This is a genomic window from Ktedonobacterales bacterium (genome assembly GCA_036557285.1).
Classification (GTDB): domain Bacteria; phylum Chloroflexota; class Ktedonobacteria; order Ktedonobacterales; family DATBGS01; genus DATBHW01.
In genome coordinates, this window is record DATBHW010000046.1 from 57672 (window position 1) to 99910 (window position 42239).

43 protein-coding genes (1 of these 43 only partly in view) are annotated in these 42239 nt (G+C 60.9%); 16 read left to right on the top strand and 27 right to left on the bottom strand.

What is annotated here, in order from left to right; all coding sequences use genetic code 11:
* Positions 1–410, top strand: partial view of a sialidase family protein gene (locus VH599_13840; GenBank protein ID HEY7349391.1) — the final stretch only. The gene continues 1276 nt to the left of window position 1, outside the view; only the last 410 of its 1686 coding nucleotides appear in the window; its start codon lies beyond the left edge, outside the window; it ends in the stop codon at positions 408–410.
* 234 nt (positions 411–644) lie between these two features.
* Positions 645–992 carry a helix-turn-helix transcriptional regulator gene (locus tag VH599_13845; protein HEY7349392.1) on the top strand — a complete coding sequence of 116 codons (348 nt, stop codon included), beginning with the start codon at positions 645–647 and terminating at the stop codon, positions 990–992.
* Positions 993–1111: 119 nt separating this feature from the next.
* Here VH599_13845 and VH599_13850 read toward each other — a convergent pair whose 3' ends face one another.
* From VH599_13850 to VH599_13875, 6 genes are all read right to left on the bottom strand, one after another.
* The gene (locus VH599_13850) at positions 1112–1321 is read right to left on the bottom strand and encodes a heavy-metal-associated domain-containing protein (GenBank protein HEY7349393.1); all 210 of its coding nucleotides are present in this window, start codon (positions 1319–1321) and stop codon (positions 1112–1114) included.
* 85 nt (positions 1322–1406) lie between these two features.
* On the bottom strand, positions 1407–3734 hold the full coding sequence (locus VH599_13855) for a heavy metal translocating P-type ATPase (GenBank protein HEY7349394.1): 2328 nt from the start codon (positions 3732–3734) through the stop codon (positions 1407–1409).
* 25 nt (positions 3735–3759) lie between these two features.
* Entirely contained in the window at positions 3760–4029 is a 270-nt protein-coding gene (locus VH599_13860) for a metal-sensitive transcriptional regulator (protein ID HEY7349395.1), read from the bottom strand.
* 123 nt (positions 4030–4152) lie between these two features.
* Positions 4153–4911: an SDR family oxidoreductase gene (locus tag VH599_13865; protein HEY7349396.1), complete on the bottom strand. Its 759-nt coding sequence runs from the start codon at positions 4909–4911 to the stop codon at positions 4153–4155.
* A gap of 20 nt (positions 4912–4931) precedes the next feature.
* Positions 4932–6545, bottom strand: coding sequence for a gamma-glutamyltransferase (gene ggt, locus VH599_13870; protein ID HEY7349397.1), 1614 nt, complete (start codon positions 6543–6545; stop codon positions 4932–4934).
* A 15-nt stretch (positions 6546–6560) separates the two neighbouring features.
* Positions 6561–6782 carry a hypothetical protein gene (locus VH599_13875; protein HEY7349398.1) on the bottom strand — a complete coding sequence of 74 codons (222 nt, stop codon included), beginning with the start codon at positions 6780–6782 and terminating at the stop codon, positions 6561–6563.
* A gap of 227 nt (positions 6783–7009) precedes the next feature.
* On the opposite strand from VH599_13875, the gene VH599_13880 reads away from it, so the two are divergent.
* Positions 7010–7867, top strand: coding sequence for a class I SAM-dependent methyltransferase (locus VH599_13880; protein ID HEY7349399.1), 858 nt, complete (start codon positions 7010–7012; stop codon positions 7865–7867).
* A gap of 23 nt (positions 7868–7890) precedes the next feature.
* Positions 7891–8328: a hypothetical protein gene (locus VH599_13885; GenBank protein ID HEY7349400.1), complete on the top strand. Its 438-nt coding sequence runs from the start codon at positions 7891–7893 to the stop codon at positions 8326–8328.
* Positions 8329–8360: 32 nt separating this feature from the next.
* On the opposite strand, the gene VH599_13890 is transcribed toward VH599_13885, so the two are convergent.
* From VH599_13890 to VH599_13935, 10 genes are all read right to left on the bottom strand, one after another.
* Positions 8361–10535, bottom strand: coding sequence for a (Fe-S)-binding protein (locus tag VH599_13890; protein ID HEY7349401.1), 2175 nt, complete (start codon positions 10533–10535; stop codon positions 8361–8363).
* Positions 10536–10764: 229 nt separating this feature from the next.
* A complete protein-coding gene (locus VH599_13895; GenBank protein ID HEY7349402.1) occupies positions 10765–12360 on the bottom strand; it encodes an MFS transporter in 1596 nt (531 codons plus the stop codon).
* Positions 12361–12446: 86 nt separating this feature from the next.
* A complete protein-coding gene (locus VH599_13900; protein ID HEY7349403.1) occupies positions 12447–13424 on the bottom strand; it encodes a threonine/serine dehydratase in 978 nt (325 codons plus the stop codon).
* A gap of 25 nt (positions 13425–13449) precedes the next feature.
* On the bottom strand, positions 13450–15084 hold the full coding sequence (locus VH599_13905) for a bifunctional phosphoribosylaminoimidazolecarboxamide formyltransferase/inosine monophosphate cyclohydrolase (GenBank protein ID HEY7349404.1): 1635 nt from the start codon (positions 15082–15084) through the stop codon (positions 13450–13452).
* A 138-nt stretch (positions 15085–15222) separates the two neighbouring features.
* Positions 15223–16050: a DUF4388 domain-containing protein gene (locus tag VH599_13910; GenBank protein ID HEY7349405.1), complete on the bottom strand. Its 828-nt coding sequence runs from the start codon at positions 16048–16050 to the stop codon at positions 15223–15225.
* Between the two features lie 176 nt (positions 16051–16226).
* Complete coding sequence (locus VH599_13915; protein HEY7349406.1) at positions 16227–16802, bottom strand: ADP-ribosylation factor-like protein; 576 nt, start codon at positions 16800–16802, stop codon at positions 16227–16229.
* A gap of 175 nt (positions 16803–16977) precedes the next feature.
* Positions 16978–17475 (bottom strand): roadblock/LC7 domain-containing protein, encoded by a 498-nt coding sequence (locus VH599_13920; protein ID HEY7349407.1) that lies wholly within the window; start codon positions 17473–17475, stop codon positions 16978–16980.
* 357 nt (positions 17476–17832) lie between these two features.
* Positions 17833–18288: a hypothetical protein gene (locus VH599_13925; protein ID HEY7349408.1), complete on the bottom strand. Its 456-nt coding sequence runs from the start codon at positions 18286–18288 to the stop codon at positions 17833–17835.
* A 5-nt stretch (positions 18289–18293) separates the two neighbouring features.
* Positions 18294–18569: a hypothetical protein gene (locus tag VH599_13930; GenBank protein HEY7349409.1), complete on the bottom strand. Its 276-nt coding sequence runs from the start codon at positions 18567–18569 to the stop codon at positions 18294–18296.
* A gap of 535 nt (positions 18570–19104) precedes the next feature.
* Positions 19105–21324 carry an ATP-binding protein gene (locus tag VH599_13935; protein HEY7349410.1) on the bottom strand — a complete coding sequence of 740 codons (2220 nt, stop codon included), beginning with the start codon at positions 21322–21324 and terminating at the stop codon, positions 19105–19107.
* A gap of 542 nt (positions 21325–21866) precedes the next feature.
* On the opposite strand from VH599_13935, the gene rpmI reads away from it, so the two are divergent.
* Genes rpmI through VH599_13950 form a run of 3 tightly spaced genes read left to right on the top strand, consistent with a single transcriptional unit; the run spans position 21867 to position 23344 of the window.
* Complete coding sequence (gene rpmI, locus VH599_13940) at positions 21867–22070, top strand: 50S ribosomal protein L35 (GenBank protein HEY7349411.1); 204 nt, start codon at positions 21867–21869, stop codon at positions 22068–22070.
* A 45-nt stretch (positions 22071–22115) separates the two neighbouring features.
* Positions 22116–22481, top strand: a complete 366-nt coding sequence (rplT, locus tag VH599_13945; protein ID HEY7349412.1) for a 50S ribosomal protein L20 — start codon at positions 22116–22118, stop codon at positions 22479–22481.
* A gap of 32 nt (positions 22482–22513) precedes the next feature.
* A complete protein-coding gene (locus VH599_13950) occupies positions 22514–23344 on the top strand; it encodes an RNA methyltransferase (protein HEY7349413.1) in 831 nt (276 codons plus the stop codon).
* A 51-nt stretch (positions 23345–23395) separates the two neighbouring features.
* Here the strand turns inward: VH599_13950 and VH599_13955 are convergent, their stop codons facing one another.
* Positions 23396–23866: a hypothetical protein gene (locus VH599_13955; protein HEY7349414.1), complete on the bottom strand. Its 471-nt coding sequence runs from the start codon at positions 23864–23866 to the stop codon at positions 23396–23398.
* 136 nt (positions 23867–24002) lie between these two features.
* Between VH599_13955 and VH599_13960 the strand changes: the two genes are divergently transcribed.
* The 7 genes from VH599_13960 (at position 24003) to VH599_13990 (ending at position 30979) form a co-directional block, all read left to right on the top strand.
* Positions 24003–25037: a hypothetical protein gene (locus VH599_13960; protein ID HEY7349415.1), complete on the top strand. Its 1035-nt coding sequence runs from the start codon at positions 24003–24005 to the stop codon at positions 25035–25037.
* A gap of 41 nt (positions 25038–25078) precedes the next feature.
* Positions 25079–25363 carry a hypothetical protein gene (locus VH599_13965; GenBank protein ID HEY7349416.1) on the top strand — a complete coding sequence of 95 codons (285 nt, stop codon included), beginning with the start codon at positions 25079–25081 and terminating at the stop codon, positions 25361–25363.
* 87 nt (positions 25364–25450) lie between these two features.
* Positions 25451–26011 (top strand): CvpA family protein, encoded by a 561-nt coding sequence (locus VH599_13970; protein HEY7349417.1) that lies wholly within the window; start codon positions 25451–25453, stop codon positions 26009–26011.
* Between the two features lie 235 nt (positions 26012–26246).
* Positions 26247–26918, top strand: a complete 672-nt coding sequence (gene clpP / locus VH599_13975) for an ATP-dependent Clp endopeptidase proteolytic subunit ClpP (protein ID HEY7349418.1) — start codon at positions 26247–26249, stop codon at positions 26916–26918.
* A 355-nt stretch (positions 26919–27273) separates the two neighbouring features.
* Entirely contained in the window at positions 27274–28017 is a 744-nt protein-coding gene (locus tag VH599_13980) for a class I SAM-dependent methyltransferase (GenBank protein ID HEY7349419.1), read from the top strand.
* The gene (locus VH599_13985; GenBank protein HEY7349420.1) at positions 28014–28529 is read left to right on the top strand and encodes a hypothetical protein; all 516 of its coding nucleotides are present in this window, start codon (positions 28014–28016) and stop codon (positions 28527–28529) included. The genes VH599_13980 and VH599_13985 overlap by 4 nt, the downstream gene beginning before the upstream one ends.
* A 47-nt stretch (positions 28530–28576) precedes the next feature.
* On the top strand, positions 28577–30979 hold the full coding sequence (locus tag VH599_13990; GenBank protein ID HEY7349421.1) for an endonuclease MutS2: 2403 nt from the start codon (positions 28577–28579) through the stop codon (positions 30977–30979).
* Positions 30980–30981: 2 nt separating this feature from the next.
* On the opposite strand, the gene VH599_13995 is transcribed toward VH599_13990, so the two are convergent.
* The 5 genes from VH599_13995 to VH599_14015 form a co-directional block, all read right to left on the bottom strand.
* Positions 30982–31263, bottom strand: a complete 282-nt coding sequence (locus tag VH599_13995) for a hypothetical protein (protein HEY7349422.1) — start codon at positions 31261–31263, stop codon at positions 30982–30984.
* Positions 31260–31832 (bottom strand): hypothetical protein, encoded by a 573-nt coding sequence (locus VH599_14000; GenBank protein HEY7349423.1) that lies wholly within the window; start codon positions 31830–31832, stop codon positions 31260–31262. Before VH599_14000 ends, VH599_13995 begins: the two co-directional genes overlap by 4 nt.
* A gap of 21 nt (positions 31833–31853) precedes the next feature.
* Positions 31854–33641 (bottom strand): serine/threonine-protein kinase, encoded by a 1788-nt coding sequence (locus tag VH599_14005; GenBank protein HEY7349424.1) that lies wholly within the window; start codon positions 33639–33641, stop codon positions 31854–31856.
* A 108-nt stretch (positions 33642–33749) separates the two neighbouring features.
* Positions 33750–34943: a zinc ribbon domain-containing protein gene (locus tag VH599_14010; protein HEY7349425.1), complete on the bottom strand. Its 1194-nt coding sequence runs from the start codon at positions 34941–34943 to the stop codon at positions 33750–33752.
* Entirely contained in the window at positions 34930–35190 is a 261-nt protein-coding gene (locus tag VH599_14015) for a hypothetical protein (protein ID HEY7349426.1), read from the bottom strand. The genes VH599_14010 and VH599_14015 overlap by 14 nt, the downstream gene beginning before the upstream one ends.
* Positions 35191–35390: 200 nt before the next feature.
* Between VH599_14015 and VH599_14020 the strand changes: the two genes are divergently transcribed.
* Complete coding sequence (locus VH599_14020) at positions 35391–36605, top strand: hypothetical protein (protein HEY7349427.1); 1215 nt, start codon at positions 35391–35393, stop codon at positions 36603–36605.
* A 248-nt stretch (positions 36606–36853) separates the two neighbouring features.
* Here VH599_14020 and VH599_14025 read toward each other — a convergent pair whose 3' ends face one another.
* The 5 genes from VH599_14025 to VH599_14045 form a co-directional block, all read right to left on the bottom strand.
* Entirely contained in the window at positions 36854–37585 is a 732-nt protein-coding gene (locus VH599_14025) for an ABC transporter permease (protein HEY7349428.1), read from the bottom strand.
* 118 nt (positions 37586–37703) lie between these two features.
* Positions 37704–38702, bottom strand: coding sequence for an ABC transporter ATP-binding protein (locus tag VH599_14030; GenBank protein ID HEY7349429.1), 999 nt, complete (start codon positions 38700–38702; stop codon positions 37704–37706).
* The gene (locus VH599_14035) at positions 38702–39577 is read right to left on the bottom strand and encodes an ABC transporter permease subunit (GenBank protein HEY7349430.1); all 876 of its coding nucleotides are present in this window, start codon (positions 39575–39577) and stop codon (positions 38702–38704) included. The genes VH599_14030 and VH599_14035 overlap by 1 nt, the downstream gene beginning before the upstream one ends.
* Positions 39577–40587, bottom strand: a complete 1011-nt coding sequence (locus tag VH599_14040; GenBank protein HEY7349431.1) for an ABC transporter ATP-binding protein — start codon at positions 40585–40587, stop codon at positions 39577–39579. Before VH599_14040 ends, VH599_14035 begins: the two co-directional genes overlap by 1 nt.
* 372 nt (positions 40588–40959) lie before the next feature.
* Positions 40960–41691 carry a DUF4386 domain-containing protein gene (locus VH599_14045; protein HEY7349432.1) on the bottom strand — a complete coding sequence of 244 codons (732 nt, stop codon included), beginning with the start codon at positions 41689–41691 and terminating at the stop codon, positions 40960–40962.
* A gap of 410 nt (positions 41692–42101) precedes the next feature.
* Here VH599_14045 and VH599_14050 point away from each other — a divergent pair.
* On the top strand, positions 42102–42239 hold a 138-nt coding region (locus VH599_14050; GenBank protein HEY7349433.1), incomplete at its 3' end, for an IS607 family transposase.

Genomic DNA, 42239 nt, shown 5'->3' on the forward strand with positions numbered 1-42239 from the left:
TGCGCTCAACCGACGGCGGCCAGACGTGGGGCGCGCCGGTGCGCGTGAATGACGATCCGGTTGGCGACGGCAAAGATCAATTCCAGCCACAGCTAGCGGTTGCGCCCAACGGCGTGGTGAGCGTGATGTTTTTTGACCGCCGCGACGACCCCAACAATGTGCTGATCAATGTTTATCTGGCGCAATCCACCGACAACGGCCAGACGTTCGGTCCTAATGCGCGTGTGACCGACGCCTCCTCGGACCCTTCCCTTGATGCCCCGGTTCCCGACGACGGCTCGCATGTCACCTTCTTTGGCGATTATCAGGGGCTGGCCGTTGATAATCACTTTGCCCACGTCTTCTGGAATGACACGCGCACCGGCAGCCAGGAAATCTTCACGGCAGCGATGCCCTCAGTGCAGCCATAGGAAGAGGAGAATAGCGAACAAGCGGAGCTACAGCTCGCCTTGACAAGACCTGGCTGATATACGAAAATACGTATTATGAGGGAAGATGAGTGGACTGTAGAATATTATGTTGAAGCGGATTGTCCTCTTGCATGGATTTACCAAGAAGGCAGAAAAACTGCCGCGCCGCGAGTTGGAAATTGCCCAGCAGCGTTTGAAGCACTTTATAGAACGTGAAGGGGGTGAAAAGAATCGATGACCCAGAACTATACACAGGCAGATGGCCGAAGGCTGTATGAAGAGGATAGGGCGCAGATAATGGCTGATCCAGAGCGCCGGGCGATCTATGAGCAAGAGGCAGCCAGGAAAGAACTCTGGTTGCAGCTTGTAGAAGCGCGTCAAGCATCGGGATTGACGCAGGCAGAGGTTGCGCGGCGGTTGGGTGTTTCCCAGGCCCAGGTCGCTCGCATTGAGAAGCAAGGCTACGACGCCTATACGCTGACCACGCTTCGACGCTATGTGGAGGCGTTGGGTGAGGGGTTCTCGCTGGAGGTGGCAATCCACTACCCTCCCTTGGAGGAGGGAGTCCCCGCATCCAGATAGCGATGGGATCAGAAAGGGCATTCAGCCTGGGCGCAAGATGCAACCAGGCTTGGGAATAAAACACGAAAGGCAAAGAATGTCGGTTCTCACGACACCCTTTGCCTTTCACTTTGTTCTCTCTACTGCGCGACGGGATAGCCGATCTCGTCCATCTCGGTCACAATCTGGTCACGGGTAATGGCCTGTGGGTCGTAATGGATCAGTACCGCCTGCTGAGGAATGTCCACCCTGACCAGACTTACGCCTGGAAGTTTGCCGATGTCGCCCTCGATGGCGCGCTGGCAATGTTCGCAGGAAATATCGAGGGCTTTCAGATGAAGCTCTGCCATCGTTTTGCTCCTTATGTTATTGTACCTGATGCTATTGTGCCTGATGATAATCGGACGCGGCTCGCCCGGCGCCATCAGGCAGCATCTATCTGCTAAAGCGCCGCAGCCGCAGCGCGTTCAAGACAACGGTTATAGAACTGAACGCCATCGCCCCTGCCGCCAGGACGGGCGCATAGATCGTCAGAATTGCCAGCAGAGGCGAAAGGATCGCCAGCGGTATCAACACGATGTTGTAACCAAACGCCCAGGCGAGATTCTGCTTGATGATGCGCATCATTCGCTTGCTGAGCAAGATAGCGGTTGCCACCTGTTCCAGGTTGCCTTTGACCAGCGCGATGTCGGCGGCTTCGATAGCGATGTCGGTCCCCGTGCCCAGGGCGATACCCGCGTCGGCCTGGGTCAGCGCCGGGGCGTCGTTGATGCCGTCGCCAACCATCGCTACCACCCTGCCGCTCTTTTGCAGCATCTCCACCTGCCGCGCCTTGTCGGCGGGCAGTACCTGCGCCAGCACCCGCTCTGGCTCGATACCCACCTGGCGCGCCATCGCTTCGGCGGTGCGGCGGTTATCGCCTGTAAGCATCCAGACTTCCAGCCCCAGGCGCTTCAACTGCTCAATGGCTCGCGCCGAGGTCGGCTTGATCGTATCGGCAACGGCGATAGCGCCGATGGCTGCGCCTTCGCATGCCACCAGCATTACCGTCTTGCCCTGCGCCTCCAGTTCGGCGATTTGCGCCTCCAGGGCATTGATAGCAATTCCCTGCTCGCGCAGCAGCGCCGCCGTCCCAATCAAGACACGTTCTCCCGCGACGGTGGCCTGCAAGCCCTTGCCTGGGATGGCCCGCGTATCCGTGACGGGCGCGCTCATGTCCAGGTTGCGCTCGCGGGCCGCCTGGACGATGGCCTGGCCCAGCGGATGCTCGGAACCCTGCTCGGCCAGCGCGGCCAGGCGCAGGATAGCCTGCTCTTTAACCGCCACGATGTCGGTCACTTCGGGCCTGCCTCTGGTGATCGTGCCGGTCTTGTCCAGCAGGATCGTATTGATCTGGCTGACCCGTTGCAGGCTTTCGCCATTTTTGATGAGAATGCCCAGTTCCGCGCCGCGCCCGGAGCCGACCATCAGGGCCACCGGCGTTGCCAGCCCCATAGCGCAAGGACAGGCCACGACCAGCACAGCGACGCCAACGATCAAGGCGATGGTCAGCGCGTTGGCGGGCGTACCCCACCAGAGCGTTGCCAGATACCAGCCGATGAAGCTGAGCGCGGCGATCACCAGGACCGCCGGAACAAAGATGCTGGAAACCTGATCGGCCAGGCGCTGAATCGGGGCTTTGCTGCCCTGGGCCTGCTCCACCAACCGGACAATCTGAGCCAGCATGGTATCGCCGCCGATCTTCTCGACGCGCATGCGCAGCAAGCCGGTGGTATTCACCGTCGCGCCCATCAGCGCGTCGCCAGCCTGCTTATCAACCGGCAGGCTTTCTCCTGTCAGCAGCGACTCATCAATCGCTGACACGCCTTCCAGGACGCGCCCATCCAACGGCACGCGCTCGCCGGGGCGTACCTCCAACGTATCTCCGACAGCCACGCGCTCGATGGGCAGATCAATGATCTGGCCGCCGCGCAGCGCGTGGGCCGTATGCGGCTGAAGCCCCAGCAGCTTCTTGATCGCTTCGCTGGCGCGGCCTTTGGCGCGCGTTTCCAAATACTTGCCAAGAAAGATCAGCGTGACGATCATGGCTGGTATGTCATAGTACATATTGCCTTGCAGCGAGGGTACAAAGGTCGCGGCAGTGCTGGCGGCGATGGCGACGGTTGAACCCATCGAGACCAGCACATCCATGTTCACTGCGCCATGCCGCAGGGCGTTGATGGCGCTGCGGTGGAAGGTCCAGCCGACCACGCTCCAGACCACCAGCGACACGAGCAGCAGCACATAGGGTTCCCAGGCATACAGCGGCATCAGCGTGGTCAGGCCGCCCATAGTGACAGGCTGCATGAAAAAGATCATCATGACCATCAAGGGCAGCGTCAGCGCGACGCCCAGGATCAAGATGCTCCGCTTGTGGCGCAGGTCTTGGCGACGCTGGAGCGTATCGGCATCGCTCTCCCTGTTCTCTCCGGGTACTGACTCCGGCGGCAATTCGCGCGCGCCATAGCCCGCTCTCTCCACCGCGCCGATCAGCCCGGCAACATCCACCTGCTGCGGGTGATAGGTGACGACGCCGCGTTCGGTTGCCAGATTGACGGCTGCCATCTCGACCCCTGGCGCTTTTTTCAGATTGCGCTCGATGCGCGCCGCGCAGGAGGCGCAGGTCATGCCCTCCAGCAGCAGCGTGACCTCTGCCGTCTGAGCATCTTGCTCGCCTGCTTGTCTGTAGCCAGGCGCGGCTTTGTCAGTGTTCGTTTGTGTCATATGCTGGGTACTGCTCATAGCTGCTTTACCGATTTCCTGCCAGGTTATAGAGCTGCACCAGTTCCTCAATAACCTGTTCTTCGCGGTCGCCCTTGATGCCATCTGGCACACAGGTATGCAGGTGGCCCTCCAGAATCAACGCCTCCAGCTTTTCAATCGCTTTGCGTACCGCATACGTCTGGCGCAAAATATCAACGCAATACTTGTCGTCTTCAATCATCTTGCGAATGCCGCCTAGATGCCCCTCAATATAAGAGAGGCGTTTCAGCGCATCCGCGCGCCGCTCATCCATCATAACTCTGCTCCCTCCCTGCCCTGGCTGCTCTTGTAAACCTGTAAACCCATACCCCCCCGGTGAGGGTATCTGTAGAAGAGTATAGCACCCCCCTATGGGGGGTGTCAAGAGCGAGGCGGCTTTTCAGTCAGGAGTGGATTCGAGCGTTCCTCCCACGATAACGGTATGGCCGCTGGGCAACGTGGGGTCGGTTGCAGCAGCGGCAATCGCTTCGCCCATGTCGCTTGCAGTGGGGAGCGCGCCGATCTGCCCGCGTCGCTGGTCGGCAAGCCCTGGCGCTTTGCGCTCCAGCAGTTTAGGGGTGATCGTGCCTTCGATCAGATCGCCAGTGACGACGATCAGGCGGATGCCGCGCTGTGCGAGCCGTTCCTGCTGCGCGCGCAGCGCCTGCTCGCCCGCATATTTCGTTTCAGCGATAGGGGCGTAGTTGGGGAGTTGCTCTATCTGACCGTAGCGGTGCGCCCAGTGGCTGGTCACAAAAACGACGACGCTGGATCGAGGCATCAGCGGCAGCGCGCCCTCTAAAAGCGCCAGTTGCGCGTCGCGGTTGATGCGCATAGGGTAGTTCGGGTCGGCGGCCAGCAGATCGCGCTCCAGCCCGCCCGAAGCGTTGAGGACCAGCAGGTCCAGGCGGCCACGCCACGCTTGTATTGCGGCAAAAAGCTGGTCTATGTCCTGCTGTTGGGTGATGTCGCCGCGCACCGCGATGGCCTGTGTGCCGCGCTGGATGATCTCAGCCGCCACTTTGCTGGCGCGCGCCGCTTTGTTGCGATACGTGATAACGACATCATACCCGCGCGCGGCCAGCGCAGCGGCGGTAGCTGCGCCAATGCCGCGCGAGCCGCCGGTGACAAGCGCCACCAGACGCTCTGTTGGTTGCATAGTGCTGCTTCCTCGTTCTACTACCAGCCGAGAGCCAGGCCATCGGCGCGTGGGTCGGCTCCGCCCGCCAGCGTGCCATGCTCCCGATCAATGACAATGGCCTGTGCGTGGCCCATTGACGAGGACCAGCTTTCTTCTACCGCGATGCGATGGCCTTTGGCCGCCAGCGCGGCCAGCGTCTCCGGCGCGACGCGATCTTCAACAGCCATCGTTTCAGCGCCGCCGCCTTCTTCGCCGGTATAGAAGCCGCTGCGCCAGCGCGGCGCGCTGATGGCCGCCTGCGGGTTCATGCCGAAATCGAGCATGTTGGAAAGCATCTGTACGTGAATCTGCGGCTGCGCGTCGCCGCCCATCGTGCCAAAGACGATGACCGGCTGATCGTTCTTGAAGGCCATCGCGGGCGTCAGCGTGTGCATGGTGCGTTTGCCTGGCTGGAGATAATTGGCGTGCGTGGGATCGAGCGAGAAATAGGAGCCACGATTCTGCAAAAGAATGCCGGTGTCGCCCGCGACCACGCCGGAGCCGAAGCCAAAGAAGAGGCTCTGGATGAGCGAGACGGCATTGCCCTCGCCATCAACGGCGCATAGATAAATCGTGTCGCCCTCTAGCCCGGCCCCTGGCTGCGCCTGAATTGCTGCCTGTGCTGTGTTAATGCGCGCTCGCTGGCGCGCCGCGTAGTCCTGAGAAAGCAGGCGGTCCAGCGGAATATCCACAAAGTCGGGATCGCTGATGTAGCGGTCACGGTCGGCAAAGGCGAGCTTTTTGGCTTCGACCAGCAGGTGCAGATATTCCGGCGTCTGGTGTCCCAGCGCGGCCAGGTCGAAGCCATCCAGAATGTTAAGCATCTCCAGCGCGGCAAGCCCCTGGCTGTTCGGCGGAAACTCATAAATACGGTAGCCGCGATAGTCGGCGCTGATCGGCGCGACCCAGTTGGAGCGATGCGCGGCCAGGTCTGTCTCAGCCAGGAAACCATCGTTGCTCTGGCAGAAAGCGGCGATGGCCCGGCCTACCTCGCCGGTATAGAAGACATCGCGCCCGCCCTCAGCAATGCCCCGCAGCGAGCGCGCCAGATTGAGCTGGCGAAAGCGTTCGCCCGCCTGGGGGATGCCCCCGCCGGGCCTGAAGATAGCGTCCGTTGTCGGGAATTGATCGAGCAGGGCGTGGTTTGATTCGATGGCTTGCGTAAATTTGGCGCTGATCGGAAAGCCCTCTTCGGCGTATTCGATGGCGGGCTGGAAAACTTCGGACCAGTCCAGTTTGCCGTGACGGGAGATCAGTTCGTGCCAGCCATCAACCGCGCCTGGCACAGTGACGGATCGCAGCCCGTAGCGCGGCACAGCGTTCAGGCCGCGCGCGGCAAAGGCAGCAGGCGTCATGGCCTGGGGGGCGCGCCCGCTGGCGTTGAGCGCCCGCAGTTCCTGGGCGTGAGCGTCCCAATAGAGCGCAAAGAGGTCGCCACCCACCGAACACCAGCGGTGATAGACGACAGCCAGAGCCAGATTAGCGGCGACAGCGGCATCAACGGCGTTGCCGCCTTTCAGCAGCATGCGCACGCCCGCCTGTGTGGCGAGATAGTGTGGGGTAGCGACCATGCCATGCGTGGCGTAGGTGGGAACGATGGGATATGCGCTCATTTTTTACTCCATGATTCAGATGTGTTGGTGTCCGTTGTGATGGTCAGGTTCTGACTCGTGACGCGGCAGGGGCAATGCTTGCAGCGTCAGCCCTCGGCTGGCTGCACGCGCCCAGCGCCAGAGCCGTTCGCGTTCGCGCCAGCGGCCCAGGAACCAGACGCCCGCGCCAATACCCGCGCCGATCAGGGCCAGCGCCAGGTAGCGTTCTTCGGTTCGTTTGCGACGTGGTGAAGACATAGGCGTCCCCTCTTTCGTGTAGCCATCATGCCCAGGAGAACACAAGCCGTTGGCGCTTCTCGCAAGCAGAGTATAGCATACCAGACGCTGTGGCTGGCGTCGGCGCTGGCCTCCGGCGTGCTATACTCACAGCAGAAGCAATGTGCTCTCCAGGGTCTTTGTCTCGCGCGCTCAGCTCTGCGCTCTTCGTCCTTACCTGGAGGAATAATCGCTCAGGAGTCACATCAATGGCATCGTCTAATTCTTCACCCGCGCCTTCGCCTGAAAACCAATCGCTGGCCTTTGACCGCGCCGCGCCGCTGTATGACGCCACGCGCGGCTATCCGCCTGATGTAGAAGAGCAGATCGGCGCGGCGATCATCAAGGCGGCCAACGCCCAGCCAGAAACACGCTTTCTGGAGGTGGGTGTCGGCACCGGGCGCATCGCCCTGCCCATCGCGCGCCAGGGCTATGACTATACCGGCGTTGATATTTCGGAGCCGATGCTTGATCGGCTGCGCGCCAAGGTAGCGGAACTTCAGCAGGCAGCCGCTAGCTCGGCAGTGGCGCCTATTCAGCTTCAGCTTGCTGTGGCCGATATGACCGCGCTGCCGTTTCCCGCTGGCTCGTTTGATGTGGTGGTTGCGGTGCATGTCTTCCATCTGGTCAGCGCCTGGCGACAGGCGGTTGAGGAGGCGCTGCGCGTTTTGCGCCCTGGTGGTGTGTTTCTGCATTGCTGGGATGAACGGCTCGCGCCTGGAGGGGAAGAACTGCAAGAGCACTGGGTCGAGATCGTGCGTGAACTGGGCAGCGAAGTTGGCATTCTTGGCGCTGAGCGTCGCGTGCTGGTCACTGATTATCTGCGCGAGCGTGGCCTCTCCGTTGAGGTCTTGCGCACCGTGATCTGGGAAACGCGGGAAAGCCCACGCGATACGTTTGGGTATATCGCGCAGCGTATCTGGTCGCGGACCTGGCTCGTGCCTGATGAGGTCTTTGCTGCCTCGATTGAGCGTCTGGAAAGCTGGGCCACCAATCGCTACGGCGCCAGGTACACGACGCCGCGCCCCATGAGCCATCAGTTCATCATCAGCCGCGCGCGGCGATAAATGGCCCTGGAGAAGCAACGAACATGGGAAAGCGCAGCAGCTTTGCGAATACATGGGTGAATCAGACTAACCTGGGCAAACACTTTGGTATGAGCGCCATTGCGATTGGCAAGAAGCTGGCAGAATTGGGCCTGAAGGGGCCGGATAAGCAGCCGACAGAGCGGGCGCTCTCTGAGGGGTTTTGCCGATCAACGCCGCTGAAAGATGGGACGCCCTTCTTCATGTGGAATAAGAAAAAGGTTTCAGAACTCCTCCGCTCCTCTGGGCTTGCGCAGTTGAGCGGCGCCGACGCCGATGCCTACGAGACCGCCCGCGCACTCGTCGCAGCGGCCAAAGAGGCTGATGAGACGGGCATAGATAAGCTCTTCTTCTTCATGGTTGATGAGGTTCCCAGGTCGCAGCGCGCCAGCGTGAACCGCTGGCTCGAAAAGCTCGGCTCGGAGATCAGGCTGGGGGAGTGAGGAGGCATTACCGCCGCCCGCGCCTGCCTTTATTATGAGGCTGCTGTCGTTGTGGGCGCTTTCTCCAGCGCCTCGGCCAGAATCTCGGCCATATCCATGACCTTGAAGCGCTCCTCGGCCTCCACGCCTTTGATGCCGTCCTCAAACATCGTGATGCAGAAGGGGCAGGCGGCGGCCAGCGTATCCGCGCCGGTCTCCAGCGCCTCCTGTACGCGGGTCTGATTGATGCGCTTGCCGATCTTCTCTTCCATCCAGACGCGCCCGCCGCCGCCGCCGCAGCAGAAGCTCTTGTTGCGGTTGCGGCGCATCTCCTCGACGCCCGTCGCGTTGATAACGTTCAGTACCCTGCGCGGCTCGTCATAGACATCGTTCCAGCGTCCCAGGAAGCAGGGGTCGTGATAGGTCAGCTTGCGCGTATCGAAGCCCACCGGCAGCTTCAACTGGCCCGATTCAATCAGGCGCTCGATGAAGACGGAGTGATGCACGACCTCGAAGGCGCCGCCAAGCTGCGGATACTCGTTCTTGATCGTGTTGAAGCAGTGCGGGCAGGCGGTAATGATCGTGCGGAACTTCGGCTGGCCGCCGCTGACGCCAGCAGCGTCAGCGCCATTGCTGGATGATCCATTGCCGTTGCTCTGTGCCTTCTCGGCGTCGAATCTCGCCAGGCGTGTATTGAAGCCGTAGCTGTTCAGCGTCTCGACGTTCTGCTGGGCGAGCATCTGCCAGAGATATTCGTTGCCGATGCGCCGCGCCGGATCGCCGGTGCAGTTCTCTTCCTGCGCCAGAATGCCAAACTTGACGTTCGCAGCCTTCAGCACCTTTGCCAGCGCCGTCGCCACCTTTTTGTTGCGGTCATCGAAGGAAGCCATGCAGCCGACCCAGTAAAGGACATCAACATCGGGGTCTTCGGCCAGCGTGGGGACGCCCAGCGACGCCGCCCATTCGCCGCGCGTGTCGTTGCGCATCTCCCAGGGGTTCTGGTTGCGCTCCAGATTGTTAAAGAGCGAGGTCACTTCGCTGGGTAAGCTGCTCTCTTCCATCACCAGATAGCGGCGCATATCGTCAATCTTGACGACATGTTCGATGTTGACCGGGCAGACTTCCACGCACGCGCCGCAGTTGGTGCAGGCCCACAGCGACTCTTCCTTGATGACGCCGCCGACCATTGGCCCCTGCGTTTCCGTCGTCTCGCCCACCTCTCGCATCGCCCCCAGCTTCAGCTTGCCCAGGACCGGCACGCTGGCCGGAATCAGCGGCGTTTTGTCCGAGTGCATCATCACCTCGCGCACGCCGGTAATGATCTCTTTGGGCCAGAGCGGCTTGTCGGTTGCCAGCGCCGGGCAGACACTGTTGCAGCGCCCGCATTCGGTGCAGGCGTAGCCATCCAGCAGTTGCTTCCAGGTGAACTGCTCGAAGGACTTGACGCCGTAGTCTTCGCGCTCTTCCAGGTTGGGGATGATCGGCAGCATGGCCTTCGGCCCATAGTTCTTGAAGAAGACGTTGAACGGCGTCGCCATCAGGTGCAGGTGCTTGGAAACCGGCAGATAGCAGAGGAAGAAGAAGACGGTCAGCACATGTGCCCAATAGAAGACATGCGCCCATGCCTGCGCCGCGCCAACGCTCAGCCCGGCGGTAGCGCCGCTGAACCACGCGCCAAAGAGCGACCATTCGTGCGGGTCGGTGGCGCGATAGAGAAAGACATCATAGAGCGCGACGGAAACCAGAATCAGCGTAATCAGCCCCAGGATGATCGCGCCGTCTTTCCAGCTATGCAGATTGCTTTCAAGCTGCCTGGGGCGGACGATGAAGCGCCGGATCGAAAAGACGATGATAGCGATGAAGACCAGCAGCGTGAAGACATCCACGAAAGCGTTGAAAACGGGATTGCCGCCGAGCAGCGGAACGGCCCCGTTAAATGCGCCAAACCAGAGGTTGAGCGTCCCCAGCGAGATGATGATAAAGCCCCAGAAGGTGAAGAAGTGGGCCAGGCCAGGGATGGGATCGCGCAGGACTCCGCGCTGGCCCAGCACCATCGAGACGAAGTGGCCGACGCGCTGGCCCAGGTGGTCAAAGCGGTTTTCCGGGCGGCCCAGCAGCATCAGCGCGATCAGGCGGCGCGTCTCCAGCCCGAAAATGACGAAGGCTGTCACCATGATGATCGCAAAGATAATCGTCCCGGCCAGGCCACCGGCGGGAGAAAAGTTCATCAGTTGCTCTCCTTTGTACCAGACGCTCGACTCTGTGATGAGGAGATGCGAACGGGCGCTTAAGCTGCGCGCCTTGCTTGCACGAGCTATACCACAGGCGCTGCCTGCCGCGTGGCTTGCAAAGAACACTGGGGAAAAGCCTGGAGCGCGCGGCGAACGCCGTTGTTGCCGAAACTACACTCATTCTAGCGCGCTGGTTAGGGGGTGTCAACGTAGCTAGGGAACAAGATCAGGGCTTTTCCTGCTCCTTCCTGCCGGGCATTTCATTGCCGCGCATCAGGGCAGTGAAGACGCCAAGGATTGCCAGGCCCGCGCAGGCCAGCATAGCAGCGCGAAAACTGCTTACGAAGGTCGCTTGCAGTGCGCTCACACTGGCGGGCGAGAGCGTTTGCTGCTGAGTCGCCAGGATGGTTCCTGCCGCTGCGCCGCCAAGGCTGACAAATATCGCGCCCGCCAGCGCCACGCTCAGGCTCTGCCCGATCACGCGCCCGGTTGACAGAATGCCCGATGCTGTGCCCTGTTCGTTGGGCGGCGCAGCCCCCATGATCGCCCTGGTATTCGGCGCTTGAAAGATGCCCTGACCAACGCCAGTGACACTCAGCCGCCAGATAATATCCCAGACCGAACTCTGAGCGTCAAGCTGGCTGAGCAGGCCCAGCCCGATGCAGGCAATTGCCAGCCCGATAGGCGCCAGCCAGCGGGAACCGATGCGGTCTGCGAGCGCGCCGCTGATCGGGGCGACGACGCCGAGGGTTAACGAGAAAGGCGTCAGCAGCAGCCCTGCCTCCAGGGCACTGTACCCCTTGAGTTCCTCGAAATAGAAGGGCAGGAGAAAGCCTACAGCAAAAAGGGCGAGCATGGACAGTATAAAGCTGATGTTGGCCGAGACGAAGACACGATTCTTCAGCAGGTTGAGGTCCAGAATGGGGGTTTTGATGCGCCGTTCGACCAGGATAGCGGCTGCCAGGGCTAATGCGCCAATCAGCACTGAGGCAATGAAGCGCAGCGAAGTCCAGCCCCATTCCTGGCCGAACGAGAGTCCCAGGATAAGCGCAGCCATGCCAATTGCCAGCAGGATGGCGCCCGCCGGGTCAAACCGTCCCTGCCCACGATGGAGCGGCTCCTTGAGAACGAATAACGCGGCGCCGCAGACGATGATGCCAATGGGGACGTTGATGTAGAATATCCAGCGCCAGGTCAGATACTCCGTGATGATGCCACCCAGCGTGGGGCCGACGCTGATCCCCAGGGCAACCACGACGGCATTGAGGCCGAGCGCCCGCCCGCGCTCATTGGCCGGGAAGGCATGGGTCAGCATGGCAAGGTTGACCGAGAAGAGCAGCGCGCCGCCCAGGCCCTGAAATCCACGAGCAGCGATGAGGATGCCCAACGAAGGGGCCGCGCCGCAAATAACCGAGCCAAGCGTGAAAATAGCGATACCCATGATAAAGATCGGCTTGCGTCCGATCATATCGGCCAGCCGTCCGGCAGTAAGCAGCGCCGCCGCGATCACCACCAGATAACCGATAATCACCCACTCAACAGCGCCATTGAGCGATACCCCAAAGGCGCGCGAGATAGAGGGCAGGCTGATGTTAACGATAGAGCTATCGAGCGTGGTCATGAAGGCGCCCATTGCCGCGAGCGCAAAGATTGCCCATTTATTGGCGCGCTCCTCCAAAGGAGGGGCCGGCGGGGGTGGTAGGGAGGGCTGCGGGATGACATGCGCGCCGAGCGCAGCGCATGTAAGACCCCCTGCCGTGGGGCGCGGCGGAGGTGGCGCGGGCGCACCCGGCGCTGGGTGTTGAGCAGTTTGCTGCCCCATAGATTGCCTCGCTCATTCCAGGCTGGCTGTGATGACTCCTATCTCTGCTCAGCAATTTCCAGATGCAGCGTTCTTCTAGAACAGCCCTAGAGCAGCGCCTTCAAGCGTTCACTGGAGACGTTGCGACCAGTCAGCACAGCCGCAACCGTCTTGCCTCCGATGTCGGCGATACGCTGATTGAGCAGCGCAGCCAGGACGACGGCTCCTGAGCCTTCCACAATCAGGTGATGCTGCTCGATATACCAGGCCATCGCCTGAGCAATTTCGCGCTCCTCGACCAGCACGATCTCATCTACATACTGGCGGGCCAGTTCATACATGGGCGATCCCGGTTCGATGTTGCCCGACAGGCCATCAGCGAGTGAATCCAATACCGGCACTGTGACCAGACGCCCCGCGTCAAAAGCCGCGCGCATCTGTGGCGAAGCCGTTGACTGTACACCAACCACCTGAATCTTGGGGTTGATGGTTTTGGCCCAGAGTCCGATGCCGATCATGATGCCGCCCCCACCGGCAGGCACAAGCACGACCTCCACGCCGGGCAGGTCTTCCAAAATCTCTACGCCAATGCTGCCCTGCCCGGCTATAATCTGCGGATCATTATATGCCGAGACAAAGCGGCGATTGGTCTGGCGCGCCAGACCAATCGCCAGCGCCTCTGCTTCGTCGTAATCAGCGCCTTCCACCAGCAGTTCGACGTTCTCTGGCGGATAGCGGCGCAGCGCGGCAATCTTGGCGGGCGACCCGCTTTTCGGCACGATCAGCGTGGCGCGCACGCCCAGCAGGCGCGCCGCTTCGGCGAGGCCCAGGGCGTGGTTGCCAGCCGAAGCGGCGACAACACCTGCGGCGCGCTCGCGCTCGCCAAGCGTAAACAGCCGGTTCAGCGCGCCGCGAAGCTTAAAGCTGCCGGTGCGCTGAAGGTTTTCGTGCTTTAGATAGGCGCTGGCCCCACTCGCTTCCGAAAGCGCCTCTGAAAGCTCCAGCGGCGTATGCAGCACGCGACCTCTCAGCCGCTGCGCCGCCGCCGCGATGCTTGTCGGCGTTAATTCTGTTTCGTAGGCCATGCTCTCCCCTTTCTCCTACAAGTCCTTAATGGCGGAAGTGCCGCTGGCCGGTCACGAGCATGGCGATGGCATAGCGGTTTGCCATGCGAATCGCCTCGTCGTCGCGGATGGAGCCGCCCGGCTGGATGATGGCCGTCACCCCTGCTTTGGCCGCCGCCTCGACGCCATCGGGGAACGGGAAATAGGCGTCGGAGGCCAGCACGCTGCCGCGCGCCCGATCTCCAGCTTTTTCAACAGCGATCTGCACGCTGTAGACGCGGTTCGTTTGCCCCGCGCCCACCCCAATGACCATGAGCTTTTTTGCCAGCACAATGGCGTTGGATTTCACATGTTTGACCGCTTTCCAGGCAAAAAGCAAATCTGTTACTTCCTCCAGATTTGGCTCGCGCTCTGTCACCACCTGGCAGCGCAGCTCCTGTTCGGTAATTAAATCGGGTGTTTGGATGAGAAATCCGCCACTTACACGACGTACATCCAGTTGCCAGGGCGCGAAGGCGCTTTTCACTGCTGGCGGGCCGATGAATCTGTTGGTCGAAAGGAGCCGGAGATTCTTCTTCTTCCGCAGGATCTCCAGCGCCTCTGGCTCATATTCTGGCGCGATAATCGCCTCATAAAAGATGGGGGCAAGCTCGTTGGCTGTCGCCGCATCAACGACGCGGTTAAAACCGATAATGCCACCATATGCTGAAATAGGATCGCCCTGATGGGCGCGCTTATAGGCTTCTACCAGATGCTCTTTGTCGCAGGCCAACCCGCAGGGGTTGGTGTGCTTAATAATAACGGCGGTTGGCGCCGTAAAGCTGGCGACAGTATTCAGCGCGGCGTCCAGATCGAGGATATTGTTGAACGAGATTTCTTTGCCCTGCAAGATGGCTGCGTCTGCGACGGTAGGCATCTGCTGAGGTGTGCCGGGGGACAGGCTGCCCGATTTGCGCCCCTCGGTAGGCTTGATCTCGCCGTTGGCCGCCACAGGCCCGGCCTTTTTCCAGCGATAAAACGCGCCTTCCTGGTGGGGGTTCTCGCCATAGCGCAGTGGCTGGAGCTTCTCCATAGCGATGGTGAGTTCCTCTGGAAAGAGGCCGCTATCAAGCTGCCGCAGATACGTAGCAATCAGCGTGTCATAGGATGCAGTGTGCTGAAAGGCATAGGCCGCCAGCCGTCGGCGCGTCTCCAGATGCACCGCGTCGTGTTCCTGCAACTCGCGCAGCACCGGCTCATAATCCGCCGGGCGTACCACCACGACGACATGCGGGAAATTTTTGGCGGCTGCGCGGAGCAGTGTCACCCCTCCAATATCTATCTGTTCTAAGGCTTGCTCCAGGCTGACGCCTGGCTGAGACACGGTTTGCGCAAAGGGATAGAGGTTGCAGACGACCAGATCGATAGGGACGATGCCATGCTCAGTAAGCTGCTCCATCTGTTGGGGGTCGTCACGTTTGGCAAGGATGCCGCCGTGAATGCCTGGATGAAGCGTTTTGACACGCCCGCCTAGAATCTCTGGGAATCCGGTCAGATCGGAGACCTGCTTGACGGGAAGATTGGCTGCGGCTAATTCCGCTGCGGTGCCGCCGGTGGAGATCAATTCAGCCCCCAGGGCATGGAGCGCCTGGGCAAAGCTGACTACGCCTTCTTTATTGGCTACGCTGAGCAATACACGCATGCTCGCAGCCCTCCTTTCTCACTGGCTTTGCTACTTCTGCTGAGCCAGCAGAACGCCAGATAGAAACTCGGCCAACATTTTTTTCTGGCCCTTCTTTGCGCCTGGGGCTTCTTGCCAACTGACGACGCGCGCTCCTGGTTACGCCGTTCGCCCGATGGGCGCCAGGCGCTGCGCCAGGCGCTGCGCTCGATGGCGTCCGATATAGCGCGCCGCTGCTGTCTCCAGTTCCGGCAGGATTCGGGCCGAGAATGCCGGGGGAACGGCGTGAAGTAAGGCCAGCAGCGAAGGTGGCATCCCCGCTTGAGTGAAGATGGCCTCGACTAATGGTTCGGCCAGTTCTCCCAGGTCTTTGCTCATCGCCTGCGTCAGTTCCTCAAAATACCGCTCGGCTTCTGTTGGCGGGCGGCGCTGCACAAACCCTACCCCCAGCAGCTTGGCGCCAATGATCCTTGCCTGGAACAGCGACAGCCCACACCGCCGGGCGACGGCGGCCAGGGTTTCGCGCCCGTTCACAGCTTGTAAAAAGCGCCATTGCAGATCGCTGAGGTGGACCTGCTGGGCCTGTGGCGGCGGATACGGCGGACAGAACAGGATTATCTGGAGCGTGGGGATATGCGCGAGAATGCTGCTCCATTCGTCAATGCGGCGCACGCCCTCCATCAGCAGGCTTTCATTGGTCTGGTTAATTGTCCTGACGGGGGAACGCAGGCCATCGGCGAATTGGAAGGAGCCGGCCTGCCAGAGAAAGAGGCTGAAGAGGGCATCCTCTCCCTGAAGCGTGCTAAGCTGAGCGCCCGCCACCTTCCCGTCCACAAAGTAGATGCGCCCGGTGGGCGGGGCTGGATGAGTGGCTGCGGATTGCGACTGATAGCCAATGGGCATCAGTTCAAGCGCGCCGGTTTTCTGGCTTAGCTCAAAAAGCTGAATGAGTTCGGTGAGATGAAAATCCTGAAGCAGCCCTTCCAATGCCGCAGCTCCCTTGCGTGGTTCCACGCCTGGCCTTGCAGGCCCCACACCTTCGTGCACATGAGTGCAAAAATTGACTTTTCGGCATTCGCTGGTAGACGATCCCAGGGCTGGCGTGACGCGCTCGACACTTCATGACGACCTGCTGAGGGTATTGAAACAGGGCATTGAAAAAACTAGAGGTGCGACATGACGCTTTTACTGATGGTTCGCAGGGTTGGAAACACGCCAGTCCCTTCCACCGCGACGGCCTCAAAAGCAGGTACGCGCCGCCGATTCAGATAGCGATCCAGGGTTGTTACCGGCAAAGCCCCCGACATATCGCGCTTGTTCCATTGAATCACAAACGGAAAATTGCCCAGGTCTTTGCCTAGATAGCGCATATTGGTTTCAAGCTCGATGATGCTCTGGAAGTTCTCTTCCAGCCGGTCACGCTGGGAGTCTACCACAAAAACGATCCCATCCGCCCCATTTAAGACGGCCACGCGCGTGCGTTCATACAGCACCTGGCCCGGCACCGTATAGAGATGGAAGCGCGTGCGAAAGCCATGCACCGCGCCCAGGTCCAGCGGCAAAAAGTCAAAGAACAGCGTGCGCTCTGTCTCGGTGGCGATAGAGATCAACTCCCCCTTACTATTGCCGGGGATCTGGCGATGGACATATTGCAAGTTCGTGGTTTTCCCACAATATCCAATTCCATAATAGACAATCTTGCAGTGGATTTCACGGGCGGCGACATTTATGAGCGCCATACACTCTCGCTCCTAGTGCAACGTATTCCCCTGGCGCCAACCGGGAGAGCAGAACGGCTCTGGTATCACTGTGCTGGCTGAGAAAAACGCCTGAACACCACTCCGGGCGCCAGCTTCGGGTCGCGCTGCGGTGGGCAGCCATCAAGAGCAGGCGACAGAAGAGGCGCTTCCGGCGTTATTCGCGGAAGAGCAGATCAATAGTATCTTCGACCGATGAACGGAACTGGACGTTGACCACTTTCTCACGCACGCGGCTGCTGTCGGTGCGCACGCGCTCCAGCACCCGCAGCAACTCATCGCTGGCTTTCTTTGCCAGCACTTTCACCAGCCCGATATGCGTCAGCTTATCAAAGACTGTCACCAGCAGCCACTGGTCGGCGATCAAGCTGGTGTAAATGCTCTCGTGAACGCCTTGCTGGAAAATGGCCTTGAAATCGCTCTCTCCTAGCAGTTCCGCGACATGGCGCGAAGAAGAGAACGCGCCTGCCAGCAATGCGCCCAATGCTGTCGAATCGCGTTGCAGGTTGCCCTGGCCTTGTGTGGCGATCACCTGCCCGCTTTTATCGAGCAGCATCACATAACTGGCGCTGGTATCCTGCATGAGCTTTGCCAGCATCCCAGAAATCGCCAGCAACTCTTTGTCTGAAATGACCAGATTTGAGAGTTGGTCCATCCGCGCTGCCCTCCGCTTAGCCGTTTGCCCGTGGGGTTACGCTCATTATAGCAGAACCTGGGGAAGCAGAAAAGTACTTTTTCGTCGGTATACGTGACAAATGGCGCCGCCGCCCTGCTTCTGCGCGGCTCGCTGCCAGGGATCGGCTGCTGACAGGCGGTCTCACTGCGCCCGGAAAGACGCGCTGGCTTCTTCCGAGAAGGCAAGACAGCAAGTATGGGGTAGCCTAATAGTCCTACGCGCTGGTCGGAAGCCTGGAGATGCGACGGCAGAGGCGCTGCCTTGCCCCTAAGGCAGCGCCTCTGCCGTTCCTCATCGTATCCGCGAAACGCCCTGAAACGCCCTTTGGGGGCGATATTACAGGTGCTGGCAGCGCAGGGAAATGATCCCCGGCGCGAAATGGTTGGCCTTCTGTAAGTACTCCTGCTCGTTTGCTTCAATCATCAACTTGTGCATGACAACCACATCCGCATCGGGAAGTGATTCGGTTGGCTGGAGGCATAACTCCATAATGGCGCAACCGCGCTCATACACTTTCACCAGCCCACCAGCGCCAGGAATGCGATAGACGCGATGTTCGATAGAAGGGCTGGTGATCTCCAGATAGCCAAACTTGAGGAATTGCTGGTATTGGGATTCGGTCAACATCTCGCGCAGCAGCGACTTGGCGCGGCTTTCCGCCGACAGATGTTCGCTGACCGAGTCGCGCCAGCGCCCCCCTCTACTGCCATCAGAAGATTGCGAAAGATAGTAGATGGCGATCAGCAGGAACAGGAGCCAGATGCCTAAAAGCAGGCTGAGCGACTCCCACATGAAGATCAGCCTCCTACAACACGCGGAACCATCACAATTTGCTCGGCAGTCTGGTCAAACTGCTCGATCCGTTCGACGGGCTTGCCAGCCTCGACCTTAAAAGCCGTTGCTCCGCGCGCGCGCTCATCGGTAAAGATGCGCTCAGCCTCGCGGATAGCGGCAAGGGCCTCAGGATCACTTACTTCTGCTTTTTGGAGATCCCATGTCACTCGATCATCACCGCGTCGGGACATCACACGCAGCATACCCATAACCAAGTCCTGCCTTTCAGATGTGTTCACAGACGCTGATTCCTGCATCCGGTGTCGGAATACAGCACACCTCTCCAGGTGTGTGGCCCTCGCCAGGCAAATGACCAGATCGTTGCGTGTCCAGTCATAGGAGGGAGGAAGGCTTACCTCATTCGTCGCTGCTTCGCCGTAGACTACGAAACGCACTTAGCAAGTACTGTGCCATGCCGGTTGTTTGGGGATCGGTCATCAGGTGGCCTGGCGTCTCTTCCGAGAGGTGCTCAAGGAACCCTGGAGAATCCCCTCACCGGAATGCTACTGCATAGAATATGCCTGAATCAGTGGAGGACGTTTCGACTTTTCAGCGCCCTCAACGGGTCGAGGGACGTTTCAACGCGCGACGGCCTGCTTGTTTGGGTGGAAAGGGTGTCGCCAGCAGATGGATCGCGCTACGCGCCTGCACTCCCTTGTGGGCGCCTAAAGGAAGAACACGCTACGAGAAAAATGCTGAGGCTTCTACCACAAGCATAGCATTAACAGGGCAATCAGTCAAGATGCTTGCGCCTCCCCGCCTGGCGGGTTCCGGTTAGCTGTCCCTGGGGCGCGAGGGAATACGGCTTCCTGCGCCTGGTGTTTCCATTCTCCAGCCTGGCCCCGACGGTTTGGGGGGATTGAGCGGGATACTCACCGTAAAGGCAGCGCCTTCACCGGGGCAGCTTTCCACACTGATGCTGCCTTGATGCCGCTCGACGATGGTCTTGACAATCGCCAACCCCAACCCCTGGCCGCCACGTGAACCCTGGCCGCGCGCCACCTGATAAAAGCGTTCGAAGATGCGCGGTAGCTGTTCCGGTGAGATACCTCGCCCGGTATCGCTCACCACCATCTCGATCTGATTGCCACGCACCTCACCGCTGATCGTGACCTGTCCACCCTCTGGCGTAAATTTGATGGCATTGGTCAACAGATTGCGCGCCACCTGCTTGAGCCGCCCTTCGTCACCAGAGAATGTCGGCAGTTCTGGCGTGATCTGCACCACCAGGTTCACGTTTGCGTCGGCTGCCAGGAGTTCGACTTCTTCGATGGCTCCCTTGACGATGGCGCTCAGATTGGCCTGTCCCCGATTCAACCGGAATTGCCCGGCGTCGGCCCGTGAAATCAACAGCAAGTCATCTACCAGTGAAGTCAGGTGTTCGCTGCTCGACCTGGCCCGCCGCACAAATTCATGCAGCCGCTCGTTTAACTCACCAGCCACCCCCTCTAACGCCAGGTCAAGGTAGCCGTTGATGGCGTTCAAGGGCGTGCGCAGTTCGTGTGTGACCATCGAGATAAAGTTGGCCTTCATACGGTCCATTTCGCGCAAGGGCGTGGTGTCGCGCGCAATAACCAGCGCCTGATAGCCACGATCCGCCAGCACCGGGGTAATGCTCAGGGCAACCTGGCGCTTTTGCATCTGGGCCGGTTGCCCTCTGGCCGGGCGCGTGTTGCCTGGGGGCGTAAACTCGATCTCGGCAATCGGCACAACCCGGTGATATTGCAGGGCGTTCAGCACCATACAGCCTTCTCGGCAGAGTTCATGCCCGCCCGAACGGCTGCAATGCAGCACCTCGCGGCAGAGCAGATTATCGCTCCTGGCGTGGCGTTGGATGGCATAAAACGCCTGGTTGGCCTCGACGATGCGCTGGTTTTGGTCAATCAGCGCGATGCCGTCTGAACTGCTGGCAAAGATGGCGGCCAGACGCTCTTGTTCCGCTTTCACCGCCTGATAGAGTCCGGCGTTTTCGAGCGCGGTGGCGACGATGTTGCTCAGGTTGAGCATGGCCCGCAGATCGCTCGAATCAAAGGGATAAGGGCGCGCCAGCGTGACCACGCCCCGCAGGCGCTCTTTCGACATCAGCGGTACGGAGAGCAGCGCCAGATCGTCTCCGGCGAGAAACGCCTCTGTCACCTGGCCCATCCCATTATGCTCGCCCGGCGCGTGGAGCAGTGGACGGCGCTTCTGCGCGACCCAGGCGGCGATGGATTGGGTATCGCTCAAGCGGATACGCACGTCCGAGAGCCGCGCGCTGCGCAGCCCCATGCCAGCGACAACGAGCAGTTCCTGCTCGCTCTCGTCATACCCAAAGATCATAGCATCATCACAGCGCACCAGGCGGCGAATGCCAGCTACGATAGCGCGGAAAATCTGGCGCGCGTCCAGTGTGCTGGTCATGGCTCGTGAGACATCCAGCAGCGCGGCCAGTTGCCCGGTCTGCTGAAGTGCTTCGGCCATCTGGCGCACTTTCGAGATGGCAAAAACGGCCTGATCGGCGAACATCTGGAGGACTTTGAGCTTCCGCTCGTTGAAGGCGCCCAAATCAGGGCTGGAAACGGTGATGGTCCCAAGCAATTGCTGGCCCGACATGAGGGGCGCGCACATCATAGAGCTAATAGTATAGGGGCCAAGCTCCTTAAAGCGCGCGTCAACCGAGACATCACCGATGATCACCGGAGTGAGATTCGCGGCAACCCAGCCAGCCACCCCCTCATTCAGTCGAAAGCGCGCGCGTCGCTGCCCCCTGGGGGTTGGCTGTGCCGTGGCAATCGTCACCAGGGTGCTGCTGGTTGGTTCCATCAGCGCCAGCGAGCAGTTACGCACATTCAGCAGGTCTGCTGTGTTGGTGACGATGCGATTGAGAGCATCGGCCAGGTCATCGGCCATCGTATGGCCGCTGCCGCTGGGATGAACTGGATGGGAGCCGCCGTTTTCGCTGCTTCTGCTCGTCTCCCGCACGTCCCCTTCTGCCGCCTGTTCTGAAAGGCTCATGCCTGTTCCCCTTCTGTCGGGCGCCAGTGTGAGAGGTTCTGGATCAAAAACGCTCGTTGCATCTCATCTGGATGGCTGGTCGTATATATCGCGGCTAGTATAACATCCGAGAGAGGAATCGTCAAAAGCCCCTGTTTCTGTAGTTCCACCACCTATCGGGGGTTGCCACTTGTAGCGCCGCCCCCCTTCGGGAAGGGCTTCGCCAGAGCCGCTTGACCGCGCTGGGCGCGGCCATTCTCGCTCCCGTTGGTCGCTCGCGCGTCCCTCCTGGCGGCTCAACGCTGGCCTGCTGGTGTGCTGGCCCGCAGGGCCAACGCTCGCCCTGGCGCAGCGGTGGCCGCCTTCCAGGCGGCGCTACAAGTACCGTGCCTCGCTTGCCAACACCTCATTTTTGCTAGAACCTTGGCAGGCTGCGCTGTCGGGTTCCTATTGCGCCGGGCATAGGCTCTATGGTATACTCTTTTGGCGCGCGGGGCAGATGAAAGCAGATGATAGAATAGATTGGCCGCAATAGCGCACGACGCCCCGCTGGGAGAGATGTTGTGAAGAAATACAAGCTGAAAACGCATAAAGGTACCGCCAAGCGCATTAAGTTTACCGGCTCTGGCCTGGCGCTCCGCGAGCATGCGGCTCGCACGAAGTATCGCCGCAAGAAGCGCGGCGAGATTGTGCGTGGTCTGAAGCGCCAGACGCGCGTGGCGGCTGGTGATGTGGGCAATGTGCGTCGCCTCCTTCCCTATGGGTAGGCGCTGCCCCTGACAAGATATTTATGAGGAAAAGCGAGGCAACCCATGCCCAGAGTGAAACGGGGCGTTCCCGCCCATAAAAAGCACAAGAAGGTGCTTGCACTGACCGAAGGCCACCGTGGCGCGAAACGTTTGCTCTTCCGCCCGGCAAACGAGTCCATGATGAAGTCCCTGGCCTATGCTTTCCGTGACCGCCGCAATCGCAAGCGCGATATGCGCCGCCTGTGGATTACCCGTATCAATGCGGCTGCCCGGCTGCACAACGTCAGCTACAGCAAGCTGATCCAGGGCTTGCACGCCGCCAATATCGAGATTGATCGCAAGGTGCTGGCGGATATGGCGGTGCGCGATGAGGCGGTGTTTGCTGAGATCGTCTCGCGCGCTTCGGCTGCGCTGGAGTCCAGGGCCTAGCAGGCGCCGCCGCTGCCCTGTGGCCCGCTGCGATGATTACCAGCCCCTCCAACCCAAAAGTTGCGCTGCTTCGCTCGTTACACACCCCCAAAGGGCGAGCCGAGGCAGGCGCTTTTCTTGTGGAAGGGCCGCATGTCGTGGGCGCGGCGCTGGAGGCCGGGGTTGTCCCCTTTCTCCTGCTTTATGAGCCAGCCGCCCTTGGCCGCGCCGACGAGGGCCGTATCCTGCTCGATGCCCTCACACAGATGGGTGATACCGGCCAGACGGAGACGTTGGAGGCGAACGCGCGCGCCCTGGCCCATGCCAGCGATACGCAGACGCCGCAGGGCGTGGTCGGCGCGGTTGCTCTGGCGGATGTTGCGCCCGAACGCTTGCGGGCGCGGCGGCGCGGGCGCTTTCGCCCGCTGCTGCTGGTATTGGATGAACTGGCCGACCCTGGCAACCTGGGGACGATTCTGCGCTCGGCGCTGGCGGCTGATGTGGATGAAGTCTTGCTGACGCGCCGCTGTGTCGATCCCTATAACCCCAAGGTCGTGCGCGCGGCCAGCGGCGCGCATTTCCACCTGCCCATCGCGTCCCAACAACGTTGGGAACAGATCGCTCAGCGGCTTGCTGGCGCGCCCAAAACGGCGCAGGTCTTGCTGGCCGAGGCCAACGCCCAGCGCCCGTATTACGATGTTGATCTCACCCGGCGCACCGCTCTGATTATCGGCAACGAGGCGCGCGGCCCCTCGGCGGAGGCGCGCCGCCTGGCGACAGGCAGCGTCAGCATCCCCATGTGGAACGGCGTTGAATCGCTCAACGCGGCAATTGCCGCCAGCCTGCTGCTTTTCGAGGCGGCTCGCCAGCAGCGCAGCCAATGAGCGGACGGGTACCCGATCTTGTTGGCTGCGCTGATCGTTTTCGAGCGCATCTTACGGGGAGGGTAATGGAGCAGGCCCGTCGAGAAAAATGCCGCCCTCTAGTGGTAAGCCCAGCGCCCTGCTCAGCAGGAGCCAGAAAGCCTCATCCGTTTGTCGCGTCTCCGAATTGTCGAGATGGAGTGCAAAACAATTGCCTGCATCGGCCACCGCTTGAAAGAGGGTGATACCTTGAGCAAAGAACGTTAGACGATAGCGTACTCCACGATCAAGAGGACAAAACCGAACGCCATCGGGCGAAGGTGGCAAAGCGACGACAGCGTGTTCTATCTGCTGCGCTGTCGCCGGATCGCCCACCGTCCAGCCGCCAGGCGGCAGATAGTTAGGGTTAGAAGCAGGGACAATGAACCGCGCCACTTCCAGGCGATCCGCAGGAGGCGGGGAGAATGAGAATACACTCGAAGAGGGTCCGGCGAGAAAGACCACAACAAGAAGGAATGGTATCAGGTAGCGACGCTTCGCCATGATCCTCTCCTCAGCGTACTCGATAACTCGTCACGAATCGTCATAGGTCGCCCTTTGCAAAGAGAGCATACTAAATATGTCATCAGATGTACAATCCACTTGAGATAGAAATAGAAACAAGAGAGGGAAAGCTGCTATGCGCATGCGATTGGCCGTGATCGGCTTTGGCAACGTGGGCCGCGCCTTTGCCGGTCTGCTGAAGGAGAAGGCTGGCGAGTTAGCCAGCCGCTATGACCTGACCTGCGCTATTACCGGCGTTGCCACGCGCAGCCGGGGTGGTTTTATTGCGACGGACGGCGACGCGCTGGACCTCAGCGAATCTGGCCTGCCAGCAGAAGGCATGCCGCCAGGCGCGGCGCTGCACGTGCTTGATACGCTGACGTTTATTCGCGCCTGCCCGGCGGATGTAGTCATTGAAATCTCCACGCTTTCCCCGCTGAACGGCCAGCCCGCCACCAGCTATATCCAGGCTGCGCTGGAGAGTGGCCGCCACGTCATCACGGCCAATAAGGGGCCGATTGCTAATGCCTATCGCTCGCTGCGCGATCTGGCCCGTGAGCGCGATCTGGCGCTGCGCTTTGAGTCAACGGTCATGGATGGCACGCCCATACTCAATCTGACGGAGTTCTGCCTGCCCGCCAGCCGCATCGCTGGCTTTCGCGGCATCGTCAATTCCACCACCAATGTGGTCTTGACCGCAATGGAGGAGGGCCGCTCTCTGGAAGAAGGTATCGCTGAAGCGCAGCGCATCGGCATTGCCGAAGCAGACCCGTCCTTCGATCTGGATGGCTGGGACGCCTCCGCCAAAGCGTCGGTGCTTGCCACGGTGTTGATGGATACCGGCGTGACGCCCGCCCAGGTGGAGCGGCTGGAGGTGGGGGCCGAGGCTATGCGCCGCCTGGCCGCCGCGCTGCCAGCGGGCCACGTGCTGCGCCAGATTGCCGAAGGGCGGCATGTGGGCACCGATGCGCGCTGCGCAGTGCGCCTGGAGACGCTGCCCGCCAATCACCTCTTTGCCCAGATTCGTGGCACGAAGAGTATCCTGACGCTGCAAACCGATACGATGAACGACGTGACCATCATCGAAGATGAGAGCGGCCCGCGCCAGACGGCCTTTGGCCTGCTCAGCGATCTGGTTGCTGTCGCTCGCCTGCGAAGACCCCTCGCGTGAACCAGGGGTTCTAGCAAACATGAGGTGTTAGCAAGCGAGGCATGGTACTTGTAGCGCCGCCTTCCAGGCGGCCACCGCTGCGCCAGGGCGAGCGTTTGCCCTGCGGGCCAACCTACCAGCAGGCCAGCGTTGAGCCGCCAGGAGGGACGCGCGAGCGACCACCGGGAGCGAGAGGACGGGGCAACAGCCGAGGCAAGCAGCCCAGGCCGCAGGCCCAGTTCCCGCAAGGGCCGCTCCCCAAAGGGGGGGTCAAGCGGCTCTGGCGAAGCCCTTCCCGCAGGGGGGCGGCGCTACAAGTGGCACCCCCCGATAGGTGGTGGAACTAACCAGGCGCTCACCCTTGCATCCATAAGCAGCAATCAGTATACTGGACGCGGTAAAAGTGCTGAGCGAAAGGGTAGGTGAAGACCGCTATGCTGCTTGATATTCTGATTCTTCTGCTTATCATCGGGGGCGTCGCCTTCGGCTTCTGGAAGGGGCTGCTGAACCAGGGCGTGGCGATTCTCGGCGTCTATCTCGGCGCGCTGCTGGGGCGCTTTGCCTACGAGCCGATAGCTCACTCGCTCGCAGCAGCCACCGCGCTCAATCTGCATGTCATCCAACTCCTGGTCTTTCTGGCCCTCATCATCATGGTGCCAGTCGTCATGCTGGTGGTAGCGCGTATGTTGTGGGGATCGCTCCGGCTTCCTCACGCCTGGGGGCAGGCTGATCTGGTGGGTGGCACAGTCCTGGGCGCAGTAGTAGGGGTGCTGGCCGCGATGTTCCTGGTGCTGACCTTTGGCTTCCTGGTGACGACTGCCCACGTCAACAGCGCCACGGCCAGCTATCCGCTTTTTGATCAGATTCAAGCCGCCTGGACCGCTTCGCTGCTGCGCGGGCCGGTTGTTGAGGTGGGGCATATCCTCTACTATAGCCTGCTGCCGAACGTGGGCCAGACAAATCCTGACATCCTGCAAGTGTTTGCGCCGCGCTAGGTTGCTAGCACTCCAAGTTTGCATTTGACAACAGCCTGGGTTTGGGGCGATAATATCATTACAGTCTCTGTAATGCCGGAGAAACTTCTCGTGGGAAGGGGCATGGAACCTCCTGGGTCATGCGCGTTCCCTTTTTCGTGTATTTGCTTCGGTCATGACATAGCTAGTGTTGCTTGCTCTGGCCGCGTCCGTATTTTCTTTACTGGGGACCGGCCTGCCACAAAGGAGTTGACCCATGGCGTCAATCTTTAACCCATTTGACCGCACCGCTCAGGGGCGCGCCGACAAATCGGCGATGCCCTCGGACCTTATTATTCCGCATGTGATTGAGCAGACCCCCAGGGGCGAACGTGGTTACGATATATATTCGCGTCTGCTGAAAGAGCGCATCATCTTCGTCGGCACGCCGATTGATGATCACGTGGCGAACGTGGTGGTCGCTCAGTTACTCTTCTTGCAGAGCGAAGATGCCACCAAGGACATCAGCGTCTATATCAATAGCCCGGGTGGCAGCATCTACGCTGGATTGGCGATTTACGATACGATGCAGTATCTCAGGCCGGATGTCTCGACATTCTGCGTGGGGATGGCGATGAGTATGGGCGCTGTGCTGCTGGCTGCGGGCGCCAAGGGCAAGCGTTATTGCCTGCCCAACTCAACCGTCCTGATCCACCAGCCGCTGGGCGGCGCGGAAGGCCAGGCAGCCGATATTGAGATCACGGCCAAGGAGATTCTGCGGCTGCGCAACAGCATCTATGAGATTCTGGCGAAGCATACCGGCCAGACCATTGACCGCATCAAGACGGACTCTGACCGGAACTTTTACATGTCGGCTGAACAGGCGGTTGAGTATGGCATCGTGGATGAACTGCTCACCCACCAGGAAGAGGCCGCGTTGACACGCTAACGCGCGCGTTCGGTAAAGTGGTGAGGCGGTCCGCCGCTTCGGGGAAATCGTCTCACCCCTTGCCCCGCTCGTGCCGCGCTCCTCTTCCTTCTCGCCGTTGTGTCGGCTTACTTGCTTCGTCGGCATTCTGATTGATTGCCGCGCCTGTGCCTGCGGCGGCGGGCGCTTGCGGGAACCCAGTTCCCGCATTCTCGCTCCCGTTGGTCGCTCGCGCGCCCGCGCCTCCGCTGTCTTCCGCGCCTCACATCCAGCGATCACCTGATCGTCCCCTGCTGGCTACTTCAGTAGTGTATTGGATTGCTTGTATCCTGTTCATGTTCTGCCCATGAAGCTCCCCCGCATTGGAGGAAAACTGATGAGTGCGCAAGCGCGGCTGCGTCGCGGCCTGTTTGAACTCCTCTATAAAAATCGGCTCCTGTACTGGTTCGCCAGCACGATCCCGTTTGCCGGGCAATGGCGTGTCTGGCAGCGGCTCGTCTTGCCGCGCTTGCGCGGGCATGATGTGCTGGAGGTTGGCTGTGGCATTGGCGATCTCCTGGTGGACATGGCGCGGGACGGCTATCGCTGCCAGGCGATTGATCGCTCGCCGCAGATGGTGGCGGCCACGCGCGCAAAGCTCGCCCGCGAGGGACTGGCCGATCAAGTTGATGTCATCCAGGGCGATGTTCAGGAACTCCCTTTTGGCGACGCGACGTTTGATAGCGTCGTCAGCACGTTTCCCACCGAGTATATTGCCGATCCGGCGGCGCTGCGCGAGATCGCTCGTGTACTGCGCCCTGGCGGTCGGCTGATTGTCGTGGTCGGCGCGAATCTGCTGCCCATTGGCCCGCTCAATTTCCTGCTGATCTTGCTGCACGCGCTGGTCTATGGCGGCAGCCCTCGTCCGGCGCTGCGTCGGGCCGAGCGCATCAGACGCCAGAGCCAGAGCGCCGACGCCGACAGCCAGCAGGACGAGAGAACGGCCACATCCACTGGCCCGCGTATCCCATTAGAAGCGGCGGGCTTGCGCCGCCTGGAAGAGCGCGTGGGGAATCGCGCCTGGGAAGCGTTTATTATCATCGGCGAGAAGGCCTCTGTGTTGGGAGGAAAGCAGCTATGACACAGGTGGTAATCGATTTGCCAGATGAATTGGCTCAAAGGCTCTCCCAGGAAGCGCAGCGGCTAGGGCAGCCCGTTGAAGAGCGTGTTATTTTGTTGCTTGAGGATGCCGTTGCCCCAGCTAGAAACTTCCATCTGGAGGTTCTAACAGAGGGACTGGCGCAGTTGCGAGGCTTGCTCCAGCAGATTCCTGGTCTGACTGTCATCTCGACCAGCGCTCCTGAAGAGCCGTATTGGTGGGTAAAGCTCTGCCTTGATTTGCAGTCACGAATTGTCTGGCACATCATCCAGGAACTCGGATTTGTCTTGAATAATATCTCGGTGGAAGAGCGGCTTCCTACCGTGTTTATGCCACTTTCTCCCCCGCCCTATCTCAACGGTGGGCCAGAAGAGTTTCTTACCTGGGTGATTGAAACTAGCGTTCCTTTCTCAGATGCAGGTGCTGTTGCTGAGATACTGGCGGAGCGACTCCCTAACCCTCTTGGCGATGAGGAGCGATGGTTAAATGGTTAACGTACATTGCGTGAAAGGCGCATCTGCGTAGGCTCTGAGAAGGTCTTTTGAAGTCTACGCTTACCTGTTTGTATATGCACGAAAAAAGTTTACACACGCTGGAGTACCCGAAAATCCTTGAGCGCCTGGCGCACGAAGCGGCATTTTCGGCCAGCAAAGACCTGGCGCTGGCGCTTGAGCCTGCCACCGATCTGCGCGAGGTGGAGCGCCGCCAGGCCCATACCACCGAGGCGCGTCGGCTGCTGGAGGCGCGGCCCGACGCGGGCATACGCGGTGCGCGCGACATTCGCCCGCTGGTGGCGCGCGCCGAGCGCGGCGCGATGCTCTCGCCTTCCGACCTGTTGGACGTGCTGAGTACGGTGCGCAGCGCGATCTACGTGGCGCGCCTGCTGGGGCGGCTCGATGAAGACTTTCCCTTGCTCAAGGCGCTGGGGGCCGATCTGCCGCAGCGCCCAAAGCTGGCAGAGCGCATCGAAGAGAGCATCAGCGAGGAGGGTGAGGTACTGGATTCTGCCAGCCCGACGCTCAGACGGCTGCGCGTCGAGATTCGCGGCGCGCAGCAGCGCTTGCAAGAGAAGCTGCAATCGCTGCTCAACCAGTACCGCGTCTCGTTGCAGGAGCCGATCATCACCCTGCGCTCGGATCGCTATGTCCTGCCGGTGCGCGCCGAGGCGCGCGCCCAGGTACGCGGCATCGTTCACGATCAATCGGCCAGCGGCGCGACCATCTTTATCGAGCCGCTGGTCGTGGTGGAGATGAATAATCGCCTGCGCGAACTGCATCTGGCGGAGCGCCAGGAGATCGAGCGCATTCTGACCGAGATTTCAGGAGATGTTGGCCGCGAGGCGCTGGCGCTCAATCTGGATGTAGAACTGCTGGCAGAGATCGATCTGCATCTGGCAAAAGCGCGCTACAGCCAGATCACCGAGAGCAATCCGCCGCGCCTCAACGACCAGGGGCGGCTGACGCTGATGGCGGCGCGTCATCCGCTCTTGACCGGGAGAGTCGTACCCATTGATTTCCGGCTGGGCGATGACTTTTCGATGGTCGTCATCACCGGCCCGAACACGGGCGGCAAGACAGTTGCCCTCAAGACGGTGGGGCTGCTGACGCTGATGGCCCAGGCCGGGCTGCATATTCCGGCGGATGACCGCTCGGAGATCACCATCTTCAGCCAGGTCTTTGCCGATATTGGCGACGAGCAGAGCATCGAGCAAAGCCTGAGTACCTTTTCATCGCACCTCAGCCGGATTATAGACATCCTTCAGCACGCCAATCCGCAAAGCCTGGTCTTGCTGGATGAATTGGGCGCGGGGACCGATCCCAGCGAAGGTTCGGCGCTGGCGCGGGCGATCCTGATGTATCTGCTGGAGCGACAGGTTGCGGTGCTGGCGACGACGCACTACAGCGAACTCAAGGCGTTTGCCCACGATACCGCTGGCGTTGCCAACGCTTCAGTGGAGTTCGACGTGGAGACGCTTTCACCCACCTATCGCCTTCAGATCGGTCTGCCAGGCCGCAGCAACGCGCTGGCAATTGCCGCGCGGCTGGGGCTGCCCGCTGACATTATCGAGCAGGCGCGCCAGTTGTTGGGTACGACGGGCGTGCAGATGGAGAGTTTGCTGGAGGGCTTGCAAGAAGATCGCCGCGTGGCCGCCGACGAGCGTTATCATCTGAGCATGGAGCGCGCCGAAGCGGAGCATCTGCGTAAACAGTTGGAGACGGAGCGCGCCCGCTTTGAGGAGGAGCACGTGCGCATTCTTAACGAGGCGCGAGCGCAGGCGCGGCGCGAATTGGAGCAGGTGCAGGCCCAACTGGCGCGCGTCAAGGTGGACATGGGGCGACAGCGGCTCCCCCAGGAGCAGCTAGACCGCCTGCGCGCCCAGGTGCGCGAGATGGAGGAGCGCGCCGCGCCGCTGCCGGAGCCGCGCCGCCGCGCCCCTGAACCGCCTCCGCTTGAGCCGCAGAGTGGGCCGTTGGAAGTCGGCGATACGGTGCGGGTGCGCAGCTTGAACCAGACGGGCGAACTGGTCAGCCTGCCCGACAACAAAGGGGAGGCGGAAGTGCAGCTTGGCTTGCTCAAGGTGCGCGTGGCGGCTGAGAACCTGGAGCGCCTGAGCAGACGCCAGGCGCGCAACGAGACCAACGGCGGCGATGGCGTGCGCGGCGTTTCGCTGCCCAGCATCACCCAGCGCGAGATGCCCGATATGCAGCTTGATCTGCGCGGCCAGCGCGTGGAGGAGGTCTTGCCGGAGGTTGATCGCTACATCCACGACGCCTACATGGCAGGCATGCCCTTTGTGCGCATCCTGCATGGCAAAGGGACGGGCGCGCTGCGCCAGGCTATCCGTGAACAACTCGCCCATCACCCGCTGGTTCGTTCGTATGCGCCTGCCGCTGCCAACGACGGCGGCGAAGGCATCACCGTAGTGACGCTTGCTCAAGCGTAATATCATAGCGTTATGAACGCTGCCTGCGTACCCCCGCCTTCCAGGCGGCCAATGCTGGTCTGGGTGAACACTGCCCCCTGGAGCGCATCGTTCATCTGAGCGCAGCGTTGAGCCGCCGAGACGGCGGCGCTACACGCAGGCGTATTACCCGTAGCGCCGCCGTCTCGGCGGCCCACCCGTAGCGCCGCCGTCTCGGCGGCAGGTGGGGGAGGGTGTAGCGCAAAAAGCGGCCAGAGAAGAGAGGCTTCGCCCGCCCAGGCGGCGCTATCAGCCTCAGCGATCATGCGGCAGCATGTGGAATCAGGCTTGCGAGCCACTGCTGTGTCGCGCGCGGCGAACGGAAGCGTGCGATTGCCAGGTGCGCATGCTCTGGACGGGCGAAGAGTTCAGGATATTCCAGGCGCCGCCGCTTATACGTTTGCAATATCCAGATAAAGAGGGCATCGCGGCTGAAGAAGGTGCCGCGCCAGGTTTCGCGGTTGCCGTTCCAGAGTTCGGGGCGCCTGGTGATGCGCCAGATCGTTCGCCGCGCCAGCCGCCAGAGAATCAGCGGCAGCGGATAATCCAGCCAGATGATGGTGTTGGCCCGCTGCCAGACAATATCGCGGACCATATGATAGTTGCCATCCACCACCCAGCCATCTACGCCGAGTGCCTGGGCCACGCGCTCGCGGAAGACATCGGGCGCCGCTGGGGTCCAGTTGGCGTCCCAGTACAGCGCGTCCAGTTCCACGTGCGGCAGCCCAAGGCGCTCCCCAAGCTGGCTCGCCAGAGTAGATTTGCCGGAACTGGTCGTGCCAACAACGACGATGCGCTGGCCGACCTGAGCGGGGGGAAAAATGTGAGTAGCCATAGCGGCAAAGAGTATAGCACGTTAGTTGATAGTAAGCAAATACACTTTCCCCAGCCTGCCGTTCCAGAAGACCTCAATGGTGTACTTTCCACGCGCCAGAGAACTAAACTGGAACCAGAAGTAACTGGCGCCGCCACTTACTTCGGCTGATTTGCTGGCGCTGGCCGACCTGGAACCGCTGGGCAGAAGAGTAACTTTGGCCGTACCCCCACTGGCGATGACCTGCTTATTGAAGCAGACGGTCACATAGAAAGCCTGGCCTGTCGGTAAGGTTGCTCCATTAGGATTGATCTGACAACGGTTGTCGGTATTCAACGCCGCGCTGATGTTGGCAAGAGCAGCGGCGGCCTGCCGATCAATAACCGGACCCCTGGGCGTGGGCGCGGGTGAGGGCGCTGTCGTGGGTGAGGGCGTTGGTGTGCTGGCGCTGGTTGGCGTGGTCTGGCTTGCCCCGCCAATAAAATTGGCGTTCTGCGCGCCCATCTGTACGGGCGTGGAAACAGCCAGCAGGGTAATCGAGAGGCTGAGAAGCAGCGCCAGGCAAATGGCGCTGATGCCCGCAACTCCCTGCGCGCCGGTATCCCGACTGATATGCTCTATCCATTGGCCCAGCGCCGTCTTACCGGCCACCCGCCGCGCCAGCCGGAAGACCCGCGCGCCGATCATGTTCACTAATGAGGCCCGCTCGGCAATGGCAAGACCCTTCTCTGGCAGGGCTGGTGGTTCGGTCAGCGCGCGCTTTTTGTTGAGAAAACCAGGATAGCCTGCTGCTCTGGCTTTCAGGTGTGGCCCGACGCCTGCCTCTGGCTCCAGAAAGGATATGGTCATCCGGTGTGATTGTTCTGAACCCTGCGGGCGATTTCCTCTCCCTGGCTGCCCGGAGGGCGCTGCGCGTGGCGGCGGTGCGGCTTCTTCTGGCTCATCATCATCCACAATATTCAGGTCATCCAGGGTCAGATGCAGCCGATGCTCGCGTTCCCTCGTATCTCGATAGGGTTCCAGCGCCCGCGCCAATGCCTCGGCGCTCTCGTATCGCTCTCCGGGCTGCTTTGCCATTGCCCGCGAGACGACATGCGCCAGTTCGCGCGGAATAGCCGGGTTGAAGCCGCGAATATAAGGGGGCGGCTCGTGCAACTGCTTATTGAAGATCGTTGCCGCCGATGGGCCGGAGAAGGCGGGCCTCCCCGCCAGCATCTCAAAAAGGAGCGCGCCCAGCGCGTAGATGTCGGTGCGCGTCGTGGGTTGTCGCCCCTCGATCTGCTCTGGCGCGAGATAAGAAGGCGCGCCAATGGGTACCCCTGTGCGCGCCTGGTATTCTGCCTGAAAAAGCTGGCTGATGCTGAAATCGGTCAGCAGGAGATGGGAGGCGTTCTCCTGATCGACCAGGATATTTTCTGGCCGGATGTCCAGGTGCAAAACACCGCGCTGGTGGGCGTGGTGCAGCGCGCGGGCAAGCTGGATGATTGGCGTAACCGCTTCCCCTACCGCCATCGGCTGGCCCAGGCGCTTCTTCACGCTGCCGCCGGTCACAGTCTGCATGACGATATAGGCCAATCCCTGTTCTTCGCCGAAATCATAGATGGCGACGATATTGGGATGATTCAGTTGGGCGATAGCTTGCGCGATCTGCTCGAACTGCTGAAGAAAGCTGCGCTGGTCTTCCTCAGCGCCGCGCAGAGCTTTGATGGCAACATGACGCCGCAAACGTGGTTGGAAGGCTTGATAGGTAGAGGCATAGGTTCCCTTGCCCAGTTCTGTGAGCAGTTCATACTGCCCCAATTGCTGGCCGACCAGATGATCCCATTCCATTCGTCTGCCCTCGTTTCGTCTGCGTTCTCGCGCGTGGCACGCCCATATTACCGCAATTCTGTTGCCGATTGTTGAGTTTTAGCGGTTGATTTTGGCGAAAAAGGCGCTCTACACCCCGGGGCCATACACGCTCAGGTTGCTGAAACCGGCTTCCATGTCCGCGCCCTCGACCATCACGCCAATCCAGCCGCTCTCATAGCCACTGAAGTTATCGCTTACGACCTCTACCTGCTGCCCATTGATGAACAGGGTGAAGGTATTGTCCCTGGCAATAACCTTCAAGGTGTTGGTCGCGCCCTTGCCGGTATGAATCGCGCTCGAACTGGCCCAGGGGATCGCGCTCAGGTCGCTCCAGCCGTTGTTGAAGAAACTGTACTGATCATGGCGAGCAAAGTTATAGGTTCCGGCTGGGCTGACAAAGAAGACGTATTTATCGGTGGGCGTGCTGGGGGCGGCGCGCAAGACGAGTCCATAGGCATAAGGGACTTCGGCGTTGGGGTTGGCGTCGCTGTAAGCCGTAACAGTGATCTGGGCTGTGAAGTTATCGAAGGTCTGCTGCTGATAATAGGAGTTCAGCGTCGTGGTCGGGTTGGGGTTATGCAGATGATACTGCCCGCCTGCAAAGAAGGCCGCAGCGCCGTTTGTAAGCCAGCCGTTGGTGTTGCTTGCCAGCGAATCAATCAGGAGGGGGGTGCGGGCAGTGGCGGTGGCCTGCGCGGCGGCGGTTCCGGTGGCCGAGACGCGCGCGACGCCGTTGGCGGCGGCGCGTGTCTCTGATTGGGCTTTCTTATAGGCATGATAGCCGAAGGCCGTCAGCGGCGCCAGCAGCGCCAGCAGCAGGACAATGCCTCCCAGCGCGACCAATCGGCCCGCCAGCAGGCGTGTGTGCCCTGGGGTGAGCGGGGCGCTCAGTGCTGGCATCTGCCCGCTGGCGTGGGCGCTGGCCCTGCCTGCTGCTGGCTTGTCGCTGGGGAGAGGGAGCGTCGTTGATGAGGAGCCGTTTCTTGAACCATTGCTCTCTGGCGAACCGTTGCCCTCTGGCCGGGTAGCCGACGGAGTCAGCGAAGAAGGCGTGGGCAGCGCCACGCTTCCGCGTGTGCCATAGCGTCCATAGAACACTGTCCGCGCCCGGAATGTGCGCGCGCCTGCGGGGACGCTTTCCGGCTGTTCTGCCACGCCCGCGCTTTGTTGGAGGCCAGCGCGCGCGCTCACAGACGTTGTTGGCGCGGCAGTCGAAGCGCCGCAGGCCGCGCAATAGACGCTGCCAGGCGACAGCGTGTTTCCACAGTTAGCGCAGTTCATTGCCGGTCTCCCCTTTGCCCAACGGCTCGCCTTGTTCGACCAGATACCCAGGAGCATCTCTCCCTACTCCATTATAACGGAATGGGAGGCGTTCTGTCTTCTCTCCGGGACCACCACCTGGCGGAGCCTCCACCTGTAGCGCCGCCATCCTGGCGGCCACCGCTGCGCCAGCGCGCACGCTGCCCTTCCAGGCCAACGTCACTTGTAGCGCCGCCATCCTGGCGGCCACCGCTGCGCCAGGGCGCACGCTCGCCCTCCGGCCCACCGTACCAACAGGCTAGCGTTGAGCCGCCTGGAAGGCGGCGCTACAGGTAACAGGTCTCGCTTGCCAACACTCCATATCTGGTGGAACCTGCTCTCTGCTCAGGGTTGCATCCTCGTGCGGCGCTTTGTTATGCTAGAAAGCAAAGATCAGCAGAGATGCAGGAGAGATGCAGGAGGGAGCTTATGACCCGGCACACGGATGATCCGCAGCCCATTCCCTCAGAAGACCATGCCGCTGGAGAGCAATTGCCCCTGATCGAGTTGGAAACGCTGCTCAACCGGCCCCTTTCGCGGCGCAAACGACTGGTCCAGATCGGCCTCATGCTCGCGGCGCTCGTCGTGGTCGTCGTGACCTTTTGGAATGTTGCCGCGCCCAACACACCGCCGGGCCAGCCGGTTCGCCTCCAGCCAACCTCGCCCCCGCCCACACTGACCATCTTTAGCAACGTCAACTACGGCGCGCTCACCATCAACGGCCAGCCGATCAGTTCTTCCCCGCTGTCCATTAAAATGCACAGCCAGCCCCCCTACACAGTCACCCTGGATGCGCCGCCATTCCGCCCGCTCTCCTGCTCTTTTCCACCCCCCAGCCCTGACCCGCGCTACAGCTTCATGGCCTGCTCTGCCTCGGATGGGTTCACGATGAACCAGCAAACCGTGTCTACCCTGGAGATGCTTTTCACCCTGGCCGACCTGCCGCCAGACCAGCAGCAGCAGATCAATACCCTGATCCCCCGGGCCGTCACGGCTCAGCGCACGATCACCGCGCCAGCCCGGTCCTTGATAGCCACCGGCCTTGCCCCCTATGGAGCGATTACCAGCCGCCGCCTGACCGGACCGCTGGCGGCCACCGCCTTCCTGGTTCCGGTCAGGCAAGACAGCCAGAGAGGGAACTTCTGTCAGGGCTTCATCTGTTTAGCTCCCGGCGGCTTCCTGCCCAACGCCTCGCTGAACGGCCAGTTCTGGGAAGTGGCGACGCCTGTCGCGCTGCGCTGGCGTTTCACCGGTGCCAGCGGCCAGGTCGTCAGTGATGTGACGTTCCCGGTCGGCTCCATACTTACGCTCGATCTTTCCTATGACGCAGCGACCGGCTGGCAGGTGGGGCTGCTTTCCCCAGCGCAGCTAAGCCAGCATCTTGCGCAGCTTGCCTGTCTAACCGGCGTAAACGTGTTAGGGGGTGAGGCTCAGCGTCTCAATAACCAGGCGTATTGGAATATCACCACGCTGCACGATCAGGGCATTGAGGGCTGCGAACTCGGTCTTCAGTTGGATACTGCCGATCAGGGCCATTTCGTCTGGCGCTTTGGCGTGCTGCTGGCCGCCGATGCCAAAGCCCACAGCCTCCTTCCCGCGCTCCCCATCGCTTCACCGACTGATCTGGCAGCCGTTGGCGGATAAATATCGAATCCACCTGTAGCGCCGCCGTCTCGGCGGCCAACGCTGCGCCAGGGCGAGCGTTCGCCCTCCAGGCCAACGCCACCTGTAGCGCCGCCGAGACGGCGGCCAACGCTTCGCCAGGGCGAGCGTTCGCCCTCCCGGCCAACGTACCGGCGGGCCAGCGTTGAGCCGCCTGGAAGGCGGCGCTACAGGTAGAAACCACGCTAGGTGGTGGAACCCTGAGATGGTGGCATCCATGCCGGTTTCGCTCAGGGCAGTTCGATCTGCCGAAGCGTCCAGGTGGAAACCAGGATACCTCCAATCAGCACGAGCGCCAGCACTATCAGGCTGGTGGCGCCGCTGATATTGACAGGCGAGACATCCGCCAGGGCTGACGCGCCCAGGCTGGCATCCAGCGCGCCTTCCACGTAGCGCCGCACCGAAAACGTGGCAAGCCCGGTGGAAAGCTGCGACATGATGCCCTCCCAGATCAACACGTAGATGAACCCGATCAGCAGCCCCCGGCGCGGGAACCACAACCCCAGCAGCAGGAACAGGCTGGAGTAGGCCAGACAGCCGACCAGACCAGCCAGCAGAATCGCGCCCAGGTTGCGGCCATCGCCCGCGCCCTGCGTCCCGATCAGGTAGGTCGCCGCCAGCGAAACCTCAACCAGCAGCGTCGTAATCACGGTGGACGCCAGCAGCTTGGCAACGATCACCACCAGTCGTGGGATGGGTTTGAGCGTGAGATAGAGCAGCGTCCGATCTTCAACCTCGCCGCCCAGCGCGCTGGTGGCAAAGATCAGGGCCGTCAGCGGCAACAGGATCGGCAAGACGAGGCCGATGAACAGGTCAAGGACAAAGCCCTCGCCGTTGTCTGTTCCCTCGCTCGCCACATACACGAGGGCCAGCAAGACAGGGACGCAGAGCAGCGCGACCACCATGAGTACGCGGCGGCTGCGGGCGAGCGCCCGCAAGGTTAACGCAAAAATGGGTTGCATCAGGCTGTCCTCCTTAGTGCAAAATCCATTGATTTTTTCCGTATTTGCCAGTATCCTATGTCGGGGCTGGCGTGATGAGAGCAAGGCCGCAAGACGACCCGCCTTGAGGGTATTGAAATCAATTGACAAGATACCGGAAGACGCTTTCGAGGTCTTCATCCAGCCCCTCGATGCCGTACAGATGCGCGCCCGCAGCCTGCGCCGCCTGCGGCACAGCCAGGTGAAACTCCAGCGGCGCGGCGGTTTCGACAATGACCGCCCCTTCCTCAACGTGAATGCTGCGTGTCCCTGGCAACCTGACCAGGAACGCCGAGACGGTACGCGGGTCGGAGCAGGTGACACGGACCCGCCGGGGCCGGTCATCCATCAGCGCGCGGATGGCATGAAAATCGCCTTCGGCGGCCAGCTTGCCATTGACCATCACCAGCACGTTCGACCCCATCCGCTCGACCTCGTAGAGAATGTGCGAGGAGATCAGGATGGTCTTGCCCGTTTCGCCCAGGCGCGTGAAGACTTCCATCATCGCCAGCCGCTGGCGCGGGTCCGCGCCGCTCAGCGGCTCATCCAGGATCAAGATTTCGGGATCATGCACCAGCCCCTGCGCGATCTTGGCACGCTGGCGCATGCCTTTGGAACACTGACCCAGCGAGCGGTTCTCTACATCGCTCAGTTCGACGATGCGCAGCGCCCCGCGGGCCGCTTCGCGTGGGTTGGGCAGGTGATGCAGGCGCGCCGCCAGTTCGACAAACTCGCGCACACTCAGGAAGGGATACAGACCCTCCTGCTCAGGCACCAGACCGATGCGCCGGTAGAGCTTCGGATTATTGACGACCGATTGCCCCAGCACGCGCACCTGCCCGCGACTGGGCCGCAGCAGGCCGGTGAGCAGCTTGATGGTTGTTGATTTGCCCGCGCCGTTGGGGCCGAGCAGAGCCGACACACCTGGCCCCAGCGCAAAGGAGAGATCGGAGACCGCCACTTTATCGCCATACCATTTGCTGGCGTTGACGACCTCGATAGTGACGGGCCGCCCATCGGGAAGCCTACCCGAAGGCCATCCTTGCGGGCTGTACGCTGGCGCGCCCGGCAGCGGCGCGCCGATAATTTCAGAACTCATTAGTCACTCACCTTCAGATAGCGCCAGGCCATCAGGGCCAGGCTGATGACGACCACCGCGAGCGTTCCCCAAAGATAAGCCGGCCCATCGAGGGCGACGAGGGCGGGGCGGTCCGTCTCGCCAAACAACCAGAACACCACATTGATCGGCAGGGTAAAGAGGTTGAGCAGGTTGAACCATTCATGGCCGCTGAAATGTAGTTGGAGAGCAATGATGTCTCCGGCAATGGAGCTTACCAGCAGCAGCCCCAGAAAGCCGCCTGTCGCGTAGGCGCGGCGGTCAGTAAAGGACGCCACACCCATTGCCAGCGCGCCGAAGAAGAGCGCGATCAATGGGCCGCCCAGCAGCAGATGCCACAGGTCGCTGAAATTGTCACTTACGTAGGTTCCAAAGGCCGGAGCCAGCAGCGCCTGCCCAAAGAAGAGGAGGACGTAGGGTACCAGCGTCAGCAGGAGCAGCAGCATTACCAGGCTCCCGACCTGCGCGGCGACGTAATGCAGCCGGGTGATCGGCGCGGCAAAGTAGAGCGAGATCACCCGCTCGCGGCGGTCTGCGCAGATCAGATCGGGGGCGACCAGACCGGCAAACAGCAGAAACACGCTGTTGATACTGGGGTAGATGCGTGTGTAGGGCGTTGGCAACGCCTGACCCACGATGATCTGAATGCCCAGGATCACCACAACCGGCGTATAAGCGACGGCGATCAAGAGCCAGGGCATGATCTTGTGGCGGAAGGACCGGCGCAGGCCCACGCCGCGTTTCAGCGCCGCCCAGAGCATGACCCACTCGCTGTGCCCCAACCCCAGGCGCTCGCCCTCATAATGCTGGTAGCCGCGATCAATAATGCGCGCGTTGGCGCTTACTGTATTCTCCATCAGCGTGTTCCTTCCGATACGTCTGCTGATATGCCTGATATATGGCCGTCCTGTTGAACAAGCGCCGGACTGCTCTCTCCGGCCAGATAGATGTCTTCCAGGGAGAGGACGCGCCGCTTGAGGTGGACAATGGCCGCTCTGGTTTCGACGGCGGCGTCGCGGATAGCGTCATACACTGCGTCGGAGCGATAATCCACCTGCAACTCGGCTCCCTCTGCCTTCACGCCATAGCCGCGCTGGCGCAGCGCCTCGGCCAGCGGCCCGGCTGCTGCGCGGGTGCGCACCGTCACTGCCGGGGTAGCCTGCATGAGTTCGCGCAGCGTCCCCTGAGCGATGATGCGGCCATTATTAAGAATGACCACGCTGTCGGCCACGCGCTCAATATCTATAAGCAGGTGAGAAGAGAGGATAATGTTGATACCCATCTCATGGGCGATGCGCCCGATCAGGGCCAGCATCTCATCGCGCCCCGCCGGATCAAGTCCGTTGGTTGGCTCGTCCAGCAGCATCACATGCGGGTCGTGGATAAGCGCCTGGGCCAGCTTCACGCGCTGCTTCATGCCGGTGGAAAAGCCGCCAAGCGCGCGATAGCGTTCTTCGCCCAGGCCAACATGATAGAGCGTGTCGCTGGCCCGCTGGATGGCCGTTCGCGTCGGCAGACCGTGAAGTTCGCCCATGTAACGGACAAAATCCTGCGCCAGCCAATCGGTGGGCAGACAGTCGTGTTCGGGCATATAGCCCACCAGTTTACGCAGCGCCAGCGGCTGCGTGCGCACATCGCACCCGGCAATACTGGCCTCGCCCTGGTCGGGCGTCAGCAAACCCAGCAGCAGCTTTATCAGCGTACTCTTGCCCGCGCCGTTCGGCCCCAGCAGGCCGGTGCATCCCGGCGCAATGTTGAAGGTGGCGCGGTCCAGCGCCACTATCTTGCCATAGCGTTTGCTCAGGTCTTTCGTCTGGACGACGAGCCGGTTCTGTGTGGCTTGGGGTTCCTGCCCCAGAGCATTCATGGCGGATACCTCATCTTTCTTGCCTCCAATCAGCATTATCCGTGTGTTCTGGTGTGTGGGTTGATAGGTGTGTGTCTCATCTTTCTACCACCACTGTCAAGAATACGGATAAATCGTCAGCAGGTTATCGCTGAATTGCCGCAACGTTGTCGCCACCCTGGATATGAGCGGCTGGAGGGCTGCAAATTTGTTCGTTGGCTCGCCTGCGGCTCGCGCCTCCCTTCCTGAAGGCAAACCGTTCGCCAGCGCCAAAGTGCAGTCGTCGCCCGCTTGACGAGCCGATGCTGGCGCTTTAGAACCTGTCCGGTAATCCGTAGTGTGGGTAGACAATCGCTTGTATGTGGGTTCCTTTCGTGATCCATCGGGATTCTTTCATGCCGATGCACGCGCCTGTTTTGCCCACTGTTCGACATTGACCCCTCTGATCAAAAGCCACAAGGGTAAGAATAGTTCCGCCAACGAGGTAATCGTAGGAAGCAGGGCGAGGGTCGCGCCGAGGGTGGGCACAAAAAATCCGCCAAAACTTTGGATCAGAAAGCCAAAACATTCTATGATCAACACGACCCCGATAAATTTGGGAAGGAACCCCGACCTGAACACCAGCACCGCGTAAGGAACCAGCCACAGACCCCAGAAGAGACCGGCGATGAGTCCCCCCGTGTCGTGCACTTGCAGCAAGAGGGACACCGCCGCGTGCATCTGATCTGGGGTGAAGGCGCGAGACGCGTCTGCTCCGTGCAGGAGGAGCAGGATCGCAAAGTTGTTCAGCTCATTGGACAGGGTGATAACGACCCCAGGCAGGTTGAGGATGACCATCAGCACAGCCAGGGTCTTGTTCACCGGTTTGAGTAATTGATAGAAGACGAGCACCAACAAGCATGCATCGAAGAGCATGAGGAGAAGGGTGCGCACAATCCCCAGGCGGAAGAGCGATTCAGACGCCAGGATATGGTTGGCGGTTGCGGCGGCATCTCCAGGCACGATAAGACTGGAGGAAAGTGCGCCCAGGAGTGCGAATGGGATGGGCAGGAGCAGCAGGAACCCTCCGACGATTCGTGCATGGGTAACAACAAAGGGCGGGGTTGCGTCGGTACGGGTGGTCATATGCATTCCTCCTCTGATGCTGATTTGATAGACCGGTGGCTGACTGGGACCAGTTTCCCGGTTGCGTTTGTTTGACATGACGTGAGTCCCTGTTGTGGTTAGTCAGAACCCTCTGTGCCACGTGCTTGATCTACAACGAGCATAGCTCCATACCGCCTTCACAACGAGACACGAAAGTGTTGTTTGGAGTGTTGTTATGAGGTGAGTGAGCAAGGAGCAGTGCTCACGCTTTGGCTTGATGGATTGCTTGCAGGCAGGTCTTGCTACCCGCGTTTGCGGACATCCCACCGGATAAGCAATCTGACTGGCAAGCTGCCGACCCTTTCCAAGAGAGGCTGGAGTGTAGGAACCGTTCATAAGAAATAACGTCATCTCTTGACAGCTATAGACGGCTATGCTATCCTGGAAGCATGAAGCTCTCAGAGTACGCCAAACAACAAGGCATCAGTTATCGGACGGCCTTTCGCTGGTGGAAAGCGGGCCAGATTCCCGGCTATCAGGCTCCGACCGGCACCATCATTGTGCAAGAGCCGAAAGAGCCAGCCGCG

Coding starts and splice junctions, on each gene's coding strand:
- VH599_14035 (HEY7349430.1), bottom strand. CDS start 39,577: ATGGAGAATACAGTAAGCGCCAACGCGCGCATTATTGATCGCGGCTAC.
- ggt (HEY7349397.1), bottom strand. CDS start 6,545: ATGAGCGCATATCCCATCGTTCCCACCTACGCCACGCATGGCATGGTC.
- VH599_13915 (HEY7349406.1), bottom strand. CDS start 16,802: ATGGCGCTCATAAATGTCGCCGCCCGTGAAATCCACTGCAAGATTGTC.
- VH599_13865 (HEY7349396.1), bottom strand. CDS start 4,911: ATGCAACCAACAGAGCGTCTGGTGGCGCTTGTCACCGGCGGCTCGCGC.
- VH599_13880 (HEY7349399.1), top strand. CDS start 7,010: ATGGCATCGTCTAATTCTTCACCCGCGCCTTCGCCTGAAAACCAATCG.
- VH599_13985 (HEY7349420.1), top strand. CDS start 28,014: ATGACACAGGTGGTAATCGATTTGCCAGATGAATTGGCTCAAAGGCTC.
- VH599_14010 (HEY7349425.1), bottom strand. CDS start 34,943: ATGAACTGCGCTAACTGTGGAAACACGCTGTCGCCTGGCAGCGTCTAT.
- VH599_13885 (HEY7349400.1), top strand. CDS start 7,891: ATGGGAAAGCGCAGCAGCTTTGCGAATACATGGGTGAATCAGACTAAC.
- VH599_13980 (HEY7349419.1), top strand. CDS start 27,274: ATGAGTGCGCAAGCGCGGCTGCGTCGCGGCCTGTTTGAACTCCTCTAT.
- VH599_13955 (HEY7349414.1), bottom strand. CDS start 23,866: ATGGCGAAGCGTCGCTACCTGATACCATTCCTTCTTGTTGTGGTCTTT.
- VH599_13970 (HEY7349417.1), top strand. CDS start 25,451: ATGCTGCTTGATATTCTGATTCTTCTGCTTATCATCGGGGGCGTCGCC.
- VH599_13875 (HEY7349398.1), bottom strand. CDS start 6,782: ATGTCTTCACCACGTCGCAAACGAACCGAAGAACGCTACCTGGCGCTG.
- VH599_14020 (HEY7349427.1), top strand. CDS start 35,391: ATGACCCGGCACACGGATGATCCGCAGCCCATTCCCTCAGAAGACCAT.
- VH599_13920 (HEY7349407.1), bottom strand. CDS start 17,475: ATGGACCAACTCTCAAATCTGGTCATTTCAGACAAAGAGTTGCTGGCG.
- VH599_13900 (HEY7349403.1), bottom strand. CDS start 13,424: ATGGCCTACGAAACAGAATTAACGCCGACAAGCATCGCGGCGGCGGCG.
- VH599_13890 (HEY7349401.1), bottom strand. CDS start 10,535: ATGAACTTTTCTCCCGCCGGTGGCCTGGCCGGGACGATTATCTTTGCG.
- VH599_14005 (HEY7349424.1), bottom strand. CDS start 33,641: ATGGAATGGGATCATCTGGTCGGCCAGCAATTGGGGCAGTATGAACTG.
- VH599_13905 (HEY7349404.1), bottom strand. CDS start 15,084: ATGCGTGTATTGCTCAGCGTAGCCAATAAAGAAGGCGTAGTCAGCTTT.
- VH599_14025 (HEY7349428.1), bottom strand. CDS start 37,585: ATGCAACCCATTTTTGCGTTAACCTTGCGGGCGCTCGCCCGCAGCCGC.
- VH599_13860 (HEY7349395.1), bottom strand. CDS start 4,029: ATGATGGATGAGCGGCGCGCGGATGCGCTGAAACGCCTCTCTTATATT.
- VH599_14045 (HEY7349432.1), bottom strand. CDS start 41,691: ATGACCACCCGTACCGACGCAACCCCGCCCTTTGTTGTTACCCATGCA.
- VH599_13935 (HEY7349410.1), bottom strand. CDS start 21,324: ATGAGCCTTTCAGAACAGGCGGCAGAAGGGGACGTGCGGGAGACGAGC.
- rplT (HEY7349412.1), top strand. CDS start 22,116: ATGCCCAGAGTGAAACGGGGCGTTCCCGCCCATAAAAAGCACAAGAAG.
- VH599_13965 (HEY7349416.1), top strand. CDS start 25,079: ATGGTACTTGTAGCGCCGCCTTCCAGGCGGCCACCGCTGCGCCAGGGC.
- VH599_13995 (HEY7349422.1), bottom strand. CDS start 31,263: ATGATCGCTGAGGCTGATAGCGCCGCCTGGGCGGGCGAAGCCTCTCTT.
- VH599_13925 (HEY7349408.1), bottom strand. CDS start 18,288: ATGTGGGAGTCGCTCAGCCTGCTTTTAGGCATCTGGCTCCTGTTCCTG.
- VH599_14000 (HEY7349423.1), bottom strand. CDS start 31,832: ATGGCTACTCACATTTTTCCCCCCGCTCAGGTCGGCCAGCGCATCGTC.
- VH599_13960 (HEY7349415.1), top strand. CDS start 24,003: ATGCGCATGCGATTGGCCGTGATCGGCTTTGGCAACGTGGGCCGCGCC.
- VH599_13850 (HEY7349393.1), bottom strand. CDS start 1,321: ATGGCAGAGCTTCATCTGAAAGCCCTCGATATTTCCTGCGAACATTGC.
- VH599_14040 (HEY7349431.1), bottom strand. CDS start 40,587: ATGAATGCTCTGGGGCAGGAACCCCAAGCCACACAGAACCGGCTCGTC.
- VH599_13895 (HEY7349402.1), bottom strand. CDS start 12,360: ATGGGGCAGCAAACTGCTCAACACCCAGCGCCGGGTGCGCCCGCGCCA.
- VH599_13845 (HEY7349392.1), top strand. CDS start 645: ATGACCCAGAACTATACACAGGCAGATGGCCGAAGGCTGTATGAAGAG.
- clpP (HEY7349418.1), top strand. CDS start 26,247: ATGGCGTCAATCTTTAACCCATTTGACCGCACCGCTCAGGGGCGCGCC.
- VH599_14030 (HEY7349429.1), bottom strand. CDS start 38,702: ATGAGTTCTGAAATTATCGGCGCGCCGCTGCCGGGCGCGCCAGCGTAC.
- VH599_13950 (HEY7349413.1), top strand. CDS start 22,514: ATGATTACCAGCCCCTCCAACCCAAAAGTTGCGCTGCTTCGCTCGTTA.
- VH599_13855 (HEY7349394.1), bottom strand. CDS start 3,734: ATGACACAAACGAACACTGACAAAGCCGCGCCTGGCTACAGACAAGCA.